Below are 57,671 nucleotides of genomic sequence, written 5' to 3' on the forward strand. Positions count from 1 at the left end.
GACAGGTTTTCTCGCCGGAGAACAGGCCATGGTAGTTCTCACGTTCGCCGACCGGGGCGACGAACCCGTCGACCAGCACACCCCTGCGGCCGGCCTGTCCGAGACCCTGATCGACCTCGGGTCGGGTGAGCCACCGCGGGATCGGCTGGATAGCGGGTGATCGTGGCCTGGGAACAGCCGAAAGCCTCGTCGGGCAGGTTGTGCCGGAGCCCGAACAACATCGCGCTGACCGCCGCGGGCAGGGGTAACTAACACGTGCGGACGTCCGATCGGCGGCTTCTCCCACTGTTCGCCGACGATCTCGCGGATCCTGCCGATCAGGTCGGCGAGCCGGCCGGTCGGGAGTCCTGTCATCTTTCGCAGCGCAGCGGCTGGCCCTCGATCAACTTCCTCACAAAAGATGATCTATAGGATCCCAGCCGCTGCGTCTACTCAGGACAGTCACCCAAGTCGCGGGCCACCCTCGAATCTCACCCAACGTGACAACCATGAGTGTCGACGGCCTTTTGAATGGCCCTCACCGGTTGCTCTGCTTCCCCATCGGAAACACCTCCAGCCGATGCCTGGCTCAGCCCGAAGGAGCAGGACCCGCACATCCCTCACCGGCGTTCCCCATGGGGAACTCGCCGGCGTTTCCCATGGGGAAGCAGAGCAAGCGGTGTTTCCGATGGGGAAGCAGAGCAAAGGGCGAACAACCACCACTACCCTCCCGCCAGCCGGACGCGGCGGCACCGAAGCACCCACGCCGCAGCAGTGCTGAGCGCGTGCGCATTCGGTCCGGTCCGGGCCGGAGCCTTCGAGCGCGGCCCGGGTCCGTTTCGTGGAGCGCCGGGTCGGGTGCACCTCGCTTCGGGGAGGCCCTTCCCCCCAGACGCTCAGACCTTGGAGACCTCCGGCGCACTTGTTGCGGGAGGCAGCTACGACGAGTCACGCAGGCCAGGAAAGCCTGGAGCGGCTACCCGTCGAGCTTGGCGCGCTAGTGGAAGCCAGGCGACCCGGCCAGGTGAGCGTCAGGCGGGCCACGCCGGATCGGCACGCAGGTCGTACCGCCAGTCGTTCGAGACGATCGGGTTGCCCGGCGGGTATTCGAACTCGCTCTCGCCCAGCAGGACGAAGCCGGCCTTGCGGCACACCGCGTTGGACGGCTCGTTGCTCACCTTGGGGTAGGCGTGCACCCATCGGAGCCCGCCCCGCGCCGCCGCGTGGCTCACTGCGGCCACCGTCGCGGCCACTGCCAGCCCGCGGCCCTGGAAGGCGGGCAGCACCTTCCAGCCCGTCTCGTAGACCTTCTCGCCCTTCCACTCGCGCTCCCAGTAGCCGACGCTGCCGACCGGGTCGGGCTCGCCCGCCAGCATCACCAGGAACATGCGGCCCTTGTCGTCGCGCTCGATGGCCAGGATGCGTTCGTGCCGGTCGAGCATCGCCTGCTCGCTTTCGACACCGCCGAGATGCACCTTCATCTCCGGGACGTTGGCCGCCCGCTCCAGCTCCAAAGCACGTTTGTCCCACGGCTCAAGCCTGATATCGGCACCCATTCCTTCATCATCCCGGAAGGGTGCGACAAATCTCGGCCAGCTCGGCCAGCCGGTCCGCCAGGTCGCGCGGGTGGCCCGGCGCGTCCGGGCGGGCGTCCCATGGGCGCGGGCCCGACGGTGGCCGGTAGTTGACGCCCAGCGCGTCGAGGCGGGCCAGGTGCGGGCCGAGCCGGACGGTGAAGTCGGCGTAGTCGCGCTCCGGCGGGCCCCACACCGTCTCGGCGAACGCGCACAGCCGCGGATAGCTCTGATAGTCCACCCGGCGGGCCGACTCCATGTGCTCGGTCCAGACGTTGGCCTGCGCGCCGATGATCCGGCCGGCCGCGGTGCCGGTCAGGCCGGCCGGGACCGGGTCGAAGGCGTACACGTCGGCGAGGGTGAGCAGCGTGCCGACCGGGGTCGGCTCGCCGGGGTCGTCGGACTGGCGGTAGTCCAGGTAGACCGAGGTGTCCGGGCAGGAGACGACGTCGTGGCCCGCCTCGGCCGCCAGGATCGCCGGTCGTGTCCCGCGCCACGCGGCGATGGTGGCGCCGGGCGGCGCGCCGCCCGCGAGGATCTCGTCCCAGCCGTAGACGCGGCGGCCGTGTCGCGCCAGGTGCTCCGCCATCCGGGCGGTGAACCAGGCCTGCAGCTCGTGCGGGCCGGCCAGGCCCTGGGCCGCGATCCGCGCGCGGGCCGCCGGGGTGTCCCACTCGCCGGCCGGGCATTCGTCGCCGCCGATGCCGATCAGCTCGCCGGGGAAGATCGCGCAGACGTGGTCGAGGACCTCGCGGCAGAAATCCAAGGCCACGTCGGTGACGTTCAGGACGTGCGGGGAGATGCCCCACGAGGTACGGACGCCGCCGGCGAATCCGTTGCCCAGTTCGGGGTACGCGGCGATCGCGGCCTGCATGTGTCCCGGCATGTCGATCTCCGGCAGCACAGTGACGTGCCGGCCGGCCGCGTACGCGACGATCTCCCGCAGGTCGTCGGCGGTGTAGTAGCCGCCGTGCGGCCGTTCGTCGTAGCGCTCGTGGATCCGCGAGCCCCGCATCGTCCGGGGCCGCCAGGCGCCGACCGTGGTCAGCCGCGGCCGGCCCGGGATCTCGACCCGCCAGCCCTGGTCGTCGGTCAGGTGCAGGTGCAGCACGTTGAGCTTGTGGAACGCGGCCAGGTCGACGAAGCGCAGCACGTCGGCCACGGGCATGAAGTGCCGCGCCACGTCCAGCATGACCCCGCGCCAGGCGAACCGCGGGGCGTCCTCGATGTGCACGGCCGGGATCCGCAGCGGACCGTCCGCGATCGGGGCTCGGCGCAGCGCGTGGGCGGGCAGCAGTTGCCGCAGGGTCTGCACGCCGTGGTGCACACCGGCCGGTGATCCACCCTGGATGTCGATGCCCCGGACATCGACATCCAGGACGTACCCCTCGGGCTCCAGCGCGGAATCCAACCGCAAGCGGATCCCGCCGCCCGCGACCGACGGCCCGCCCGCGGAAGACGGCCCGGCCGCGGAAGACGGCCCGGCCGCGGAAGACGGCCCGGCCGCGGAAGACGGCCCGGCCGCGGAAGACGGCCCGGCCGCGGAAGACGGCCGGGCGGCGGACGAGTCGGCCGGGAGCAGGCCGCGCACCAGGGTGGCGATCTCGGCCAGGCCCGGATCGGCGGTCACCGGCGCTCCCGGGCGCAGCGCGTAGCCGCCGGACCCGGCCACCAGCACCGCCGGGCGGGGAATCAATCCTTCACCGCCCCGCCGAGGCCGGCGACCAGCCGGCGGCGGACCAGCAGGAAGAAGATCAGGACCGGCACGGTCATCAGCGTCGACGCCGCCATGATCGCCCCCCAGTCGTTCTCGTCGGGTTTGAAGAAGACCAGCAACGCCATCGGCAGGGTCTGCCGGTCGGTCGCGCTGATGATGAAGGTACGGGCGAACAGGAAGTCATTCCAGGCGGTGATGAACGAGAACACGCTGGTCGCGGCCAGCCCCGGGGCGACCAGCGGGAACAGGATCCGCCACAGCACGGTGAACCGGCCCGCCCCGTCGAGCTGGGCCGCCTCGTCCAGCTCCTCCGGGATCGCCGCCACGAAGCCGCGCAGCATCCAGATCGCGAACGGCAGCGTGAACGCGGTGTGCACCAGCATCAGCGAGCCCAGCGTGTTGAGCCCCAGGCCCGGCACCTGCGTGCCGAGGTCGCGGACCAGGAAGAACAGCGGGATGGTCAGCGCCTCGATCGGGACCATCTGCGCGACCAGGAAGAGCACCAGCACGGTGGTGCGCATCCGGAACCGGAAGCGGGTCAGCGCCACCGCGGCGAGGAACGCGCACAGCCCCGACAGGACCACGACCACGAGCGCGACCAGCAGGCTGTTGAGGAAGTAGCGGCCGAAGCTGTCCACCGCCAGCACCCGGTGGAAGCTGTCGATGCTGGGTGCGAGCGTCCACGGTCGCTGGTGCAGGGACTGGATCTCGCCGGGCGGCTTCAGCGCGGCCAGCACCATCCAGTAGATCGGGAAGACCGTGGCGACGGCGAGCAGGACCGCCAGGGTGTCGAGCAGGCGCCTGGTGATTCTCACAGCGGTTCCCCCGATCGGCGCAGCGTCCGCAGGTAGAGCAGGGTCACGACGAGCAGGATGACCATCATGACGACGCCGATCGCCGCGCCGAGGCCGTACTCGCTGGCGGCGAACGCCTGCTGGTAGGCCCAGACGTTGAGGGTGAGGTTCTGCCCCGCGATGCCGCCGCCGCGGGTCATCACGTAGATCTGGGTGAAGACCTTGAAGTCCCAGATGATCGACTGGATCACCACGATGGCCAGCAGCGGCCGCAGGACCGGCACCATGATCTGCCAGAACGTGCGCCAGGTGGACGCGCCGTCGATCGCGGCGGCCTCCAGCACGGACTTCGGGATCGCCTCGATGCCGGCGTAGAGGGTGACCATCACGAACGGGAACGAGTGCCACACCACCACCGCGCCGACCAGGGCGAAGGCGGTGTACCGGCCGTACATCCAGTTGAAGCCGGTCACCCCGAGGGTCTGGTTGACCAGGCCGAGGTTGGTGTCGAAGAGGAACATCCACACGGTGGAGCCGGAGACCGCCGGCACCGCCCAGGCGGCCATCGCGGCCAGCGACAGCAGCAGGCGCGGCACCCGGCTGATCCGGGTGAGTAGGACGGCGAGCCCGGCGCCGACCGCGAGCGTCGCCACGACACAGGCCGCGGCGAAGAACACGGTGGCGCCGAGCACGGACCAGAACCGGGCGTCGCCGAACAACTGGGCGTAGTTGGCGAGGCCCACGAACCGGGTCGGCTGCCCGCCGCTGACCTGGGCCTGCCGGAAGTCCAGCACGGACAGCAGGCCGAGTTGCCACATCGGGTAGACGAACAGGGTGCCCAGCACCACCGCCGCCGGCAGCAGCAGCCAGAGCGGCGTCCAGACGCGCCGGCGAGGGCGCGCCTGGACAGCCGGCAGTGCAGTGGTCACTTGCCCAGGGCCGCGGAGATCGCCTTGGCGGCCTCGTCGGTGGCCGCCTCGACCGTGGCCTTGCCGGTGGCCACCTTCTCGATCATCGTGGGCAGCACGGCCTGGGCGTCGATCTTGCCCCAGCCCGGGTCGAGCGGCACGAACTTCGTCCCGGCGTCGATGGTGGACAGGAACGGCGCGAGGAACGGATCCTGGCCGGCGACCTCGGCCCGGGCGGCCTTCAGCGTCGGCAGGTTGCCCATCGCCGCGTACATTTTGGACTGGTATTTCTTGCTCGCCAGCAGCGTGAGGAAGTCGGCGGCCAGGGCCGGCCGCTGGCTGTTCCTCATGATGCCGAGGTTGTTGCCGCCGGCGAAGGCCGGCGCGATCGAGCCGGGCTTGCTGCCCGGCAACGGCACGACGGCGTATTTGCCCTTCGCGGCCCCGGCGTCGACCGCGGCCCGGTTGAAGTTGCCGATGATGGCCATGCCCGCCTTGCCGCTCGCGAAGAGCTCGACGGTCTTGCCGCCGGTCAGGTCCGCGCACTGCTGCGGCGGGCAGTTGTCCGGCTTGAGCAGATCCGTGTACGCCTTCAGCCCGGCCCGCGACTGCGCCGAGTTGATCGTGGTGATGTCCCCGCCGGCGTCCCAGACGAAGGGCAGGGCGCCGAAGGTGTACTTGCCACCGACCGCGATGCCGAACAGCTCCGGCTTCTTCGCCCGGATCGCGCGCGCGGCGGTGGTCAGCTCCGCCTGGCTGGTCGGCGGCTTCAGCCCGAGCTCGCCGAACACATCGGTGCGGTAGTACAGGGCGCGGACGCCGAGATACCACGGCACGCCGAGCAGCGTGCCCTGGTAGGTGGCGCTGGCCCTGGCGTCGGCGCTCAGGTCGGCACCCTCCGGCCAGGCGCTCACCGCCGGGCCGAGGTCGGCCAGCCCGCCCGCGGCCGCGTACTCGGGCAGGTCGGTGTTGCCGTACTCGACGACGTCGGGCGCGCTGGCCGGGTCGTTGAAGGCGCCCTTGAAGCGCTCGCTGCGGGTGTCGACCGCGAGGTAGGCGATGTCGACCTTGGTGTCGGGGTGCGCGGCGGTGAACTCGGCGACCGCGTCCTTGACCACGGCCTCCTTGGGCGACCGGTTGGGCTCGTCGAAGAGCCACACCTTGAGGGTGCCGGTGCGCGCGCCGCCGTCCGAGGGCGCCGCGGACGGCGACGAGGTGGACGGGGTGCACGCGGTCACGGTGAGGGCGAGGGCAGCGGCAGCCACCAGACGGATGCGCATCGGGGCACTCCTGACTTCAATAAGAACCAGGTTCGTAAGTAGTTCGTTGAATGAGTGCCCTCAGAGTGGAGTGAACGGCCTCGATCGTCAACCCTCAGAAGTACGTGTGCAGCACGTCCACGACCACGTCCGCGTCGTCCACGACCGGGATGAACCGCCACTTGTCGAACGCGGTGCACGGGTGCGACAGCCCGAAGCGGAGCAGGTCGCCGACGGCCGGCGAGCCGCCGGTCACGTACGTGTGGTGGTCGTTCATCTTCGTCACGGTCAGCCCCTCGGCCGTCGGCAGTCCCTCGTCGAAGGGCGCGTCCCGCTTGCCCATGCCCACGATGGCCAGGCCCGGCTCCGGAGTGGACAGCACCTGCGCCCAGATCTCCAGCGCCGCCGCCAGCGCGCCGTCGTCCGGCTCCCGGTTGAACGGCGTGCGCTCGCGGTAGAAGCCGTCGTCGTGGGTCACCGACGCACCGCTGCGCAGCACCGCCCGGACCCGGTGGCCGTCCAGCCACTGGCCCTCCAGCGCCTTGACCACCCGGTCGAACCAGGCGCTGCCGCCGGCCGAGACCAGCACCTCGTCGCCGAGCAGCCCCTCGATCGCCCGGACCGACTCGACCAGCGTCGCCAGGAACGCGTCCACCGCCTCGACGTCGGGCAGCGCGCCCTCGTAGCCGGTGACCCCGAGCAGCGAGACCCCCGGCGCGGCGGCGGCCGCGCGGGCCACCGCGACGACCTCGGAGACGGTACGGCAGCCCGTGCGCCCACCCGCGAAGCCAAGCTCGACCAGCACCGGCAGCCCACCCGCGGCCGCCACCGCCTCGACCCCGGCCACCGAGTCGACCTGCAGGCACACCTCCCACCCCCCGGCCGACTCGGCGGCCAGCCAGCTCAGCGCGGCCGGGTCGAGCACCTCGTTGGCGATCAGCACCCGGGGCACCCCGAGCCGGCGCAGCACCAGGGCCTGGCTCGCGGTCGCCACGGTCATCGCCCACGCGCCGGCCGCCAGCTGGGCGTCCAGCAGCGTCGGCGCCATCGACGTCTTGGCGTGCGGGGCGAACGAGAAGCCGTACCGCTGCGCGTAGGCGGCCATCGTCGCGATGTTCGCCCGTACCGCAGAATCCCGGACCACCAGCAGCGGCCAGGTGAACGAGCCGTCGAACAGCCGGTGCCGGGCCGCGGCGAAGTCCCGCGTGGTCACCTCGCCGGCGGGCAGCCAGAAGCCCTTGGCGCGCCAGTCGATGAGCTCGTCAGGGATGTCGAGGGCCATGTCCGTCTCCTCAGCTTGACCGCGGCGGCGCTTTCGCGCACGCTACTACGGACCAATTACGAACCACCAGGTGCGAAAGCGGGGCGAGGCGTGCCGGCGGCAATGGTGATCGGCCTGGTGCTGCACGTCAGCCACCGCGCCCGCTTCTCCGAGGCGGCGCGCACGCTGACCGGGGTCACGTTCGCCTGGGCGGTCTACGAGCGCGAGGAGCAGATCCGCGAGCGGGTCGCCGGGCTGCTGCGCGACGAGCGGCTGGACGGGCTGCTGCTGGGCCTGGTCCCGTACGCCCGTTCCCGGGATCTGCTGCCGCCGGAGCTGCCGGTCGCGGTGACCCGGTCGGCCGCGCTCGATCTCGCGCTGGCCTGGTCCCGGGCCCGCGGCAACGGCTGGCCGGCCACCCCGGTCAGCATCGACACCTTCGCGCAGGAGGCGGTCGACGAGGTGGCCACCGCCCTGGAACTGGACCGGCAGGCGATCGCGTGCCTGCCGTTCGAGCCGGAGCAACCGATCGCCGACGTCGTCGCGTTCCACCGCGAACAGCTCGCCCGCACCGGCGCCGCCTACGTGATCAGCGTGCGTACCGGTGTCGCGGCCGCCCTCGACGGCAGCGTCGCGGTGCTGAACGCGCTGGCGACCCCCGGCACGATCCGCGCCGACCTGCACGAGCTGGCGCTGCGCATCCGGCACAAACGCGCCGACAACCTGCGTTTCGCCGCCGGGGTCTTCCTGATCACCAAGCCCGGGGAGAGCGCCGATCTCGACCGGGCCCGGGTCGGGTTGCTGCACCTGCTGCTCAACACGCCGGAGTTCGCCGACGCGTGGATCGACAACCGGGGGCGGCGCGGGGTCGTCGTCTTCGCGCACGCCGCGCTCTTCGAGGCGGTCACCCACCGGTGGGTCGGCCTGCCCGTGCTCGCCGAGGCCCGCGACGCCCTGGGGGTACGCGCGGTGGCGGGCTTCGGGCTGGGCGACTCGGCGCGACTCTGCGTGGCGCTGGCCGAGCGGGCCGCCGCCCGCGCCGAGCAGGACGCCGATCCGGGCGCGTACCTGATCTCCGACAACGGCATGATGATCGGCCCGATGGGCGCCACCGGGGTGCCGCTGGCCTACACCTACCGGGAGCACGGCGGCATCGAGGCGCTGGCCGGGCGGATCGGGCTGAGCCCGGCGACGCTGTCGCGGCTGGCGGCGATCGAGCGCGGCCTGGCCGGCCGGCCGGTCTCGCCCAGCGAGCTGGCCCGCTCGCTCGGCATCACCGACCCGAGCGGGCGGCGGCTGATCCGCAAGCTGAGCGAGTCCAACCTGGCCGTCGACGACGGCAGCTCCCAGATACACCGCAAGGGCCGCCCGACCCGCCTCTACCGCCTGGCGATCACCGCGGCCCTCGACGGTGCGCCATGACCTCCTCCCCATCTTCTCCGGTCCCCAGCCCGGAAGGGCCGAGCCGGAGCGGCATGGCCTACGACCTGCTGTTCACCGGTGGGGAGGTGCTCGGCGCCGGGCGCGCCGACCTGGCCGTGCGGGACGGACTCGTCGCCGCCGTGGGACCGGATCTCGCCGGGACCGCCCGGACGGTGGTGGATGTCGCCGGGCTGCTGATCACTCCCGGCCTGGTCGACCTGCACACCCACGTCGGCCCGGGCTACTGGGGCATCGAGCCCGACCCGATCGCCTGGCGCTCCGGCGTCACCACCTGGGTCGACGCCGGTTCGGCCGGGGCGTACACGCTGGCCGGGCTGCGGCGGGTCGCGGCCGGCACCGACGTGCGGGTGCCGGCGCTGCTCAACATCTCGGCGATCGGGCTGGCCGGGCGCACCGGCGAGGGCCGCGACCTGGCCACCTGCGACACCGCGCTGGCGATCGACACCGTGCGGGCGCACCGCGACCTGATCCACGGCATCAAGGTCCGCATCGACCGCGAGACCGTCGGCGACAACGGCGTCGAACCCCTGCGGCGCGGCCTGGCCGCGGCCGAGGCCTGCGGCGTCCCGGTCATGGTCCACATCGGTACGGCGCCACCGACGCTGGACGAGGTCCTCGACCTGCTGCGCCCCGGCGACATCGTGACGCACTGCGCCAGCGGCATCGCGGCTCCCCTGGGCCCGGCCGTGCACGCCGCCCGGGACCGCGGCGTGCTGCTCGACATCGGGCACGGCTCCGGCGGCTTCGCCTTCGACGTGCTCGAACGGCAGATCGCGGCGGGGCTGGCACCGGACACCGTCTCCACGGATCTGCACGCCCGCTCGCTGCACGGCCCGGTCTTCGACCTGCCCACCACGATGGCCAAACTGCTCGCCGTCGGGCTGCCCCTGGACGAGGTGCTGGCGGCGGCGACCGTACGGCCCGCCCGGGCCCTCGGGCTGCCCGGCGGGACGCTGGCCGTGGGCGCGCCGGCCGACCTGGCGGTGTTCCGGCTGGAAGAGGGCGCGTTCCCCCTGGTCGACGCCCACCGCCAGACCCGGCACGCGCCGCTGCGACTGGTCAACGAGGCGACGTACGTGGCAGGCCGCCGGATGATCCCGCGGGTCGGCCCGCCGGTACCGCCGTGGATCCCGCTCACCGACGTCCAGCGCGCCGCCCTCGCCCGGCGCGAGCGCGACCTGCGAACGCTGCTCACCGCGCCGCTGGTCGGCGCGGACGGCCTGGCCGACCAGTTCCCAAGACCGACACCGAGGAGTCCCTGATGCCCAAGCGCGCCATCATCACCGACCAGGCGGCGCCCGCCGGCGGCCCCTACTCGCACGCCGTCGTCGCCGGCGACACGATCTACCTGGCCGGCGCGGTCCCGATGCTGCCCGACGGCACCTGGGTGACGGGCAGCTTCGCCGAGCAGGCGCACGCGGCGTTCCGCAACCTGGCGGCCGTGGCGCAGGCCGCCGGCGCCAGCCTCGACCAGGCCGTCCGGATCGGCGTCTACCTGCGCGACTTCGACGACTTCGGCAAACTGAACGAGATCTACGCGCAATACATCAAGGGCGACAACCTGCCGGTACGCACGACGCTGCCGGTCCCGCTGGTCGGCTTCGACATCGAGATCGACGCCGTCCTCTACACCGCCTGACGCGCAACCACCCACTCCACGGCCCGGCGCACCGCCGCCCGCGACTCGTCGGTGTGATCGACGATGTCGAAGCTGTGGCGCCCGTCCGGCACCTCGACGATCTCCACCGCGACCCCCGCCGCCGCGGCCTTCGCCAGGAACGTGTCGACCCCGGGCACGAAGCCGGCATGCTCGCGACCCACTCGGGTAAGCAGGATCGGGGTGCCGCCGGCATGCTGGACAGCGGCGGCCGGGTCCACAAAACCGGGCCCGGCCACCATCCCCGGCAGCGCCGTCACCACCGGGTAGTTCAGCGCGATCCCCCGCAACCACGGCGCCGGGTCGCGCAGCCACTCCCCGGCGAGCATGCTGCCGCCGGAGAAGAACCACAGCACGACCCGGTCCGCGTCGGCGCGCGGATCGGCCCGGGCGGCCGTCACAGCGCCGGCGACCTGCGCCGCCGCCGCGACGTAATCCAGCACATAACCGTCCGGACCCGGCGCGATCGGCAACTGGTACGCAGGCACAACCGCGAGCAGGCCACGGGAGGCCAGCAGGGCGCCGTACCCCCGGAACAGCGGCCAGTCCCGGGGCGTCTCGGTCAGCCCGGGCGGCAACGGTCCACCATGGACAACCACGACGACCGGAAACGGCCCTTCACCGTCGGGCACATAGGTGTCCACTGTGTCTCTCCGCTCCGGCTCGCGGGCCGGCGGCGACAGAACGAACGGACGGAGATGCTCCGGAGTCTCAGCCATGACCACATTGTCCTGGACAGCGCGCAGGTCTGTTCACCATCAGGCGCTGAGACAATCGCCTACATCCGAAGCGCCCCGACACCGCCCACCGAGCCGGGCACTTGACAACAGGCCGCCCGCCAATCAAGCAGAAGACTCTTCAGTCCCCCGGCGTCCCAAGGTCTCCCGGGGACGCCCGGCGGCGGGCCGATTGGTACTGCTACGGCCTTTGTGCTCCGTTGCCGGCGGGTCCGCGGCCGGCGGGTCCGCAGCCGGCGGGTCCGCAGCCGGCGGGTCCGCAGCCGGCGGGTCCGCAGCCGGCGGGTCCGCAGCCGGCGGGTCCGCAGCCGGCGGGTCCGCAGCCGGCGGGTCCGCAGCCGGCGGGGGTGTTGGTGGTAGCTCCTTTGCTCTGCTTCCCGATAGGAAATACCGGGTGCGGGATGCGCGGGCTCTGCTTTTCGGTTGATGCCCTCGGCGTCAGCCGAGGACATCAACCGAGGGGTGTTTCCCATGGGGAAGCAGAGCAAAGGCAGTCGGTTGGGGCTATGTCGCCGGGCGGCGGGAGCCGGCGACGAGACCCGGCGACAAGACCCGGCGACAAGACCCGGCGACAAGACCCGGCGACAAGACCCGGCGACAAGACCCGGCGACAAGACCCGGCGACAAGACCCGGCGACAAGACCCGGCGACGGGAGCCGGCGACGGGAGCCGGCAATCGAGGCGGGCCTCGATCTGGCACCTGGCTCGCGGTCGGGGGCACAAACCGCCGTAGCAGTGTTGGTACGGACCACGCGGGTGCGCAGCGGTCGTAGACGTAACGGTATTTCCTGGCGTAGCGGGGTATCCCGTTCGTAGACGGCCTGTTCGGTGTGCCTCGCTTCGGCGGGCGGTTCCGCGTCGGTGCTCGGAGCTTGGAGACCTCCGGCGCTGAATGGCACGCCCTCCCTACCCCAGGTGATCAAGATGGCGGGCACGGGCAACCAGGATCTGTGACTCGGCGGTGCCCACGGTCTGATCATGTTGATCAGACCGTGGGCATGGCTTCGCTGTGGGTCGGCTCAGGCGAAGACGTCCTGCTGGTAGCGGCCCGTGGCCTCCAGCGAGCGCAGCCATTCGCCGGCCTGTTCGGCTGTCGCGCCGGTGTGCCGCCGGTAGATCGACGCCAGCTCGGCGCGGACCGCCGGGGCCATCCGGGCGCCGTCCCCGCAGAGGTAGATGTGCGCGTTCTGCTCCAGCAGCTCCCAGACCGCGTCGCCGTCGGCGGCCAGCGCCTCCTGGACGAAGCGGTGCGGGTGGTCCTCGACCGCCGAGAAGGCCAGCCGGAGGTCGATCACGCCGTCCGCCGCCCACTGTCGCATCTCGTCGCGGTAGAGCCAGTCGTGCTGCGGGTGGCGGCAGCCGTAGAAGAGTTTCGCCGGGCCTCGGCCGGGCTGGCCGGCGCGTTCCTGGAGGAATCCGCGCAGCGGGGCGAAGCCCGTGCCCGGCCCGATCAGGATCATCGGGGTGGCCGGGTCGGTCGGCGGGCGGAACGGCGGCGCGGGCACCCGGACGTGACCGAAGAACAGGTCGCCGGGCTGCAGCCGGGCCAGATACTGCGAGCACATTCCCCGGTAGCGACCCTGCCCCGCCAGCGCCGGGCCGTCGACCAGGCCGACCGTGAGGGTCACCTGGCGCGGGTCCGCCGCCGGGGACGATGAGATCGAGTAGAACCGCGGCCGGATCGTGCCGGACAGCTCGAGGAACACCCCGAACGGCAGCTCGATCGCCGGGAACCGCTCGAGCAGCCCCAGCACCGAGACCCGCTTGGCCAGGATCTCGTCCGCGTAGCTCCGCCGGGCCTCGTCGGTGTCCGCGGCCCACGCGGTGAGCTGGCGGGTGGTCCACGGGCAGCCGGTGTGCGCGGCGAGGGTGCCGAGCTGGCCGCGGGTGGCCGGCTCCTGCAGCTCGACGAACTCGGTGAGCAGCAGCTCCGCGGTCACCGGCACGCCGATCGGCAGCGACGTGCGGCGGTCGCCCTCCTGGGCCAGCCGGACCACCCGGTCGCGGGGCATCCGCAGGCAGCCCAGCGCCCAGGCGACCAGTTCGGGGTCGTTCTTCGCGTACACGGCCAGGTGGTCACCGGTCTGGTAGGTGACGCCCTCGGGCAGCAGGGCGGTCAGCGCCTTGACGCCCGGGCGCGGGGCCTCGCGGGTGAAGTCCCAGAGGCCGGTGGCGTCGGCGACCAGCTCGTCAACGGACAGGACGGTGATCGGGTGTGCCTGCGCGGAGACCACCGCCGGGCGCACCTGGTCCTCGCCGAGCACCTCGACCCGGTAGCGCTCCCCGGCCTCAGTCGCCGCCGTGGCTGTCCCGTACGCCTCGGCGAGCGCCGCCCACAGGCCGTCCAGCCAGGCCGTGGCCATGCCGTCGAAGTCGCCGGCCGCGTCCGTCTCCCCGCGCGCGACGACGGCCGTCGCGCCCGCCCCCGCCAGCGCCGCCTCGACCCGCTTCGGGAATTCCTGGTAGGTGGCCCACTGGGTGTTGCCGTTGCCGAGGACCGCATACCGCACGCCGCTCAGCGTGCCGGGCGGGATCGTCAGGGCGTCGAAGCGCTGCGCGTTGTCCGGGGCCTTGCCGTTGTAGCTGGCGGTGACCACGGCGAGCAGGCCGTCGGTGGGCAGGCCGGCGGCCAGATCATCAGCTAGGTCGTCCAGCGTCCGCACGGTGACGTCGAAGCCGGACCGGCGGGCCCGCTCGGCGAGCTGCTGGGCGAGGTCCTCGGAGGTGCCCAGGTTCGAGCCGTACGCGACGCTGAGCCGTACCCCGGTGGCCTTGAGGTCCGCCGCCGCGGCCGTGACCGGCGCGGTCTCCGGCAGCGCGACGACCAGCCGCTCGTGGGCCTGCCGGGGCCGCACCCGCAGGGTGAGGCCCTCCGGCTTGATGGTCAGGGTCTGCTTGATGGTCAGCTGGTGACCCCGGGGATCGGAGATCGCGAACCGCTGCAGGATCAGCGCCAGCGCCAGGCGGGCCTCGGTGAGCGCGAACTGGCGGCCGATGCAGGCCCGCTCGCCGTTGCCGAACGGCTTGTACGCGTGCGGGTGCTGCGCCGCCTTGCGCTCGGGCAGCCAGCGGTCGATGTCGAAGGTCTCCGGGTCGTCCCAGGCCGCCGGGTTGGTGTGCAGCGGCCGCATCAGCACCGCCACCTTCTGTCCGGCCGCGATGGCGTACCGGCCGCCCAGGACGGTGTCCTCGCGGGCCATCAGGCCGATCCCCGGGATCGGCGAGAGCAGCCGCAGCGTCTCGTCGAGGATGCGCGGGATGACGTCCAGCTTCATGATCGTGTCGTAGGTCGGCACCGTGTCGCCCGGCAGCATCCGGTCCACTTCGGCGTATGCCTGGGCCAGCACGTGCGGGTTGCGCAGCAGCAGGTGCAGCGCGAACGACAGGGTGCCGCTGGTGGTCTCGTGCCCGGCGATCAGGAAGGTCAGCACCTGGTTGCGGATGTTCTCGTCGGACAGCGTGCCGCCGGTGACCGGGTCGGCCGCCGCCAGCATCAGCCCGAGCAGGTCCTGGGACTTCTCGCCGGAGGCGCGGCGGGCCCGGATCACCTCGTCGACCAGCTCCTGCATGCCGGCGATGTCGGCGCGGTAGGCGGCGTCGGCCCGGCGCTTGAGGCCGGTGACCGCGGGCAGCTGCCGGGTCCGGTTCATCGCCTCGGTCAGGGCCCGGCCCATCGCCTGCAGGAACGGGTGCAGCTCCGGCTGCTCGAACGACCGGAACGCGTGCCCGAAGCCGGTCAGCGCGATGGTGTCCAGGGTCAGCCGGGTCATGTCGTCGGTGACGTCCACCTCGGTCCGCTGCTCCCAGGCCGCGACCAGGTCCTCGGCGACCTGCAGGAACTGCGGGAAGTAGGCCTTCATGGACCGCTGGCTGAACGCGGGCAGCAGGATCCGGTGCGCCTGGCCCCAGCTCTCCTCGCCGTCGCGGGCGGTGAACAGCCCGTCCCCGGCGAAGTCGCGCACGTGCGCGAGCGGCGGGTCGATCGGCTTGTAGAAGCGCGCCTCGTCGCAGACCTCGGCCACCAGGTCCGGGTGGTACACCAGCACGACGTGCCGGCCGGCCAGGTTGAGCTTGAAGATGCCGTCCGGGTGCCGGGCCGCGAGGTCGACGAAGTATCGGTACGTGCCCTCGACCGGGACCTGCAGTCCATTGCCGACGACCGGCAGCCCGCGCGGGGCGGGAATCGGGTGGGACATGCGAAGCTCCTCCTCAGCCATACGGTGTACGGCTGCTACCGTACGGCGTATGGCTGAGCCCGCAAGGCCGCGAGACGCACGTCTCACGAGGGACACCATCCTCGCGGCGGCGCTGAGAATCGTCGATGCGGACGGTGTCGAGGCGTTGAGCATGCGCAAACTCGCCGCCGACCTCGGCGTCAACCCGATGTCGCTCTACCACCACGTGGCGAACAAGGCGGCGCTGCTCGACGGGCTCATCGAGCTGGTCGCCGACGGCGCCCGCCAGGTGCACGTCGGACCCGGCACCTGGCAGGAGCAGTTGCACCGGCTCGCGTACGAGTTCCGCACGCTGAGCCTCGCGCACCGCAACCTCATCCGGTACGCGTTCACCACCGACGACTTCATCCAGCGCGACGGTCCGATGTGGCACGCGCTCTGCACGATCCTGCGCTCGGCCGGCCTGGACGCCGACGAGGTGCCCCGGGTCGGCGCGGTGCTGGCGGCCATGGTCGGCGGGCTGCTGTTCACCGAGGTCAACGGGACCATGCGGCGGCTCGTCGGCGGGGGTTCGGGCGGGGAGTCCGACGACACCGGCTTCTCGCTCGCGGTCTGGCTGCTGATCGACGGCGTGGCCGCCCGCCGATGAGGCGCCGCCCGTGGTCTGATCAGGTTGATCAAGCCCGCGGTCCCGGGTAACACGTCGGTAACGTCGGGCTGCGAGCATCGCTTGGCGATCAGGGAGGTCCGCTTGTTCCTCAGCCAGCACGAGCAGGAACGCCTGCTCATCCACGTCGCGGCGGACGTCGCCCGGCGCCGGCGGGAGCGTGGCCTGCGCCTCAACCATCCCGAGGCGACCGCGATCATCACCGCCTTCCTGCTGGAGGGCGCGCGCGACGGGCGGACCGTCGCCGAGCTCATGGACGCCGGCCGGCGGGTGCTCACCCGGGCGGACGTCATGGACGGCGTGCCGGAGATGCTGGCCGAGGTGCAGGTCGAGGCGACCTTCCCGGACGGCACCAAGCTCGTCACCGTGCACGGGCCGATCTCGTGATTCCGGGCGAGATCATCGCCGGGGACGGCGACATCACGATCAACGCGGGGCGGCCGGTGCTCGCGCTGACCGTGCGCAACACCGGCGACCGGCCCGTGCAGGTCGGTTCGCACTACCACTTCGCCGAGTCCAACGCGGCCCTCGACTTCGACCGCGACGCCGCCTGGGGACACCGGCTGGCCGTGCCCGCGGGCACCTCGGTCCGCTTCGAGCCGGGCCTGCCCCGCGACGTCGAGCTGATCCCGTTCACCGGCAATCGCATCGTGCCTGGCCTGCGCGGCCTGGCCGGCGGCCCGCTGGACAAGACCCCGGAGCCGGCGCCCGCGGACCCCGCGGACATCGAGCCCGCCGGTTCCCTCGACGAGGACACCGGCGAAGACCTGCCGTCGAACGGGAGCCCCCGGTGATCAGAACCATCGAGCAGAGGCCGCTGGTGCCCCGCGGCCTCGGCGAGCACAGCGAGGCTACGGCGTGACCACTCTGGACCGCGGCCGCTACGCCGCCCTCTACGGCCCCACCGCCGGCGACCGGATCCGGCTCGCCGACACCAACCTGCTGATCGAGGTCGAGGAGGACCGCAGCGCCGGACCGCAGCCGGGCGACGAGGTCGTCTTCGGCGGCGGCAAGGTGATCCGCGAGTCGATGGGCCAGTCCCGCGCCACCCGCTCGGAGGGCAGCCCGGACACGGTGATCACCGGCGCGGTCGTGCTCGACCACTGGGGCATCGTCAAGGCCGACGTCGGCATCCGCGACGGCCGGATCGTCGCGCTCGGCAAGGCCGGCAACCCCGACACGATGGACGGGGTCCACCCGGACCTGGTGATCGGGCCCGGCACCGAGATCATCGCCGGCAACGGCAAGATCCTGACCGCCGGCGCGATCGACAGCCACGTCCACCTGATCAGCCCGACCATTCTCGACACGGCGCTGGCCAGCGGCATCACCACGATCATCGGTGGCGGCACCGGACCGGCCGAGGGCACCAAGGCCACCACGGTCACCCCGAACTCCTGGCACCTGGCCCGGATGCTCGAAGCCCTGGACCAGTGGCCGATCAACGTGCTGCTGCTCGGCAAGGGCAACACGATGTCCCAGGAATCCATGTGGGAGCAGCTGCGCGGCGGCGCGGGCGGCTTCAAGCTGCACGAGGACTGGGGCACCACGCCGGCGGTCATCGACGCCGCGCTGCGGGTCGCCGACGCCTCCGGGGTGCAGGTCAACATCCACACCGACACGCTCAACGAGGCCGGCTTCGTCGAGGAGACCCTGCGGGCGATCGCCGGGCGGTCGATCCACGCGTACCACACCGAGGGCGCCGGCGGCGGGCACGCGCCCGACATCATCACGGTCGCCGGGCACCCCAACGTGCTGCCGTCGTCGACGAACCCGACCCGGCCCTACACCCGCAACACCCTCAGCGAGCACCTGGACATGCTGATGGTCTGCCACCACCTGAACTCCTCGGTGCCCGAGGACCTGGCGTTCGCGGAGAGCCGGATCCGGCCGTCCACGATGGCGGCCGAGGACCTGCTGCACGATCTCGGCGCGATCTCGATGATCGGCTCCGACTCCCAGGCGATGGGCCGCGTCGGCGAAGTGGTCATGCGCACCTGGCAGACCGCCCACGTGATGAAGGCGCGCCGCGGCGCGCTGCCGGGCGACGGCCCGGCGGACAACCTGCGGACGAAACGGTACGTGGCCAAGTACACGATCTGCCCCGCGGTCGCGCACGGCATGGCCGAGCAGGTGGGTTCGGTCGAGCCGGGCAAGCTGGCCGACCTGGTCCTGTGGGACCCGGCGTTCTTCGGCGTCCGGCCCGCCCTGGTGATCAAGGGCGGCATGATCGCATCGGCGCAGATGGGCGACGCGAACGCCTCGATTCCGACGCCCCAGCCGATGCTGCCCCGACCGATGTTCGGCGCCTACGGGATCGTGCCGGCGGTGACCTCGGTGGCGTTCGTGGCGCCCGCGGCGATCGACGCCCTGCTGGGCGACCGGATCGGGGTCAAGCGGGCGCTGGTGCCGGTGACCGACACCCGCTCGGTCGGCAAGGCGGACCTGCCGCTCAACGACGCGCTGCCGCGCATCGAGGTGGAGCCGGACACGTTCACGGTCCGCATCGACGGCGAGGTGGTCGAGCCGGACCCGGTGACCGAGCTGCCGATGGCCCAGCGCTACTTCCTGTTCTGATGCCCGCCTTCGCCGTCGGACTCTCGCCCGCCCCGCAGCGGCCGACAGCCGAAAGCGGCCCGGCGTGAGTCTGGCGACGCTGCTGGTGCTGGCCGACGGGCGGCTGCCGGCCGGTGGGCACGCGCATTCCGGTGGACTGGAGGCCGCGGTCGCCGCCGGGCGGGTGCGTGAGGTCGCCGACGTGGGAGGCTTCCTGCGCGGCCGGTTGCACACCACGGGCTTCGTCTCCGCTGCCTTCGCCGCCAGCGCCTGTGCGCGTACCGGAAAATGTTTTGATCTTGATCTGGGGTTGGATGCCCGGACGCCCTCGCCGGCGTTGCGGCGGGCCTCGCGGGCGCAGGGCCGTGCGTTGCTGCGCGCCGGGCGGGCGATGTGGCCGGTGCCGGCGATCGGCCGCGAGCCGCACCACCCGGTCGTGCTCGGGGCGCTGGCCGCCGCGGCCGGGCTGGGGCCGCTCGAGGCCGCGGTCGCCGCGGCGCACGGGGCCGTGAGCGGTCCGGCCAGCGCGGCCGTGCGGCTGCTCGGCCTGGACCCCTACGCGGTGCACGCCCTGCTCGCCGGGCTGGCTCCCGAGATCGACCGGATCGCGGCGGACGCCGCGGCCCGCACAGACGACCCGGTCGACGCGCTGCCGGCCGCGGGTGCCCCATTGCTCGACATCGGCGCCGAGCTCCACGCCACCTGGGAGGTGCGTCTCTTTGCATCCTGAACCGCGTCCTGAACCGCATCCTGAACTGCATGATCACGGCCCCGACGAGGTGCCGCACACCCACCCCGACCCCGGCGTCGACCCGCACGCCCCGCTGCACGCCGGCGCCCGGGCGCTGCGGATCGGCATCGGCGGGCCGGTCGGTTCCGGCAAGACCGCGCTGGTCGCGGCGCTGTGCCGGGCGCTGGGCGCGGAGCTGCGGCTGGCCGTGGTGACCAATGACATCTACACCACCGAGGATGCCGACTTTCTGCTGCGCAACGGCGTGCTGCCGGCGGAACGGATCCGCGCGGTGGAGACCGGCTGCTGCCCGCACACCGCGATCCGCGACGACATCTCCGCCAACCTCGACGCGGTCGAGGACCTGGAGGCGACCCTCGGCCCGCTGGACCTGGTGCTGGTGGAGAGCGGCGGCGACAACCTGACCGCCACCTTCAGCAAGGGGCTGATCGACCGGCAGATCTTCGTGGTGGACGTGGCCGGCGGCGACAAGGTGCCGCGCAAGGGCGGCCCGGGCGTGACCGCCGCCGACCTGCTGGTGATCAACAAGACGGACCTGGCGCCGCTGGTCGGCGCCGACCTGTCGGTGATGGAGCGGGACGCCGCGGCCCGGCGGGGCGAGCTGCCGACCGTGTTCCTGTCGCTGGTGCGGGACAAGGCCGCGACACCGGTGGCGGACTGGGTCCGCGCGCTGGTCGCGGCCCGGGTCCCGGCGGCCTGATGCCGGGCTCCGGCCTGATGCCGGGCCGGCTCAGGCAAGGCGCCGGACCCATTCCGGGCGTCGCGCTCAGGCAAGGCGCCGGACCCACTCCAGGCGCCGGACCCATTCCGGGCGTCGGGCTCACGCCGGGCGTCGGGCCGGTGTGGGTGGTGGGTTGATGCGGGCCGAGGCGCGGATCGTCGCCGAGGTCGACGGGCGGGGCGGCACCCGGCTCGCGGTGCTGCGGGGCGAGTCGCCGCTGCTGCTGCGGCGCACCGGGCCGCGCGTCGCGGGTGACGTCACCGTGCATCTCGTCGGTGGTGCCGCCGGGCCGCTGCGGGGCGATGACCTGCGGCTGGACATCGAGGTCGGGCCGGGTGCGCGGCTGGCCGTGCGCAGCGTCGCCGCGCAGCTCGCGCTGCCCGGCCGGCCGGGTGCGCCCGCTTCGCGGCTGGAGATCCGGGCGAGCGTCGCGGCCGGCGCGGCGCTGCGCTGGCTGCCCGAGCCGCTGATCGCGGCGGCCGGTTGCGACCACCTGGCGGTCACCCACGTCGAGGTCGCCGCCGGCGGCACGCTGCTCTGGCGTGACGACCTGGTCTGCGGCCGGCACGACGAGCCGTCCGGCGACGTGCACACCGACCTCACCATCCGGTACGCCGGCAGCACCCTCTACCGCCACCAGCTGACAGTCGGCCCGCGTGGGCCGGGCTGGTCGGGTGCCGCGGTGCTCGGTGGCGGCCGGGCCGTTGGTTCCCTCGTGCTGGCCGGCCCGGATCTGCCCGACGCGATGCTGCCCGGCGGGGACTCGGCGTTGATGCCGCTCGCCGGGCCGGGCATGCTGGCCAGCGCCGTCGGCCTGGACATCCGCCAGGTGCGCGCGGCCCTGGATCCGCTCTGCGCCGAGCTCGCACCCCGCGATCTTGGCACCCACGAACCGCTGGGTACCAAGATCGACAGGAGGGGAAAGACCGCCGGTCAGGCGGCGACCGCGATGGGCACGCCGTGACTGTCGGTCAGCGCCAGCCGGGTCCGCAGGTTGCCCTGCTCGGCGACCCGGGCGAAGTACTCGGTCCGCCGTCGCTGCAGACACCCCTTGCGGGTCCGCGGCCCGCCGGCCGCGACGGTGAGCAGCTCCGGTGCCAGCGAACTGTTCAGTCCCTCCCGAAGCAGGCGCAGCGCCTCGGTCCGCAGTTGCGAGATCCTCGACTCGGTGACCCCGAGCTCAGCGGCCACGTCGCTCAGCGGCTGTTCCTGCAGGAAGGACTGGGTGACCACCAGGCGCAGCCGCTCGGGCAGGGCCTGGATGGCCTGGTGCAGGTAGCCCAGGCGCTCCCGCTTGAGCAGCAGGTCCTCGGGCCCCTCGGACAGTTCCGGGACCATCTCCTCGGCCGCCCCGGTGGGGAAGCCCTGCAGGCTGAGCAGCGCGGCCTTCTGCACGTCGTCCTCGACGCTGGCCAGTTCGGCGACGCCGATGCCGAGCACCTCGGCGACCTCGGCCTCGGACGGGGTCCGGCCGAGCGCGGCGGTGAGTTCCTGACGGGCGGTCGCCGTCCGGCGGGCCCGGGCCCGGACGGATCTGCTGGCCCAGTCCTGGCCACGCAGCTCGTCCAGTAGCGCACCGCGGATCCGGACCGCGGCGAAACGGTGGAACGGAATTCCCCGGCTCACGTCGAAGGAGCGCGCGGCGCCGAGCAGTGCGGCGAATCCGGCGGATGACAGATCATCGGCGTGAACGTGGCCGGGTACGCGGTTGAGTAGTTCCCGAACCAGATGACCCACCATCGGCATGTGTTCGCGGACCAGGTCCTCGAGGTCGCGCGCGGACGGCGCGTCGTGGACGATGCCGACGGTGGCGGGGAGTTCGGTCGTCACGGTCACGTGTTCCTCCTCGCTCATACAAGCCGGCGGGTGAACCGGCTGATGAGGAGAACACTTATGGCCGAAAGGTGCAGTGGAGGCCGAACTCGGTTGCTTTTAAGGTGTTTTTTGCGAAAAAGGCTCAGCTATCGGCGGAGCTCCCCCTGGGGACGCCCTCAGCTGGCGAAGTGCGGGCGGCGCGGAGCGGCCAGCATGGTCAGCTCCTGGCGCACCCAGTTCATCCGGCGCACGGCCGCCTCCGGGTGGTCCCCGAACTCCTCCGCGACGCCGGCCGCGCAGCCGTCGCTGCCGTGGCGCAGCAGCATGGCGGTGACGGTCTCCTCGACGATCTGCCGAGTCGGGCACTCGGACGGCTGCAGATAGGAGACGAACAACGCCTCCGCTGCCAGGTCCTGGACGGTGCTGATCATGTCGAACTCCCCGATGTGTGACTACTTGCCCTGGTTCCAGCTAACGCTCACGCCGGTGCCGACCGGAACCGCTCAGGTTGCAGACCGGTATCAGTCATCTTCCCCGTGGGCGGGGACCCGGCCCGACGGCACGCCGGTGCCCTTCGTGCCGATTTCGACCCGATCGGCTCCCAGCGCGCGGTGGCGGATCCCCGCGGGCATCGTGGGTGCCTACCGGGCCAATTCCGACACTACGCGCAGCTCGGGCGGCCGACCGGCACTCCGGTCGACCGCCCGAGGATCACGCTTGTCGGATATCAGCCAGGGATGGGCGGCGGCACCGGGTCGACGGGGGCGTCCGCCGGATCCGTGAAGGTGTCCGGCGTCGGGGGCGAGACGGACGGCGTCGCCGACGGGCTCGCCGACGAACTCGACGAGGTATTGAGCGGCGGCGGGGACGGGTCCACAACACCGTCTCCGTCGTCGTCACCGGGATCGACGACGACCGCCGGTGTCGAACTCGACGTCGGGCGGCTCGTCGGGGGCGTCGAGTTGTTGACCGGGACCGGAACCGCGACGCCGCTCGGGTTGATCGAGATGCCCGGGATCGGGGAATCCTTGGTCGGCACCGGGCCGAGCCGCACCGTGCCGTTGGTGAGGTGCTCGACCGGCTGGGACGGCGCACCGGGCGCCGGCGAGACGAACGTCTGGCAGGTCTGCCCGCCGAGCTCGAAGACCATCGGGGCGGCGTTGCTGTCCTTGTACCGGCCGGTGAACTGCACCGTCTCGGTCTGCTGCGGGCTCAGCACCTTCCGGGACTGCACGGTGACACCACGGCCCTGCTGATCCAGCTTGAGCTTGCCGTTGCCCGACACGACCTGGTCGCCGGGCATGACGAACCAGAGCTTCCAGTCCTTGATCGCCGAGGTGTCCCGGTTGGCGATCGTGATCGCCGCCCGGAACTTGTTGTTCGCCTCGGACCAGACGGCGTAGCTGACCACGCACTTACTCGAACCGGTCAGCGCGGTGGACTGCGGCCCCGCGTTCGTGGTCTTCGCCGCGTCGTTGCGGGAAAGCGCGGCCACCGCCACGCCGGCGATCAGGACCGCACCGACCACCGAACCGGACACGATGAGCAGCCGGCGCACCTGGATGGTGCCACCGTGCCGGCCGGGACCCGAACCGCCGGTGGCCGCCGCGCCGGGCCAGCTCTGGTGCGGCGGAGCGCCGCCGCCGGACCGTGCCGACGGCACCTCCGGGCCGTCGGCGTGACCCGGGGGCCGGGGCGTGCCGTCCGCACCGAAGGCGGGGCGCAGCGCCGGACCCCCCGGAGCCGAGGACGCGCCGGCCGGCCGCATCGGCGCGGCGGCGGCCGAGCCGACCGCGGACATCGGTGGCACGGCACCGAAACGACTGTTGCGCCCGCCCCGCTGCGGCGGGGACGAGACCGGGCCGACGGCCGCCTCGACCTCGGCGACGGAGACCTGCGGCGGGACCGGGGCTCCGGCCGGGGCCGGTGACACCGGCGCCTCGGCGGCGGACGTGGGCACGGCCGCGACACCACGCCCGGGGGCGGCGGGCGGCACCTGGGCGAGGCCCGGACGGACCCGGCCGTAACCGTCGGTGTTCTGCCGGGTCGACGGCAGGATCGTGGTGTCCTCGCCGTTGTCGGCCCAGTCGGGCACGAAGGCCCGGGCGGCCGGCACCCCGGCCGACACCGTGCCGAGCACGTGCGCCAGTTCGGCACTGGAGGGACGGTCGGAGGGCCGCTTCTCCAGGCAGCGGGCGATCAGCGCGGAGACCGCGCTGGGCAGGCCCTCGACGGCCGGGAGCGGCTCGGGCTCGGTGTACTGGTGGGCGCGCAGCAGGGCGGTGGTGGTGCCGACGTCCCAGGGGAGCTGGCCGATCAGGGTGCGGTAGATCAGCAGGCCGACCGCGTAGACGTCGGTGGCCGGGCTGACCTGGCCGCCCTCGAGCCGCTCGGGCGCGAGGTAGGCCGGCGTGCCGAGCAGGCTGCCGTCCGGGTCGATGTCGTTCTCGCCGATCAGGGCGGAGATGCCGAAGTCGACGACCTTGGCGCCCGACGGCGTGAGCATGACGTTGGCCGGGGTCACGTCGCGGTGCACGATGCCCCGGGCGTGCGCGGCGGCCAGGGCCGCCGCGACCTCGGCGGCGATCCCGACGGCCGCCGGCCACGGGAGCCGGCGCGAGCGGGCCAGGACGGCGGCCAGGGACTCGCCGTCGACGAGCTCCATCACCACGTACGGCACGGGCTCACCGTCGACGGTGGTCGCCTCGCCGTAGTCGTAGACGTTGGTGATGTGCGGGTGGCTCAGCCGCGCGGCGGCCTGTGCCTCCGCGCGGAGGCGGCGCCGGAACGATGGATCGGTGCTCGTCGAGGGCGGCAGGACCTTCACGGCCACCTGCCGGCCGAGCACTTCGTCGAACCCTCGCCAGACCACTGACATCCCGCCGGCACCGAGTCGCTCGACCAACCGGTAGCGACCGGCCAGCAGACTCGAACCGGGCAGGTCCGTCGTGCTCATGTGCCCCCACATGCGCGATCGGAAGAAACATCAGAACAGCACCGCCATGCTTCCTGATGCCGGGGCGGCTTACGGCCCGCCGTTGGACCGAGCATTCCCCATCGACGGCGTGGATGTTAGCGGACGATCGGCCCATGTATCGACTCCTCGCCACCCCGGTGACCTGCACGTCGTCACCCTGTGTTCCCTGCCGTGCGCCTGCGGTGCGCAGGTGATCGTTTCGAAAGATTGCCTGGTCAGCGCTGTATAGATGATCATCAGAAACAACACTGGGGGGTTATGACCGCTTCGTCGGAACTTGCGACAGGGCACCGATTTCGGGACATCCGCAACGGATTCTGCACGTGCAGTCGCTCTTGCATCACACAAAGAGACATTGGATCATTTGCGAATCACTCTCATCTATACCGTGCGTGATGATTGCCGCAGGGCAATGACCTGGGCCACCCCGGCCGATCGGCTGATTTCTCGGTCCGATCATTCCTAGTTACCGCAACCCACCCATATTGCTGACAAATCACCCGATCCAGCGACTCGGCTACGAGGATGCGGCAGCGCCGGCGGGCCGGACGGCACCCGGCGGGACCTGCCCCACGCGGGCCGGGTGCGCCGGCAGCCGCCCGGCGTGCACCACGGCCGAGTCGGCCGGTACGGCGCCCAGCTCGGTGAGCAGGTCCAGCATCGGGCCCAGCCGCTCGTAGAGCACCAGCACCACGTCGCCGGGCGCGGCCAGCCGCACCGCCGCCTCGACCGCCGCCCGGTAGCCGGACACCCGGACGGCCCGCAGCAGCGGGCGGCGGGCGCGCATCTCGCGTTCCACCAGGGCGGACACCTCCCCCGGCTCCCGGCCACGCAGATCCTCGTCGTCGTAGAGCACGGCCCGGGTGACCCCGTCCGCGAGCACCTGGGCCGAGGCGGCCAGCAGATCGTCGCGGCGGTCGCCGGGCAGCGTGACCGCGGCCAGGCAGCGCTGCGGCCCCCAGACCCGGTGCAGGGTACGCAGCACCGTCGCGATCGCCGCCGGGTTGTGGGCGTAGTCGACGAACAAGTTCACCTCGCCCAGGCGCAGCAGCGTCGCGCGGCCCGGGTTGTCCACCCGCGGCTCGAAGTCGGCCAGCCGCTCGGCGACCACGTCCGGCGAGGCGCCGAGGGCCCGTGCGGCGGCGGCCGCGGCGAGCGCGTTGACGGCCGCGTACGGCGCCGCTCCCCCGAACGCCCCGGGCACGTCGGCGGCCCGCAGCAGCGGTGTGCGCCGGCCGCCGGTGGCCTGCACCAGCCAGCCGTCCTGCAGCACGTACGCCGTACCGCCGCGGCCCAGGTGCTCGGCCAGCACCGGCTGGCCGGTGTCGGTGCCGAACCAGACGACGCGCTTGCGGTCGGCGCGGACCCGGGGCCGCTCGGCGATGCTGCGCACCCACGGGTCGTCGGCGTTGAGCACCAGGGTGCCGCCGTCGCGGACCCGCTCGGCGATCAGCGCCTTCACGTGTGCCAGATCCTCGATCGAGGTGAGACCGTCCTGGCCCAGGTGGTCGGCGGTGATGTTGGTGATCACGCCGACGTCGGTCCAGTCGTACCCGAGGCCGCGGCGCAGCGTGCCGCCCCGCGCGGTCTCCAGGACCGCCGCCTGCACCCCCGGGTCGCCGAGCACCATCTGCGCCGAACGCGGCCCGGTGGCGTCGCCGACATGCACGGTGCGGCCGTCGATCGCCACCCCCTCGGTGCACGCCACGCCGACCCGCAGCCCGGTGCCGGCGAGCAGATGAGCGGTCAGCCGGGTCACCGTGGTCTTGCCGTTGGTGCCGGTCACCGCCACGGTCGGGATCCGCCCGTCGGACCCGCAGGGGAACATGGCCCGCACGATCGCGTCCCCGACGTCGCGGGAGCGCCCGCGCACCGGCGCGAGGTGCATCCGCAGCCCGGGTACGGCGTTGACCTCGATCACCCCGGCGGTGAGCCGGTCGGGATCGCCGGTCGGCGGCAGCGGCGCGGCGATGTCGGCCAGCCGCAGGTCGATGCCCGCGATGTCGAGCCCGACCAGGGCCGCGACGCGCAGGCAGAGCCGGGTCACGTCGGGGTGCACCCGGTCGGTGACGTCGCTGCCGGTGCCGCCGGTGGACAGGTTGGCGTTGTCGCGCAGCCACACCCGCAGCCCGGCCGGCGGCACGCTGTCCGGCGTCCGCTGCTGGCGGTCCAGCACGGCCAGCGCGTTGGCGTCGAGGTCGATGCGGGTCAGCACCCGGGCGTGCCCGACGCCCCGGCGCGGGTCGGCGTTGGTCCGCGCGACCAACTCGGCGACCGTGCTCTGCCCGTCACCGACCACGTGCGCCGCGACCCGCTCGGCGGCGGCCGCGACCTCGCCCGCCACGATCAGCACCCGGTAGTCGCGGCCGGCGAGCTGCCGTTCGACCACGACGTCGCCGCCCGCGGCCGCGTACGCCTGCTCCACCTCCGCCGCGGTGCGCAGGTTGAGGACGACGTGCTCGCCCTGGCTGCCCTGCCGGGGCTTGACCACCACCGGCGCGCCCAGCGTGGTCAGCAGCCGTACCGCCTGCGCCGCGGTCCGCGCCGCGCCGCCGGGCGCGATCGGCACCCCGGCGTCCTCCAGCAGCCGCCGGGTGATCTGTTTGTCCGCCACGATGTCGACACCGACCCCGCTGGTCCGGTCGGTCATCGCCGCCCAGGCGAGCCGCCGGCGGGTGCCCCAACCGAGGCGCAGCAGGCTGAGGTCGCCGTAGCGCTCGACCGGGATGCCCCGGCGCCGGGCCGCGGCGATGATCGACCGGGTGCTCGGCCCGGTGGCCTCGCGCTCGGCGAGCTCGCTCAGCGCGGCCAGGCGTTCGGTGAGGACGGTGCCGGGCACGGTCTCGCCGGCGGCGACCGAGGCGACCAGCTCGACGGCGGTCTCCAGCAGCTCGTCCGGCAGGGTGGAGTCCGGCGACTCGTCGCCCGGGCATTCCAGGATCAGGTCGTAGAGGCCGGGCTCGCCGGCGGTGACCGTACGGCCGAAGCTGACGTCCCGCCCGATCCGCTGGGACAGCTCGATGGTGACGTGCTCGGTGACGTGGCCGAAGTAGGTGCCGCCGCGCATCCGGCTGACGAAGCCGCCGGGCGACCCGGCCGCGCAGTGGTGCTCGGCGAGGCCGGGCAGCGCGCGCAGGATCCGCTCGGTGAAGCCCGCGACGTCGCTGGTCTCGCGGCCGGCCAGCTCGTCGAGGCGGACCCGGGCCACGATCGCGGGCCGGGACAGGTGGACGTTGGGTCCGCGCAACCGGCGGATGCTGAGGATCTTCATGCGGCCAGCTCCCGTTCCCCGGCGACCCCGTCGACGATCGAGGGGCGGCGGCCGGACAGTTCGAACCTGCACCCGGCAGGAAGCACGTGCACCCGCGCCCCGGTGAGCGCGATCGGCCCCTCGGCCGGCACCCGGATGTCCGCGGCCGCGCCGGCGTCGACGACAGTGACCGCGCCGGTGCCCAGCACCTCGAAGCTGTCGCCCTCGGCGAGGATCGCGGTGTTCTCGTCGATGCCGAGGCCGAGCTCGTGCGGGTAGCGGGCGACGGCGCTGAGCAGCCGGTTGAGCCGGCCCCGCTCGGCGAAGTGCATGTCGATCAGCACTCCCGGCAGGAATTCCAGGCCGGGGCCGGTCCGCACGCCCGCCCGGGTGACCCCGGGGCCCTCGCCGCCGATGATCATCGTGCCGGACATCATCGCGGCGCCGGCGCTGGTGCCGCCGAGCACGATCGTCCCGGCCCGCACCAGCCGCTGCAGCGCCGAGTCGGTCCGGGTGCCACCGAGCACGGTGGTGATCCGCAGCTGGTCGCCGCCGGTGAAGAAGACCCCGGTCGCGGTCGCGAGCACCTCGTCCACGGTCGCCGCGTTGGCCTGGGCCCGGTTCTCCAGCCGCAGCGCCCGGACCCGGCCCGCGCCGAGGCGGGTGAACAGGGCGGCGTACTCGGCCTCCAGCACCGCCGGCTCGGCGCTCGCGGTGGCGATGACGATCAGCTCGGCGGCGGCGCCACCGGCCAGGTCGACGAAGCGGCGCAGGATCTCGCCGCCGCCGGGGCCGGAGCGTTCGGCGCCACCGATGACGAGCAGCCGGGAGTGCCGGGGATGATCGACGAGTGCCACGCCGCGCCTCCTGAACGGCCGCACCCGAAGCTCCGGCGGCCTACCAATGAGGCTAAACGGAACAATCCCGAAACATCCGGCTAATCCGGGGAGTCGGCGGGCAGTAGATGCGTCACGGCCGGCGGCCCGTCGGCCAGCGCCCAGGCCTTCTGCTCCTCCTGCTCGTCGCTGCCGGTGAGCCGGCCCTCGTGCTGACGCAGGTGTTCCTCCCAGGTCGGCACCTGGTAGACCTCGACGAAGGAGTCCGGCTGCTCGCCCGGCCGGAACAGTCCCCACCGGGTCGCACCGGTCCGCTGCCGGGATCGCCGCACGGCCTGCATCGCCGCGACGAAGTCCGCCCGGTTCTCCGGCCTGACCCGCCACGTCGAGGTGACCAGCACCGGACCCTCGTCCAGGTGCGGCTCGAGCATGAGGTGCGGCTCGGCCCAGTAGACGGCCGGGCCGCGGTCGCCGTCCTGCGGATGCAGCGGCAGCCAGCGCACGGTCGCGGTGCCCAGCAGCATCAGCGCCGCCGCGGCGAGGAAGGCGGCGCGCAGGCCGGCCAGCTCGGTCACCTGGCCCCACAGCAGGGCGCCGAGCGCCTGGCCGCCGGCGAAGACCACCTGGTAGCCGGCGAAGCCGCGGGCGCGCACCCAGTTCGGCAGGAACAGCTGCAGGCCGGCGTTCATCCGCGAGACCTGGATCATCCAGGCCAGGCCGGCGGCGACCAGGACGGGCACGACGACGAAGGCGTTCGCCACCAGGGCCACCACGAGCAGGGCGAGGCCGTAGACCAGGCCGGAGAGCACCAGCAGCCGGTTGGGCGGGACCCGCTCGCGGATCCGGGGCATCAGCAGGGCGCCGAGGACCGCGCCGACGCCGAGGGCGGCGAGCAGGATGCCGTACCCGCTGGGGCCCATGGCGAGTTCGCGCTCGGCGACCAGCGGCAGCAGGCCCCAGACCACGCTGCCGGGCAGGACGAACAGCAGGACACGCAGCAGGATCCGGCGGACGACGGGCGAGTAGCGCACGTACCGGCCGCCGGCCCGCAATGCGGGACCGAACCGCTCGGCGTGCCCGGTCCCGCTCTCCGGCGGCCGCCGCCAGCGCAGCAGCACGACGGCGAAGACCACGAACGACAGCGCGTTGAGGCCGAAGACGGCGGGCACACCCACGTGCGCGACGAGCAGGCCGGCCACCGCGGGACCGGCCGAGCGGGCCAGGTTGGTGTTGACCGCGCCGAGCGCGGACGCCGCCGCGAGCTCGTCGCGCGGCACCACCTCGGGGATCACCGCCTGCCAGGTCGGCAACGTCAGCGCCTGCCCGGCGCCGAGCAACAGCGTGAAGATCAACAACAGCGGCGGCGGCATCCGGTCCAGCGCGGTGAGGCCGGTCAGGGTCGCGGCCACGACAAAGAGCGCCACCTGTACGGCGAGCAGCAACCGCCGCCGGTCGAAGGTGTCGGCCAGCGTGCCCGACGGCAGTGCGAGCAGCAGGACCGGCAGCATCGTCGCGGTCTGCACCAGGCTGACGTAGGTGGCCGCGTCCGGCTCGTGCACCAGGTGCCACTGGGCGCCGACGGTCTGCATCCAGGTGCCGACGTTGCTGGCCAGCACGCCGATCCACAACCCACGGAAGATCTTGTCGCGCAGCGGGCGCCACGCGGAGGTGTCACCCGTCGCCGCCGTCGCAGTCGCCACGCCGAGGCAGCCTACGGCGTGTCGCGGCGCGCCGACTGCGACGCTCCGCGAGGCGGCCGCTATCGGCGCTTGGCTCCCGGGCCGGGACGGGGCACGACCTCGCGGTGGTCGGTGACCCGGTGGCCGTCCGCGCAGTGCAACTCGGTGTGGATCTCGGCGCCGCAGCCGCGGTGGGCCATCTGCAGCGGCGGCCCCTCCGGGTCGGCGAGGTAGCGGTCGCCCCACTCCATGACCGCGGTGAGCACCGGGTAGAGATCGAGGCCCTTGGCGGTGAGCCGGTACTCGTGCCGGATCCGGGCTCCCGGCTCCTGGTACGGCTCGCGGCGCAGCAGGCCGTGCTCCACCAGGGAGGCGAGCCGGTTGGTGAGGACCTGGCGCGGGATGCCGGTCTGCTCGTGCAGGTCGGCGAAGCGGCGTACGCCGTTGAAGATCTCCCGGAGCACCACCACGGTCCACTTCTCGCCGAGGATGCCCATCGCCCGGCCGATTGTGCAGGTGTCCGTGGACCAGTCCAGGGCGGGCGGGCGCGGGAGCGTGGGATTCATGACACCGAGGCTAGGTCTGTTTGACAGACGCAGCAAGCCCGTGCCAGGCTGCGTCCATGTCGCAGACCCAGGATGTCACCCGTACCCGCACGTACTCCTGGACCAACCCGGCCGAGCACGCCGCCCTGCTGGCCACGACGGGCGGGCTGGAGCTGCTGCGCGGCATGGCGGCCGGCGAGCTGCCGCCCCCGCCGATCATGAACCTGATCGATCTCGCCGGCATGGAGGTCGAGGAGGGCAGCGTCACGTTCTACCTGGATGCGCAGGAGTTCCACTACAACCCGCTCGGCACGATGCACGGCGGCGTGATCTCCACGCTGCTCGACAGCGCCGCCGCGTGCTCGCTGCACTCGACGCTGCCGGCCGGCGTCGGCTACACCTCGCTCGACCTCAACGTGAAGTTCCTGCGCTCGGTCACCGCCGACTCCGGGCAACTCACCTGCAAGGGCGCCATCCTGCAGAAGGGCCGCCGAACCGCGCTGACCGAGGCACGGCTGACCGACGCGGCGGGCCGGCTCATCGCCCACGCCACCTCCAGCTGCATGATCTTCGAGGCGCCCCGCGGCTGATCGGGCCTCTATATTCCTCCCATGATCAACGGAATCCTGATCCCCGGCGGCACGGGCGTGATCGGAACCCTGCTCGACATCGCGTGGGAAACGCTGGCCGACCGCACGGCCCACGTCGAGGCCATCACCTGGGCCACACCCCGCGACATCCTGGACGTTGATCCCGAGCCGTTCGTCCGCGGCCACGTCGAGGCCGCCCTGCAGCGCGCCGAGGAGGTCGCGCCGAGGGCGCGGCCGGTGCTGATCGCCAAGTCGCTGGGTTCATTCGCGGCGGCGCTCGCCGCCGACCGCGAACTGCCGGCGATCTGGCTCACCCCACTGCTGACCCGGCCGCCGGTGGTCGAGGCGATCACCCGCAACCCGGCACCACAACTACTGATCGGCGGCACGGCCGACCGCCGCTGGTGGGACGCCGCAGCGGCCCGGGCCACCGGGAAGCGGGTGCTGACCATCGAGGACGGCACCCACTCCCTGCGGGTGCCCGGACCGGTGCGAAACTTCACCGAGGTGCTCGGCACCGTCGGCACCGCGATCGAGGAATTCCTCGACGAGGTGGCTTAACCCGCTGCGGCGCTTACTCTCCGGCGCCGGCACGACGGCGCTTCTGAGGCTTGCGGGAGGCGGTTCCGACGCTTCGCATAGCCTGGTCTTGTGCTCAGTGGAATCCTGGTGCCGGGCGGTCTCGGCACGGTGCGGATCACCTTGCTCGACCTCGCATGGGAGGCCCTGAACGATCGTCAGGCCCTCATTGAGGAGGTCTCCTGGACGATGCCCGAAGGGCTGCAGGAGGTCGGGCCGGAGCCGTTCGTGCGCACGTGCGTCGCCGCGGCGCTGCACCGGCTGACCCAGCGCGCACCGGAGGCCCGCCCGGTCCTGATCGCGAAATCCCTGGGCACCCACGCGGCGGCGCTGGCCGCCGAACGCGAGCTGCCGGCGATCTGGCTCACCCCGCTGCTGCACATCCCGGCGGTGGCGGCGGCGATCGGCCGCAATCCGGCCCCCCAGTTGCTGATCGGCGGCACGGCGGACATGTCCTGGGTGCCGGAGGCGGCCCGGTCGACCGGCAAGCAGGTGCTGACCATCCAGGACGCGGACCACCGGTTGCGCGCGCCGGGAAAGCTACGCGATTTCACCGACACGCTGGGCAGGATCGGCACCGCGATCGAGGACTTCCTCGACGCGTGCTAGCCATCTTTCCGGCTTGGTTTCGGCTGGTGAGTTGGACTTGCTTGCGGTGGACGGGTCGGGGCCGGGGGTGGCCCCCAACCTCACCAACCGCCCGCACCGCCGCCGTCGGCGCGGTCTCGGAGACCGAGGGCGGCGTGGGCCAGTTCCGCTCGTCGCGCCAGGCGGTCCGGTTTACCGGCCTGGAGTCACCGTGCACTCCTTCGACGGCAGACGCAGCCCGGGGCTCCCTGTACTGGCAAGGCTCGCCGGTGCTGCGCCGGCGCGGCAGCCACGAGCTGCTCCTTCAGCCTGTGCCGTACCAGTTCGCCGTGCCGGGCCACCCGTGGGTCCTCACCCAAAACCGCCACTACCTCCCGGCACCGCATCCGAGCTGCATGCGCTGCGAGGACGGTGAGCAACTGCGCCTGAACTCCGTGCTCTGCACGGCCGGCACCCCACCACCAGCCGAAGCCACCAAGGCAACCGGCGGCGCAGAGGCCAGAGCGGCGACGACCTCCCTCGCCACGACCAGGCGGTCCAACTCCACCGGCGGACCGCGAGCAGAGCCGTGAGCCGTGCCCGCTCCGCCTCAAGCCGTTCCACCTCGGCCCGGCACACCGTCTCCTGCCACCCAGCAGTCGCGGTACCTCATCGAAGCCCACCAGGCCGCCCCCAGCTGATCACCGGACAGATCGACCGCTACCACAACAAGCCACCCATCTCGGCGGACGACCTGTCCGTTACCAGCTCACTCAAGAAAGAACGCACCCGCCGTTAGACACCCCACCGGGGTGCGCCTGTCACGCGCCCGGCGCTTCAGCAACCGACCGCCGCCGTGACCGGCGAGGTGCGTCCGCCTGACCCACCACACAGCCAGGCCTGCCCGACAACCATCCCCTGGCGCCACCAAGGCGCGGCAGCCAGACCAGATCCGCAAGGTGAGCGCCCAGCCCGCGCTGGCAACCAGGGCGCGCGGGACCCACCACCGGGCCGTAAGTGGCTCGCGAGCAAGGGCGGGGCCGGAAGAAAGTCCAACCCACCAACCGAAACCAACCGGCCCGACCGTCCACCGCAAGCAAAACCAACCCACCAACCGAAACAGGACGCCGCGACCCCAGGCGCCGTGTGTCACGCCTGGGAGATCACCGGGATCAGGTCGTCCGCCGGGGGCTGCCAGGTGGCAGCGTCCGCCTCTACCTGGTCGCCCGAGCGGATGTCCTTGATCGTGTCCGCCGCGCCGTCCGTACCCGGGAACCAGACGTAGGGGATGCCGCGCCGCTCGGCGAAGCGGATCTGCTTGCCGAACTTCGCCGCCGACGGGGCGACCTCGGTGCTGATCCCCCGGCGGCGCAGCGCCTGGGCGACCCGGTCGCAGGCCGGGCGCAGCTCCTCGGCCGGCAGCGCCACGACCACGCACGTCGGCACCGACCGCGAGACGCCCAGCGCGTTCCGGCCGAAAAGTAGCCCCAGCATCCGGGAGACGCCGATCGAGATGCCCACGCCCGGGAAGCGCTCGGTGCCCGCGGTCGCCAGATTCTCGTAGCGGCCGCCGGAGCAGATCGAGCCGAACTTCTCGTAGCCCCGCAGCTGCGTCTCGTAGACCGTGCCGGTGTAGTAGTCCAGGCCGCGGGCGATCTTCAGCTCCGCGCGGATCAGGCCGGGCGCGTGCTCGGCGCCCGCCTCGACGACCCGGAGCAATTCCGCCAGGCCCTCGTCCAGCAGCGGGTTGTCGACGCCGAGGGCCCGGACCGCGTCCACGAAGGAGCCGTCCTCGGCCGAGATCATGGCGAGCTGGAGGCAGGCCGTGGCCTGGGCGTCGGTGGCGCCGGCGGTCTCCACCAGCAGCGCCGCCACCTTCTCCGGGCCGATCTTGTCGAGCTTGTCGACGACCCGCAGCACCTGGTCGGGGTCCGCCAGGCCCAGGCCGCGGTAGAAGCCCTCGCACACCTTGCGGTTGTTGACCAGGATCGTCGCCTTCGGGATCGGCAGCGACGCGAACGCGTCCCCGATCACCAGCGGCATCTCGGTGTCGTAGTGGAACGGCAGGTTGTCGCGGTCGACCACGTCGATGTCGGCCTGCAGGAACTCGCGGTAGCGGCCCTCCTGCGGGCGCTCGCCGCGCCACACCTTCTGGATCTGGTAACGCCGGAACGGGAACTGCAGCTTGCCGCTGTTTTCCAGCACGAAGCGGGCGAACGGCACGGTCAGGTCGAAGTGCAGGCCGAGCGAGTCGTCGCTCCGGCCCGCCGCGGGGTCCTCCTGCAGGCGGCGCAGGACGTACACCTCCTTGGAGGTCTCCCCCTTGCGCAGCAACTGGTCCAGCGGCTCGACCGCGCGGGTCTCCAGCGGCGCGAAGCCGTACAGCTCGAAGGTCTTGCGGATCCGCTCGACGATGTTCTGCTCGATCATGCGCTGCGCGGGCAGCCACTCCGGGAAGCCGGAGATGGGCGTGGGCTTGCTCATGGTGCTTGTTCTCCTCGCGGGAAAGTCTCAGAGGCCCCGGCCGGGCGCGGCGGTCAGATCCCGCAGGTACGGGTTTGCCAGGCGCTCGCGGCCGATGGTGGTTTCCGGTCCGTGGCCGGGCAGCACGACGGTGTCGTCGGCCAGCGGCAGGACCTTGTCCCGCAGACTGGTCATCATCGTGTCCGTGCTGCCGCCCGGCAGGTCGGTGCGGCCGATCGAGCCGGCGAAGAGCACATCACCTGAGAAGCAGAGCTGTTCTGCTTCCCAGGAGGAAGCGGCGCCGGGCAGTCGGAAGAGCACCGACCCGCCGGTATGGCCCGGTGCGTGGTCGACGGTGATCTCCAGGCCCGCGAGGCTCAGCGTCGCCCCGTCGGTCAGCTCCGCGACGTCCTCGGGCTCGGTGTACGGCAGCCGCCCCCCGAACAACGCGGCCAGGTCGACGCTCAGGCCCTTGGCCGGGTCCGCGAGCATCTCCCGGTCGGCCGGGTGCACGTACGCCGTGATGCCGCGCGCGCCGCAGACCGGTGCGACCGAGAAGGTGTGGTCCAGGTGGCCGTGGGTGAGCAGCACCGCGGCCGGGTGCAGCCGGTGCTTCGCCAGCACCTCGTCGAGGCGGTCCAGCACGCCGATGCCCGGATCGACCACCAGGCACTGCTCGCCCGGGCCCGCGGCCACGACGTAGCAGTTGGTGCCGAAGGCCTCGGCCGGAAAGCCGGTGACGAGCACTCCGCACCCCTCTCTGAGAAGTCCATCTCCCCCATCAAGCCTAGCGGGACGCACCGTACACACCGTGACGGAACCTCGCACACCACATTCCCAGCGGTTACCCGTACACTCTTGCGGGCGTGTGGCGTGGCGCACTGGACAAGAGTTTAAGGAAGGGGAGCACTCGGTGGCTTCCAGCAAGGACCGGGCGCGGAAACTGGCGCGAGAGAAGCTCGATCGGCAGCTGGCACGCCGGGCGGGCAGGCAGCGCCGGAGGCGGCAGATCCAGGCCGGGCTCGGTGCCGCACTCGCGCTTGCCCTGATCGTGGGTGGTGTGGCGTGGCTCGGCGGCGCGTTCGACGGCGAAGACCCGGTCGACCCGACCGCCACCGACGTGTGCGCGTGGACCCCGCAGAACGCGACCTCGAACCCGGATCTCAAAGACGTCGGGGAGCCGCCGACGAGCGGCATTCCGACCGAGGGCACCCGGCCGATGACGATCACCACCGACCAGGGTGCACCGATCGTCGTCTCGCTGGATCTGGCCAACGCGCCGTGCAGCAGCGCGAGCCTGAGCTTCCTGGCGAGCAAGCAGTTCTTCGACAACACCACCTGCCACGAGATCACCGCCGAGGGCGCGATCCACTGCGGTGACCCCAAGGGCACCGGGCAGGGCGGTCCGACGTACACGGTCTACAACGAGAACACGCCGCTGGCCCCGACGCCCAGCGCGAGCGCGTCGGCACCGGCCACGCCGCAGGCGCCGCTCTATCCGAAGGGCACCGTGGCGATGTTCGGCAACCCGCCCGGCGCCAACGGCAGCCAGTTCCTGATCTTCTACAAGGATTTCACCCCGAAGACGGAACCGCAGTACCCGATCGTCGGAACGGTCACCGGTGGACTGGACACGGTCGCCAAGATCGGCAAGATCGCCACCGTGGCGAACAGCGCCGGCGACAAGGTCACGCCGAAGAACAAGATCACCGTGCAGAGCATCACCGTCGGCGAGCCCAGTGTTGCGCCCGCCGACACCGTCCCATCGGCCGGCCCTTCAGCGTCCAGCCAGTCCTGAGCTTTCCGGACCACACTCGTCGGACCACATATCCCCTCACCGCACCGAGGCATACAGGAGGAACACCGTGTCGTCGATCAAGGACCGGCAGCGCGCGGCGGCGCGGGCCCGGCTGGAGAAGGAGATGGCCGAGCGGGCCACTGCCGCGCGTAAGCGCCGGCAGCGGCAGGCCATTATCGGCTCGGCCCTCGCGGTCGTCGTGATCGCGGGCGCCGCGGTGTGGATCGTCGCCGCGCTCGGCGACGACGACAAGAAGTCGACCGACGCCGCCGCCCCGCCGCCCGGCACCGTGGCCTGCACGTGGGTCCCGGCGGACGCCAGCGGCGGTGGCAAGGTCAAGGACGTCGGCATGCCCCCGCTGAACGCCCCGAACGTCGGCACGTCCACGCTCACCATGGACACCAACCTCGGCGCGATCACGGCCACCGTGGACCTGACCAAGGCGCCCTGCACCGGTGAGGCCTTCACCTACCTGGCGAGCAAGAAGTTCTGGGACAACACCAAGTGCCACCGGCTCACCACCGAGGGCATCAAGGTGCTGCAGTGCGGCGACCCGACCGCCACCGGCAAGGGCTGGCGGGAGAGCGACGGCTCCGGCGGTCCGAGCTTCCGCTACGCGGAGGAGAACCTGCCGGTCAACGCGAAGCCGGCATATCCCAAGGGCACCATCGCGATGGCGAAGACCTCGGAGCCCAGCACCACGGGCAGCCAGTTCTTCATCGTCTACGAGGACACCGACCTGCCCCCCGACTACACGGTCCTGGGCAAGATCACCAAGGGACTCGACATCGTCGAGGGCGTGGCCAAGGCCGGCAGCGACAACAAGAACGGCCAGGGCGACGGTCATCCCAAGAAGGAGATCGACATCAAGACCCTGACGATGGCCGCGGCCTGATCGTTTCTCCAGGAGGGCGGGCCGGTGACGGCCCGCCCTTTCTCATGCCCCTGAGGTGACCCGGTATGCGTCGAAGACACCGTCCACCTTGCGCACCGCGGCGACCAGGTGGCCCAGGTGCTTGGGGTCGGCCATCTCGAACGTGAACCGGCTGACCGCCACCCGGTCGCGGGTGGTGGTGACCGTCGCGGACAGGATGTTGACCCGCTCCTCGGACAGCACCCGGGTCACGTCGGCGAGCAGCTTGTGCCTGTCCAGCGCCTCGACCTGGATGGCGACCAGGAACGTCGACGCGGACGTCGGCTTCCAGCTCACCTCGACCACGCGTTCGCTCTGGTCGCGCAGGTCCTCGGCGTTGGCGCAGTCTTCCCGGTGCACGCTGACGCCGCCGGAGCGGGTCACGAAGCCGAACACGGCGTCGCCCGGCACCGGCGTGCAGCAGCGGGCCAGCTTTACCCAGACGTCGCTGACGTCCTTGACCACCACGCCCGGATCCTGCGACGTGGTGCGGTTGCGCGGCGGGCGGGTCGCGACGGCGGTCTCGGCGATGTCCTCGACCGCACCCTCCTCGCCACCGAACCCGGCGACGAGCTTCTGCACGACCGACTGGGCGGAGACCGTGCTCTCACCGACGGCCGCATAGAGCGAGGCGACGTCGGCCAGGTGCAGGTCGCGGGCGATGGTCGTCAGGTTGTCGCTCGTCAGCATGCGCTGCAGGGGCAGGCCCTGCTTGCGCATCGCCTTGACGATCGCGTCCTTGCCGTCCTCGATCGCTTCCTCGCGGCGTTCCTTGTTGAAATACTGGCGGATCTTGGTGCGGGCGCGCGGGCTCTTGACGAAGCCGAGCCAGTCCTGGGTGGGGCCGGCCGTGGCGGACTTCGACGTGAATATCTCGATGACGTCGCCGTTGGACAGCGTCGACTCCAGCGGCACCAGCTTGCCGTTCACCCGGGCGCCGATGGTCTTGTGGCCGACCTCGGTGTGCACCGCGTAGGCGAAGTCGACCGGCGTCGAACCGGTCGGCAGCGGGATGACGTCACCCTTGGGGGTGAAAACGTACACCTCCTGGCTGGACAGGTCGAAGCGCAGCGCGTCCAGGAACTCGCTGGGGTCGCTCGCCTCGCGCTGCCAGTCGAGCAGCTGCCGCAGCCAGGTCATCTCGTCGATGTGCGCCGGCGGGCCGACGATGGTCGCGCCCTTGAGCTCCTTGTACTTCCAGTGCGCGGCGATGCCGAACTCCGCCGTGCGGTGCATCGCGAAGGTCCGGATCTGCATCTCGACCGGCTTGCCGGTCGGGCCGATGACCGTCGTGTGCAGCGACTGGTACATGTTGAACTTCGGCATCGCGATGTAGTCCTTGAACCGGCCCGGCACCGGCTGCCAGTTCGCGTGGATGACGCCCAGCGCGGCATAGCAGTCGCGGACCGTGTCGACCAGGATGCGCACGCCGACCAGGTCGTAGATGTCGTTGAAGTCGCGGCCCCGGACGATCATCTTCTGGTAGATCGAATACAGGTGCTTGGGGCGGCCGGTGGTCTCCGCCTTGATCTTCGCCGACTTGAGGTCGAGCTGGACCCGGTTGGTGACCTGCCGCAGCAGCGCCTCCCGCTGCGGCTGGTGCTCGCCGATCAGGCGGTTGATCTCCTCGAAGCGCTTCGGGAACAGCGTGCCGAAGGCGAGGTCCTCAAGCTCCCACTTGATCGTGTTCATACCGAGGCGGTGGGCCAGCGGCGCCAGGATCTCCAGCGTCTCCTTGGCCTTCTGCTCCTGCTTGGGGCGGGGCAGGAAGGTCAGGGTGCGCATGTTGTGCAGCCGGTCGGCCAGCTTGATCACCAGGACCCGCGGGTCCTTGGCCATCGCGACGACCATCTTGCGGATCGTCTCGGCCTTGGCCGCGTCGCCGAGCTTGACCCGGTCGAGCTTGGTGACGCCGTCGACCAGCAGCGCGACCTCGGCACCGAAGTCGGCCTTCATCTGCTCGAGGCCGTAGTCGGTGTCCTCGATCGTGTCGTGCAGCAGGGCGGCGACCAGCGTCGTGGTGTCCATGCCGAGGTTGGCCAGGATGGTGGCGACCGCGAGCGGATGCGTGATGTATGGATCACCGGACTTACGGTATTGCCCCGAGTGCCAGCGGGCCGCGACGTCGAAGGCGCGCTGCAGCGCCCGCCCGTCCGCCTTGGGGTGGCTGGCCCGGTGGGTGGCGATCAGGGGCTCGAGAACCTCGCTGACCTGGGTGCTCTGCCACGGCGCGTTGAAGCGCGCCAGCCGGGCCCGGACCCGCCGCCCGGTGGGCGCGCTGGCCAGCCCGAATCCGCTGGTCGGCTCGTCCGCCGGGGAGAGCGGCTGGGTCTCCTCCAGGTCGTGCGTCTCCCCGGTGACCGGGGCCTCGGACTTCGGGGCTTGCTCAGCCCGCTCCGGCGCCTTCGCGCCGGTCGGCTGCTCCGTGCCCTCCGTCGGAGGGGCGACGTCGCTGGACACCGGCCTCCTCACACCATCGCCGGGACCGCGCCGGCCGACCTCGACCGGCTCCGGTCCAACACCATTGCTCACCATGTTGAGAACGCCATCCTACCCGTCCCCACTTCCCCGCTGGCCCGGCCCGAGCAGCGGAAAGCATGCCACCCACAGAGGGCAGACACGGATCAAACGGACAGCAGAGCATGGACCGTACGCGGCGCCAACCGCTTCCGGCCGTCGAGGAAGCCCAGCTCCATCAGCACCGTGAAGCCGGTGACCGTGCCGCCCGCCCGTTCCACCAACTCCAGCGCCGCGGCGGCCGTGCCGCCGGTGGCCAGCACGTCGTCCACCACCAGCACCCGCTGGCCCGCCCCGAACGCGTCCTCGTGCACCTCGAGGGTCGCCTCGCCGTACTCCAGGGCGTACGACACCGAGTGGGTCTTGCGGGGCAGCTTGCCGGCCTTGCGCACCGGCACGACGCCCTTGCCGGTGGCGTAGGCGATCGCCGCGGCGACCACGAAGCCGCGCGCCTCGACACCCGCCACCACGTCGAACGAATCCGCACCGTGCTCGGCGATGATCGCGTCGATCACCTGCTGGAACACCGCGCCGTCGGCGAACAGGGGCATCAGGTCCTTGAAGACGATGCCGGGTTTGGGAAAGTCGGGCACGTCCAGCGTCCGGCTCGCCACCAGCGCCGCGACCTCGGGACCGCTGTCCCCGCGTACCTCATCAGTCTGGTTCACGCGGCACAGCCTAGACAGGCCGACGGCCCGCCACCGAAGCGGTGGCGGGCCGTCCTTGACCGTGATGCTCAGCGGCGCTTCTGGCCGCCGCTGGGCCTGTTGCCCGCGCCGCCGCGCGGGTTGTTGCGCTTGGCGGCGGGACGCACGCCGGGCCGCGGCGTGGAACCGGCCAGGGCCGGCACCTCGTCGGTCGCGGTCGCGCTCGCCGGGCGGCCGCGCTCGCCGCGGGCCACGTCGCCCGAGCGGGCGCCCGCCCGCCGGGCCAGGACCCGGGCCGTGTGCGCCTTGATCCGGGGCTCCTGGTCCTTGAGCACCGCCAGCATCGGCGACGCGAACAGGATCGAGGAGACGACACCCAGGCCCATGCCGACGAACAGCACCAGGCCGAGGTCCTTGAGCGAGCCGGCGCCGAGCAGACCCGCACCGATGAAGAGCAGGCCGCCGACCGGCAGCAGCGCCACCAGGCCGGTGTTGATCGAGCGCATCAGGGTCTGGTTGACCGCGAGGTTGGTCGCCTCGGCATACGTCTGGGTGCTGCCCGCGGTGATGCCGCGGGTATTTTCCTGCACCTTGTCGAACACCACGACCACGTCGTAGAGCGAGAAGCCGAGGATGGTCAGGAAGCCGATCACCGTGGACGGCGTGACCTCGAAGCCGACCAGCGAATAGACGCCGGCCGTCAGCACCAGGTCGAGCAGCAGCGACGCCACGGCCGCGACCGCCATCCGCCACTCGAAGCGCACCACCAGATAGCCGAGCACCAGCACCAGGAAGATGGCCAGGCCCAGCAGCGCCTGCTGGGTCACCTGGGAGCCCCAGGCGGCCGAGACCCGGTCGTCGCTGACGTCGGCGGCCGGCACCTTCAGGTCGGCCACCAGCGCGTCCTTGACCGCGGTCGCCTCTTCCTGGCTCAGCGCCGCCGTCCGCACCGTGTAGGTCGCGTCGGGGCCGTTGCCGACCTTCTGCGCGGGGCCGGGGTTTGCCTCCTCGGCCACCCCCGCGGTCTCCACCGCCCGGCTGACCGCGCTCTGCGCCTCGGCCTGCGTCCCGACGCTGGCCGGGATCACGAACTGGGTGCCGCCGGCGAACTCGATGCCCAGGTGGAAGCCCCGGATGACGAAGCTGCCCAGCGCGATGAGCACCAGCGCGCCCGCGATCGCGAACCACATGTTGCGGCGACCGACGATGTTCAGGTTCGCCTCGCCGCGGTAGAGGCGATCGGCAAAACCCTTGCTGGCCATGTCAGGCCTCCTTGACGTCGGTCGGGGCACGCTTGAGGGCGCGGCCGAGGCCACTGACCCGCGGCGACATGAACGCCTTGGTGTTGGCGAACATCGTCATGATCGGATGCCGGAACAGGAACACCACGACGAGGTCGAGGACCGTCGAGAGCCCCAGCGCGAACGCGAAACCCGCCACCGCGCCGATCGACACGATGTAGAGCACCACCGCGGCCATGATGGTGATGGTGTTCGCGGAAATGATGGTACGCCGGGCGCGGACCCAGGCCCGGGGCACGGCACTGCGCGCGCTGCGGCCCTCGTGGATCTCGTCCTTGAGTCTCTCGAAGTAGATGACGAACGAGTCCGCCGCCACACCTAGCGAGACGATGAAGCCGGCTATGCCGGCCAGGGTCAGCGTGAAGCCCATCGAGCGCCCGAGCACCACCAGCGCGCCGAAGGTCAGCAGGCCGGACAGCACCAGGCTCAGGAAGATGACCGAGCCGAGCAGGCGGTAGTAGAAGAACGCGTAGATCGCGACCAGGCCCATGCCGATCGCGGCGGCCAGCAGACCCGCCTCGAGCTGCTGCTTGCCCAGCGTCGCGGAGACCGACTGGGTGGCGGCCGGCTCGAAGGTGACCGGCAGCGCGCCGTACTTGATCTGGTCGGCGAGCTCCTTGGCCGAGACGGCGTCGAACTGGCCGGTGATCTGCGACTGGCCGGTCAGCACGCCCTGGATCTCGGGCGCCGAGATGACCGTCTTGTCGAGCACCACGGCGACGAGGCAGTGCGTGGCACCGGTGGACAGCGCCTGCGCGGCGGCCACGCAGGTGTCGTCCGCGGCGGGCTGGAACGCCTCACGGGTGAGCGCGGTCCACTTCGCCTGGCCGGTGCTGGTGAAGTCGAGGGACACGACCCACTGGCCCTGCTGCTGGTCGAGCTGCGGGGTCGCGGTGTCGATGTCGGTGCCGATGACCTTGGCGACGTCGAGGTACATCTTCGCGCCGCTCTGGCAGGCGACGACCTTGGAGTCGATCGCGTCGATCGCGCCGTTGGGCCGCTTGTCGAGCTGGTTCTCGCAGCCGATCGTCGGGATGTTGAACTGCATCTCCGGCGTCAGCGCGTTGACCTCGGCGCCGGAGAGCGCGCCGAACGCCTTGTAGGCCACGCCGGCGGTCGGGTCGGTGGACAGGTCCACCGGGTCGGTCAGCTTCTCGGCCGCGGCCCAGGCCTTCGCGCCGACCTTCTTCTCGATGGCCGCGCGCTGCTCCTTGATGTCGGCGGTGACCGGGGCCGGAGCCGCCGCGGAGGCGGACGGCGCCGGGGCCGGGGCCGCCGACGTGGACGGCGCCGCAGCGGAGGCGCTGGGGGCTGGGGCCTGCTCGCCGCCGGCCTGGCCGCCGGTGGACGCCGACGGGGCGGCGCTGCCGGTGACCTTCGGGGCCTTGCTGGTGCCCGCGCTCGCACTGGGCGCGACGCTGCCGCTCGGCGCGGCGCTCGCGCTCGGCGGGTTGGCCGCCACCGCGGCGTTGTCGCCGGTCGCCTTCAGCACCTTGCGGAAGCGCATCTGCGCGGCCTGGCCGACGTTCTTGAGCTGATCGTCGGCCTCGCCGGCGACGGAGACCACGATGTTGCGGTTGCCCTCGACGACCACCTCGGCCTCGGCCACACCGAGCGCGTTGACCCGCTGGTCGATGATCTTGCGGGCCTCCTCCATGCTGGTCTGCGGCGGCGCCTGCCCGCCGGCCAGCGAGGCCACGTAGGTCGCCTGGGTGCCGCCGATCAGGTCGAGGCCCAGCTTGGGCTCGAGCCTGTCCTGCCAGCTGCCCTTGGCACCCGCGCCGAAGAACACGAGCGCATAGAGGATGACGAAGAGGAGACCGAGCACGGCGAGCTGCCGCCCGGGATGCATCTGTCCCTGTGGTGGTCGTGCCACGACTGTCGATCTCCTCGTGCTTTTCGGCCGCGACGGGAGCGCGCGGCACTGGGGATGATTCGGGGCAGGCGGGCGCCGGACCGGTCACCCCGCCCCGAGGGGTGGGTTTCCGGCCGATTCGCCCGGCGCCGATTATTCACAACAACAAGCCGCCCGGCTGCCCCGCCTCGCGGCCAATGGCGGTTTTCCGCCGCGACCCGCCGTCCGGCGGGCCGCGAGCGTCGGTGGATCAGTCCTTCGACTTGCGGGTCTCGACGACCGGGCTCTCGATCGGCGTCGTCGCACCGGGCTCGGCGACCGGGTCGGTGGTGGTCTCCGGCTCGTCGTCGGCGACCACGTCGTCGGCCGGCACCGCCTCCTGCTTGACGATCTTGGCGATGGCCGGGCGGGCGAAGCGGGCGTTCACCCCGGGGGAGATCTCCACGGTCACCACGTCGTCGGCCACCTCCACCACGGTCGCGTGCAGGCCGCCGATGGTCACGACCTGGTCGCCGGGGCCGAGCGCGGACTGCATCTGCTGAGCCTCACGGCGCCGCTTCTGCTGCGGGCGGATCATCATGAAATACATGACGCCGAAGAGCAGGACGATCAGAAGCAGCGGCGTGAAACTGCCACCGCCCTGCGCTTGAGCTGCGATAGACACGAAGACGACCTTCCATGGGGCCCGCGGCGCGGCGTGGGGCACGCGACGGGGCGATATACACATCCCGCTCGAACGGCGGCGAGTCTAATCCCTCTACCTGGGAAGCCGGGAAGCGGCACACGTCACGTTCACATTACGGAGAGCTTTCGCCACCCCGGGCGAACAGGTCGGGTTGCTGCGGCTGCACGCCCCGGCCCTCGGGCGGGCGCTTGCCCAGGTGCTGCCAGCCGGCGTCGGTGGCCACCCGGCCCCGCGGCGTGCGCGCGAGCAGGCCGGCCCGGACCAGGAACGGCTCGCAGACCTCCTCCACAGTGTCGGATTGCTCCCCCACCGCGACGGCGAGGGTCGAGAGCCCGACCGGGCCGCCCCGGAACGACTCGATGAGCGCCCGCAACACCGCCCGGTCCAGCCGGTCCAGCCCGAGCTGATCAACGTCGTACACGGTCAGCGCGGCCTTGGCGGTCGCCTCGTCGACGATGCCGTCGCCGCGCACCTCGGCATAGTCCCGGACCCGGCGCAGCAGCCGGTTGGCGATCCGCGGGGTGCCGCGGGAGCGGCCGGCGATCTCGGCGGCACCCTCCGGGGTGATCGGCACGCCGAGGATGCGCGCGGACCGGTGCAGCAGGGCGTCGAGGTCGGCGGGCGAGTAGAAGTCCAGGTGGGCGACGAAACCGAACCGGTCGCGCATCGGCCCGGAGAGCAACCCGGCCCTGGTGGTGGCGCCGACCAGAGTGAACGGCTCCACGTCGAGCGGGATGGCGGTGGCACCGGGACCCTTGCCCACGATCACGTCGACCCGGAAGTCCTCCATGGCGCTGTAGAGCAGCTCCTCGGCGGGCTTGGCGATGCGGTGGATCTCGTCGATGAACAGCACGTCGCCCTCGGCGAGCCCGGTGAGGATGGCGGCGAGGTCGCCGGAGCGCTCGATGACGGGCCCGCTGGTGGTCCGGATCCCGGTCCCGAGCTCCGCGGCGACGATGTTGGCCAGCGTCGTGTTGTGCACCACGAGATCATTGACGGTGAAGGTGTGATCTCCCGCCACCGTCAGGCAGCGGCATTCCTGCAGGCCCGCCGGCTCCACCGACGCGACGCGATCGGGTGCCAGCGTTTCGTCGAAGCGGTCGCGCCGCGGGGCCCACTCCCTCATGCGCTCCCCGCGCGCGCCGATGGGTGTGACACGTTCCGCGAACCGCGCGGCATCGTCCTGGCTCGTGATACTCAATCGCCAGGACTCGTGCGGACGGCCCTGGTACCTGCCGCGCTTGAGTTTGAGGCGTGACTGGATGCCCAGCCGCAGGAGCAGGTGCTGGGTGTCTTCCAGCAGGCCACGCGAGACGCTGTAGAACTCGATCACAAGGTCGTACCGGTCGCGGCCCCTCCGGCTGACAGTGCCGTCACAGGCGAAGTAGGCGGCGAGGAACGCACTGATCTGCCAGGCGTCTCCCCGGTTCACGAAGTCCGGCACCCGCTTCGTCCAGGCGGTCTTGTCCAGCAGGCCGGTGTCGCGCAACCAGGGCTTCAGCCCGGAGATCCGGATCAGTGAGCTGCGGGCGGAATTCGGTCGCGTGTTGTGGGAATGGCCGAGCCGGTCACACGTGGCCCGGAAGTCGTCCAGCACTGCTTCGTCGCCGCCCGTGAAGGTCACCTGATTGCTCGTGCAACCGTCCCCGACCAGGTATCCGGCCAAGCGGAACTCGTCCGTCGCCTCGCTCCCGTCCGCGACGACCGCGGGCTGCAGCACGTTGGCGACCACGTCGTCCGGGGTCAGGTCGCCGGCCTTCACCCACCCCTCGGTCGTCCAGAACGGGTGGTCGGGCGCCGCGACGACCTCACGGCCGGACGTCGTCCGGATCCGTACGGTGTCCAGCTCGCCCTGCTCATGGACGGCCCGTACCTCGGCGGGTTCGCCGGTGCGCGTGATCACGAAGTCACCGACCCGGACTTCGCCCAGTCGGCGTCGGGTGCCGTCAGCCATCAAGACGAGCGCGTCGACGGACACCGGCTTCCCCAGACCGGGCGGACCGGACAAAAGGATGTGATCGGGCGGCGTGCCGCGGCCCATCGCGCCCTTGAGCAGCAGCTCCAGCTGATCGCGCACCCGGTGCTGGGCGATGAAGTCGGCCAGCCGGCGGGGCCGGACGCTGGCCTCCGCGTCCAGCTCCTCGTCCTCGACGAACGGCGAGACCAGGTCCTCGGGTTCGTCGGTCATCGGGCCCGGCCCAGCAGCCGGATGGCCTGGCGCAACAGCACCGGCACGGCGGGCACCTCGCCGTCGATCGTCTCGGCGACCGCGGCCACCGCCTGCTCGGCCTGCTGTGCCGACCAGCCGAGCGCGATCACGCCCTGGCGCACCTGCTCCTGCCACCCGCCGCTGAGCGCGCCGGCCACGCCGTCCGGGCCCGTCGACACCGCGCCGATCCGGTCGCGCAGCTCCAGGACCAGGCGCTCGGCGCCCTTCTTGCCGATGCCGGGCACCCTGGTCAGGGCGGCGAGATCCCCACCGGCCACGGCCCGGCGGACGGCCTCGGGCTGGTGCACCGCGAGCACCGCCTGGGCCAGCCGCGGGCCGACCCCACTGGCGGTCTGCAGCAGCTCGAACAGGCGCTTCTCGTCGTCGTCGGCGAAGCCGTACAGGGTGAGCGAGTCTTCCCGGACCACCATGCTGGTGGCCAGCCGCGCCTCGGCGCCGGCCTTGAGCCCGGCGAGCGTCGCGGGCGCGCACTGCACCTGCAGGCCGACGCCGCCGACCTCGATCACGGCGCTGTCCGAGGAGATCGCGGCCACCACGCCGCGCACGCTGGCGATCATCGTCGAGGTCCTCCCCTGCGAACGGAAGCGGCGGCCAGGGCGGCAGCCTGCATGCGGGCGCGGGTGCCCCCGCGCCAGATGTGACAGATGGCGAGGGCCAGGGCATCGGCGGCGTCGGCCGGCCGCGGCGGGGCGTCGAGCCCGAGCAGCCGGGTGACCATGCTGGTGACCTGGGCCTTGTCGGCCGTTCCGGAGCCGGTGACGGCGGCCTTGACCTCGCTGGGCGTGTAGGTCTGGACGGGCAGCCCGGCCCGCGACCCGGCGAGGATGGCGACCGCGCTGGCCTGGGCCGTTCCCATCACGGTGCGAACGTTGTGCTGGCTGAAGACCCGCTCGACGGCGACGCTGTCGGGCCGGTGCTCGGCGACCAGCTCGCCGAGGGACTTGTCGAGATGCAACAGCCGCAGGGCGATGTCCTCGTCGGGCTCGGAACGGACGACGTAGTAGCCGATGAGCTTGCCCGGCCGGCCGGGCATCCCCTCGACCACGCCGACGCCGCACCGGGTCAACCCCGGGTCGATGCCGAGCACCCGCACCAGAACCCCCCTCGGACGTGTGTTCGACACCCTATGGGATGCCGGCGGAACGGCCGCACTCGACACACGCCCTCCGGCCGCGTTGTCGTGGTCTTGGCCCGCGCCTTGCGCCGGGGTGCCGGGGCGCCGACCATGAGGACGGGAGGTCGCCATGGCTAACCTCATTCCGCCGATGGACGACGAGCCGCCGCCGGAGTTCATCGCGTTCGTGGCCGCGCGGCTCGGCGCGCTGCGCAGTGAGGCTGCCCGCTTGACCGGCGGCGACCGCTCGGTGCCCGAGGTCGTCATGCAGGTGCTGATCGACCTGGCCGGCCACTGGCGCCGGCTGTGCTGGCGCGGCCGGCTGACCCACCGCGACGCGGCCGCCGAATATCTGGACCGCCGCCTGACGGCCCGCACCCGGCAGTGGCGCGAGGAGCAGATCTACCCGGTCGAGGTGAATGTCCTGCGGGACACCACCTGGGCGGCGCCATCGGCGCAGATCCTGGAGACGGCCGGCGCCCCGCGCGTCTCGGCCTATCCGGCCGCCGCGGCACACTTCCGCCGCCCGCCGAAGCCGCCCGAGGAGACGCTCGCGCAGCAGCTCGCGTTCTTTCTGCCGTCGACGGTCCGGCACGGCTCGGAGGTGGTCGCCGAGGCGGAGATCGCCTGGGTGCACGCCTACCGCCGCTACGTGTGGCGCCGCTACTTCCGGATGGGCGGCGGGGTGGTTCTGCTGATCGGCTACCTGGTCCAGTTCATGTCCCAGTTCTCCGCCCCAACCTGACCACTCCCGACGCAGCCCGCCCCACGTTCCGAAATGTCAATCCGGCCCGGCGCTGATCCGGCGCTCCTGCAACTCCGGCACGAACCGGTTCACCGTCTCGAAGTCACCATCCTCGTGCAGGACAGTCAGCTTGAGCCGGATCGCCGTCGCCGCGATGACCAGATCCGCAACCGAGAGTCCTCGGTGCGCGCCGTGGGGCGCGAGCTCCCTGCGGATCACCGCAACAAGGCCCCAGATGTCATCGGGAATCGTCACCGGCAGGTACCTGTCGGCGATGAAGCTCTCCATCTCGGCGTACTTCTTGGTTTCTGCCAGTAGCAGGGTCTCCGTCATCGCCGGCTCGCAGACAGAGATCAAGCCACGTTCGATTACGCCACCCCACCGGGGATCGACTTGCGCTCTGATAATGCGGACGAGGGCACTGGTGTCGACGAGATACTTCATTCGTCAATCGAGTCCAGCGCCCGGAAGTCCAGCTCACCGTCCTCAACCATCCGGTGAAGCGCTTCACCGGCCGCTCGACGCTTCGCCCGCTCGGTCTCCACGAGGCGCCGCAGCGCCTCGTTGATCGCCGCATTCGGGGACGTCGCGGAGATCTGGCGCTGGGCTTCCTCGAGAAGCTCGGGGTCAACGTCCACTTCGGCTTCGGGATTGGTTGCTAGGTCCGTCATGGGCACCTCCTGCTGATCGGCCACCCCGCCCTCAATCTCCTCAACCATACTGGTCATGCGACCAGGTGTCACGCGTCAATAGCCGCCAGGACCTCGTCGCTGACGTCGAAGTTCGCGAAGATGTTCTGCACGTCGTCGCAGTCCTCGAGGACGTCGATCAGCTTGAACACCTTGCGGGCCGCCTCCTCGTCCACCGGCACCGTCATCGTGGGCAGCAGCGAGGACTCGGCCGAGTCGTAGTCGATGCCGGCCTCCTGCAGGGCCGTCCGGACCGCGATCAGGTCGGTCGGTTCGCTGACCACCTCGAACGAGTCGTCCAGGTCGTTGATCTCCTCGGCCCCGGCGTCCAGGACCGCCAGCATGAGGTCGTCCTCGGACAGGCCGGCCTTCGGGACGATCACCACGCCCTTGCGGTTGAACAGGTAGGACACGCTGCCGGCGTCGGCGAAGGTGCCGCCGTTGCGGGTCAGTGCCGTCCGGACCTCGGTCGCCGCGCGGTTGCGGTTGTCGGTCAGGCATTCGATCAGCAGCGCCACGCCGCTGGGACCGTACCCCTCGTACATGATCGTCTGCCAGTCGGCGCCGCCGGCTTCCAGGCCGGAGCCGCGCTTGACCGCGTTGTCGATGTTGTTGTTCGGGACCGAGCTCTTCTTGGCCTTCTGGATGGCGTCGAAGAGCGTCGGATTGCCGGCCGGGTCCGCCCCGCCGATGCGCGCCGCGACCTCGACGTTCTTGATCAGCTTGGCGAACATTTTGCCGCGCTTGGCGTCGATGACGGCTTTCTTGTGCTTCGTCGTCGCCCATTTGGAGTGGCCGGACATACAAACCTCCGTATTTACCGTGCGTCTTCGGCCCTGCGAACCAACTCGACGAAGTACCGGTGGACGCGGAGGTCGCCGGTGAGCTCCGGGTGGAAAGCCGTGGCGAGCAGGTTCCCCTGCCGAACGGCGACAATCCTACCGGCGGCGGGTCCGGACGTGACGCGGCCCAGCACGCTGACTTCCGCGCCGACCTCCTCGACCCAGGGGGCGCGGATGAAAACGGCGTGGAAATCACCGCCGGGAATGTCGTCGATCGCGACGGCGGCCTCGAACGAGTCCACCTGCCGCCCGAACGCGTTGCGCCGCACGGTCATGTCGATCCCGGCGAACGACTCCTGGTCGGGCCGCCCGTCGAGGACCGTGGTGGCGAGCATGATCATGCCGGCGCAGGAGCCGTAGACGGGCATGCCGTCGGCGATCCGCTTGCGGATCGGCTCCAGCAGCCCGAACGTGATGGCCAGGTTGCTCATGGTGGTGGACTCGCCGCCGGGGATGACCAGCGCGTCGACGGCGTCGAGCTCCTCGGGCCGGCGCACCGGCCGGGCCAGGGCGTCGCTCTCGGCGAGGGCGGACAGATGTTCCCGCACGTCGCCCTGCAGGGCGAGCACTCCGATGTTCATGAACCCCTCAAAGATCGTAGATTTTCGCCACTCACGCAGAATGCAGGGCGCAGGGTCCTGTTTTGGAGCGACAGCTCCTCGGGGCCCTGCGCCCGGCCTCGGCGGGAGCGACGGTCAGCACCATGCACCCAGGCACGACATCTGCATTTGATCTTGCTTGAGGCTCACCAACCGCGCTCGGCGAGCCGGTGCGGCTGCGGGATCTCGTCCACGTTGATGCCGACCATGGCCTCGCCCAGCCCGCGCGACACCTTGGCGATCACGTCGGGGTCGTCGTGGAACGTGACGGCCTTGACGATCGCGGCGGCCCGCTGGGCCGGGTTGCCGGACTTGAAGATGCCGGAGCCGACGAACACGCCCTCGGCGCCGAGCTGCATCATCATCGCCGCGTCGGCCGGGGTGGCGATGCCGCCCGCGGTGAACACGACAACGGGCAGCTTGCCGGCCGCGGCAACCTCCTTGACCAGCTCATACGGCGCCTGCAGCTCCTTGGCGGCGACGAACAGCTCGTCCTCGGGCAGCGAGGACAGCCGGCGGATCTCGCCGCGAATGGTGCGCATGTGGGTGGTGGCGTTGGAGACGTCACCGGTGCCGGCCTCGCCCTTGGAGCGGATCATGGCAGCGCCCTCGGTGATCCGGCGCAGCGCCTCGCCGAGGTTGGTGGCCCCGCAGACGAAGGGCACGGTGAAGGCCCACTTGTCGATGTGGTTGGCGTAGTCGGCGGGCGTCAGCACCTCGGACTCGTCGACGTAGTCGACGCCGAGCGACTGCAGCACCTGAGCCTCGACGAAGTGCCCGATCCGGGCCTTGGCCATGACCGGGATGGAGACGGTGTTGATGATCCCGTCGATCATGTCGGGGTCGCTCATCCGCGAGACGCCGCCCTGAGCCCGGATGTCCGCGGGCACCCGCTCCAGCGCCATGACGGCGACAGCGCCGGCATCCTCAGCGATCTTGGCCTGCTCCGGCGTGACCACATCCATGATCACACCGCCCTTGAGCATCTCGGCCATCCCGCGCTTGACGCGAGCGGTGCCGGTGACGGAAGTGGGGCTCTCAGAGCTGGACACAGCGAAGACTCCTTAGGGAATGTGATCTACGAAAAGATTACGCGGGTGAGGGGGTGCCACCGATGGCCAATCGACCCCAAGGTGGCCTGCTTCGCCGCATCCGCCGGAACGCGGAAGGGCCGCCCGAAGGCGGCCCGTGCACCACATCCCACTCAACCGATCAGCGTCGGAATCTTCTCGAACAGCTGCGTCGTGAACGTCACCATCTCGTGCAACATCCAGTTACCCGAGAACAAGATCGCCGCACCGACACCGACCGCCTTCGGGACGAACGACAGCGTCGCTTCCTGGATCTGGGTCACCGACTGGAACAACGAGATCGCGAACCCGATCAACAGCGCCGTCACCAGCACCGGCGCGCACATCTTCGCGGCGATGGTCATGGCCTGCATACCCAGCTCAACGATCTGCGTGTCCGTCATGCCATCCCCTTCGGGACCCCAGCGAAACCACCGAGTGCACAACGGGGGCGCCCCGGTTGCCGTTCGGTTTACCCCGGCGGAAACCTCAAGCCGCTTCGACCGGGACCGGGGGCTCCGGCGCCGGGCGGGGCGCCACCGTCAGCGGCTCCGGCAGGATCGGCTCGACGATCTCGAAGTAGCGGGGGCGCTCGTATTGCCGGGCCATCCTGAGCAGGCGCACCAGCGGTCGCCGCCGCGCGGTCAGCGCGTCGCGCACCAGGTCGGTGTGCACCTGCCGGGCCAGCACCACCCGGCGGCTGGTCGCCACCAGCGTGCGGGTCGCCTGGTCCGTGCCGGTCAGCCGGACCGCCTGCAACTGGCGGGTCAGGTCGTTCTCCGCCGCCTCGCGCTCCTCCGGCTCGGCGTCCAGGGCCAGCCGGGCCGCCGCGTACAGCTCGATGAAGTCCGTATTTTCCGCGACCACCGCCGCCGCGGCCGCGCGGCGCAGCAGGTGGGCGTCGAGGGACCGGCCGGCCGAGGCCGCCCGGACGTGGACCCGCTCGACCCGGTGGGCCGTCCAGGCCAGGTACGCCGACAGCACAGCCGCCACCGCGAGCGCACCCATGACCCACCACATGCGGGGCATCGTAGTGCCGTTTTGTGTCGGAGAGTTACGTCCCGGACGGTGGTTCGGCCCACTCTTCGTCAAATACGCGGCCGTCCGTGGCCTCGATCGCCGTGGCGTACACCTCCAGTACGCGGTTGGCTACGCTCGGCCAGTCGTACGCCTCCACCGCCGTGCGGGCGGAGACCGCCAGGGCCGTCCGGCGTTCCGGGTCGTCCAGCAGCTCGGCGAGCAGCCCGGTCAGTGCGGCGGTGTCGCCGGTCGGGAAGAGCGCCCCGGCCCGGCCGCCGTCGAGCACCCGGCGGAACGCGTCGAGATCGCTCGCGGCGATCGTCGCGCCGGCCGCCATCGCCTCGGTGAGGATCATGCCGAAGGACTCGCCGCCGGTGTTCGGGGCCACGTAGACGTCGACGCTGCGCAGCATCCTGGCCTTGTCCACCTCGCTGACCAGGCCCAGGAACTCCACCCGGGGGTGCAGGTCGGCCGGGAAGTCCTCGTACAGGTCGGCGCGGTCGCCCGGCCCGGCCACCAGCAGGCGCAGGTCCGGCCGTTGCCGGGCGAGCGTCACGAACGCCGTACGCAGCAGCTCGAAGCCCTTGCGCGACTCGGTGAAGCGGCCCAGGAAGCCCAGCGTGCCGCCCTCGCCCGGCCAGCCCGTCAGGGGCTCGGCCGTGGCGAACTTCGCCACCGCCACCCCGTTCGGGATCTCCACCGCGCCGCCGCCGATGTGCTCGACCTGCACCTTGCGGGCCAACTCGCTGACCGCGATCCGGGCGGTGATCTTCTCGACCACCGGCTGCAGCATGCCCTGGGCCGCGGCGAGCGCGCGGGAGCGGACCATCGCCGTGTGGAAGGTGGCCACCACCGGGCCCCGCGCGGAGAGCACCGCCAGCAGCGACAGGCTCAGCGTCAGCGGCTCGTGCACGTGCAGCACGTCGAACTTGCCGCGGGACAGCCAGCGGCGGACCCGGGCGGTCGACACCGGGCCGAAGGCGATCCGGGCCACCGAGCCGTTGTACGGCAGCGGCAGCGCCCGCCCGGCCGCCACCACGTACGGCGGCAGCTCGGCGTCCTCGTCCGCCGGCGCCAGCACGCTGACCTCGTGACCGAGCGTGATCAGCGCCTCGGCCAGGTCGACGATGTGGTTCTGCACGCCGCCGGGCACGTCGAACGAGTACGGCGAGACGATCCCGATCCGCACGCTGCCCCGCCCCTCAGACCCGGGAGCTCTGGTCGAGCCACAGTTTTTGCAGCATGTGCCAGTCCTGCGGATGCTCGGCGATGCCCCGTTCGAACGCGTCGGCCAGCCGCTGGGTGGTCATCTTGACCCGCACGTCGAGGTTGCCCTCGCTGGGCTCGGGCATGGTGATGCGGTGGATCCGGCCCAGCGAGCCGGTCGGGGTGAACCACAGTTCGGCCGCGTAGAGCGGGGCGCCGGTGCGCAGCGCCAGGATCGCGGGTCCGGCCGGCATCCGGGTGCGGCCGCCGAAGAACGTCACCTCGATGCCGCGGGCGGACAGGTCGCGGTCGGCGAGCAGCGCGACCGCATACCCCGCGGTGGCCTTTTCCGCGAGGACGTCCAGCGGCGCCCGCCGGCCGCCGGTGAGCGGGAGCACCTCCATGCCGAGCTTTTCGCGGTAGGCGACGAAGCGGTCGAACAGCCCCTCGGGCTTGAGCCGCTCGGCGACCGTGACCAGCCGCCAGTCGTGCGAGACGACCCAGGCGGCCGCGGCGTCCCAGTTGGCCATGTGCGGCAGGGCCAGGATCGCGCCCTTGCCCTCGCCCAGGACGCGGTGGAACTCGTCGGCGTTGACCAGGTTGAAGCCGGTGCGGAAGGACTCCCGGCTCTGCGACGGCAGCCGGAAGGCCTCCATCCAGTACCGGGCGTACGAGCGCAGCCCGGCCCGGACCAGCTCGTCGAGCTCGGTCTCCGGCAGGTCGGGGCCGACCACCGTGCGCAGGTTGCGGCGCAGCCGCTGGGTGCTCGGGCCGTTGGCCTTGGCCGCCCGGTCGGCGCCCGTGTTGAACAACGCCCGGGCGGCGGGCAGCGGCAGCATCCGGGTGAGCCGCCAGCCGGCGGCATAACCCAGCTCGGTGAGCTGATCACGTCGAGAGGTCAAGGCGTCACGTCCGATTTCGCCGCGTGGATCAGCCGCTGGCCGACCGTGATCACCGAGAGCAGCGACAGCACCCAGAGCGCGGCCGGCAGGCCCCACTCCAGGCCGGCGGCGCCGAGCAGGCCGCCGACACCCACGATGAGCAGGCGTTCGAGGCGCTCGGCGAGGCCGACGTCGGCGTCCAGGCCGAGGCTCTGGGCGCGGGCCTTGACGTAGGAGACGACCTGGCCGAAGGCCAGCGAGATCAGCGCGGCGACCATCCCGCCGTACGGGTTGCCCTGGCCGGCGAGGTAGTAGGCGACGGCGCCGAAGACGGCGGCGTCGGCGATCCGGTCCATCGACGAGTCCAGCAGGGCGCCGAACTTGCCGGACGGGGCCCGCATGCGGGCCATCGTCCCGTCCAGCGCGTCGGTGAGGGCGCACGCGGTGACGATCACGGTGCCCCAGAAGAGCTCGCCGCGGGCGCCGAAGCCCAGGGCGCCGATCAGGACGCCGACGGTGCCGGCGACGGTCACCGCGTTCGGGGTGACGCCGAGGCGGAGCAGGAGGCGGGCGGTCGGGTTGACGACGTACGACACGAGGGCGCGAGCAGGCACGCTGACGATCTTTGCCATGGCCGTCCCACCATAACGGCGCCCGGGGAAACCCGGTACGGCCTGCGTCACGCGTCGCCGGATCGTCATGAAAGGCCGGTTACTGACTACAAAGGGTTGCGACGGTGACTGCGCTGGGTGTCAGATCCAAGGGCGGGGACGTACCAGCCAGGAATCCCCCAGGGCGGTCCGCCCGGATCCTGCCCGGCTGACCGGGTCCGGGAGAATGGCTGCCGACCGGCTGCCGACAGGAGGGCGTCACGATGACGCAGAAGATCCAGGAGAAAGGGCTCACCGCCGCGGTGGTGACGGAGCCCGGCAGAGTACGCAACGTGGTGCTGGTGGGCCACTCCGGCGCGGGCAAGACAACGCTGGTCGAGGCGCTGCTCGCGGCGACCGGCACGATCTCGCGTGCGGGCGCGGTGGCGGAAGGCACCACGGTCACCGACCACGACCCTGCGGCCGTACGCCAGCAGCGGTCCGTCTCGCTCTCGTGCGCACCGCTGGTGCACGACGGCATGAAGATCAACCTGCTCGACACCCCCGGCTACGCCGACTTCGTGGGTGAGCTGCGCGCCGGCCTGCGGGCCGCGGACGCCGCCGTCTTCGTGGTCTCGGCGGTCGACGGCGTGGACGAGGCGACCGTCGCCCTGTGGGACGAGTGCGCCGCCATCGGCATGCCCCGGGCCGTGACGATCACCCGGCTCGATCATCCACGCGCCGACTACGAGGGCACGCTGCAGGAGTGCCAGGAGGCGTTCGGCGAGAACGTCATGCCGATCTACCAACCCATGCTCGGCGACGACGGCGCCTCGATCGCCGGCCTGCTGGGCCTGGTCACGCTGAAGGTGCTGGACTACTCGGCCGGCTATCCGCCGCGGGCCGGCGAGGCCGAGCGCGAGCACCTGACGCCGATCAAGGACGACCGCGACCTGCTGATCGAGGGGATCATCGCCGAGAGCGAGGACGAGACCCTGATGGACCGGTACGTCGCCGGCGAGCTGATCAGCACCGAGACCCTGGTGCCCGACCTGGAGAAGGCCGTGGCCCGGGGCACCTTCTATCCGGTCATCCCGGTCTGCGCCGCGACCGGCGTCGGCCTGGACGCCCTGCTCGACGGCCTGGTCAGCGCCGCGCCCTCCCCCCTGGAGCACGACCTGCCGGTGGTCACCGGGGTGGACGGCAGCCCGCGCCCGCCGCTGACCTGCGACCCGGACGGCCCGCTGGTGGCCGAGGTGGTCAAGACGACGATCGACCGGCACGTCGGCCGGGTGTCGCTGGTCCGGGTCTTCTCCGGCACGCTGCGCCCGGAGCTGGTCGTGCACGTCTCCGGCCACGGCCTCACCGAGCGCGGGCACCCCGACCACGACGCGGACGAGCGGATCGCGCACATCTACTCCCCGCTCGGGGCGCAGCTGCGCGAGGTCGGGTCCTGCGTCGCCGGGGAC

At 71.8% G+C, this 57,671-nt stretch carries 52 protein-coding genes and 2 pseudogenes (1 of these 54 running past the window's edge); 18 read left to right on the forward strand and 36 right to left on the reverse strand.

Translation table 11 applies throughout. The features are described from left to right. Positions 1-1,010 precede the first annotated feature (1,010 nt). The 6 genes from DMB66_RS25665 to DMB66_RS25690 form a co-directional block, all read right to left on the reverse strand. Positions 1,011-1,535: a GNAT family N-acetyltransferase gene (locus tag DMB66_RS25665; RefSeq protein WP_125806681.1), complete on the reverse strand. Its 525-nt coding sequence runs from the start codon at positions 1,533-1,535 to the stop codon at positions 1,011-1,013. Between the two features lie 7 nt (positions 1,536-1,542). Beyond that, positions 1,543-3,249, reverse strand: coding sequence for a beta-N-acetylhexosaminidase (locus DMB66_RS25670; RefSeq protein WP_199752625.1), 1,707 nt, complete (start codon positions 3,247-3,249; stop codon positions 1,543-1,545). Further along, positions 3,246-4,085, reverse strand: coding sequence for a carbohydrate ABC transporter permease (locus DMB66_RS25675; protein WP_199752626.1), 840 nt, complete (start codon positions 4,083-4,085; stop codon positions 3,246-3,248). The genes DMB66_RS25670 and DMB66_RS25675 overlap by 4 nt, the downstream gene beginning before the upstream one ends. Further along, a complete protein-coding gene (locus tag DMB66_RS25680) occupies positions 4,082-4,993 on the reverse strand; it encodes a carbohydrate ABC transporter permease (RefSeq protein WP_125806682.1) in 912 nt (303 codons plus the stop codon). The genes DMB66_RS25675 and DMB66_RS25680 overlap by 4 nt, the downstream gene beginning before the upstream one ends. Next, on the reverse strand, positions 4,990-6,252 hold the full coding sequence (locus DMB66_RS25685; protein WP_125806683.1) for an extracellular solute-binding protein: 1,263 nt from the start codon (positions 6,250-6,252) through the stop codon (positions 4,990-4,992). The genes DMB66_RS25680 and DMB66_RS25685 overlap by 4 nt, the downstream gene beginning before the upstream one ends. A gap of 94 nt (positions 6,253-6,346) precedes the next feature. Continuing rightward, entirely contained in the window at positions 6,347-7,513 is a 1,167-nt protein-coding gene (locus DMB66_RS25690) for an alanine racemase (RefSeq protein ID WP_125806684.1), read from the reverse strand. 90 nt (positions 7,514-7,603) lie between these two features. Here DMB66_RS25690 and DMB66_RS25695 point away from each other — a divergent pair, with 90 nt between their 5' ends. The 3 genes from DMB66_RS25695 to DMB66_RS25705 are packed head-to-tail and all read left to right on the forward strand — an operon-like array spanning position 7,604 to position 10,574. Further along, complete coding sequence (locus DMB66_RS25695; RefSeq protein WP_233624837.1) at positions 7,604-8,914, forward strand: transcriptional regulator; 1,311 nt, start codon at positions 7,604-7,606, stop codon at positions 8,912-8,914. A 53-nt stretch (positions 8,915-8,967) separates the two neighbouring features. After that, positions 8,968-10,197, forward strand: a complete 1,230-nt coding sequence (locus DMB66_RS25700) for an amidohydrolase family protein (protein WP_125806685.1) — start codon at positions 8,968-8,970, stop codon at positions 10,195-10,197. Beyond that, the gene (locus DMB66_RS25705; protein ID WP_125806686.1) at positions 10,197-10,574 is read left to right on the forward strand and encodes a RidA family protein; all 378 of its coding nucleotides are present in this window, start codon (positions 10,197-10,199) and stop codon (positions 10,572-10,574) included. Before DMB66_RS25700 ends, DMB66_RS25705 begins: the two co-directional genes overlap by 1 nt. Here the strand turns inward: DMB66_RS25705 and DMB66_RS25710 are convergent. Further along, the gene (locus tag DMB66_RS25710) at positions 10,562-11,311 is read right to left on the reverse strand and encodes a hypothetical protein (RefSeq protein ID WP_125806687.1); all 750 of its coding nucleotides are present in this window, start codon (positions 11,309-11,311) and stop codon (positions 10,562-10,564) included. The two genes, DMB66_RS25705 and DMB66_RS25710, sit on opposite strands and share 13 nt — an antisense overlap. Before the next feature lie 1,037 nt (positions 11,312-12,348). Further along, a complete protein-coding gene (locus tag DMB66_RS25720) occupies positions 12,349-15,525 on the reverse strand; it encodes a bifunctional cytochrome P450/NADPH--P450 reductase (RefSeq protein ID WP_125806688.1) in 3,177 nt (1,058 codons plus the stop codon). A 49-nt stretch (positions 15,526-15,574) separates the two neighbouring features. Between DMB66_RS25720 and DMB66_RS61375 the strand changes: the two genes are divergently transcribed. The 7 genes and pseudogenes from DMB66_RS61375 to DMB66_RS25755 all read left to right on the forward strand — a co-directional run bounded on the left by DMB66_RS61375 (position 15,575) and on the right by DMB66_RS25755 (position 21,163). After that, positions 15,575-16,153, forward strand: coding sequence for a TetR/AcrR family transcriptional regulator (locus DMB66_RS61375; protein WP_158647357.1), 579 nt, complete (start codon positions 15,575-15,577; stop codon positions 16,151-16,153). Between the two features lie 102 nt (positions 16,154-16,255). After that, a complete protein-coding gene (locus DMB66_RS25730) occupies positions 16,256-16,558 on the forward strand; it encodes an urease subunit gamma (RefSeq protein WP_125806689.1) in 303 nt (100 codons plus the stop codon). Further along, positions 16,555-16,860: pseudogene (locus tag DMB66_RS25735) on the forward strand (urease subunit beta); the annotation flags it as partial. The gene DMB66_RS25730 and the pseudogene DMB66_RS25735, both read left to right, overlap by 4 nt. A gap of 169 nt (positions 16,861-17,029) precedes the next feature. Continuing rightward, positions 17,030-18,748 (forward strand): urease subunit alpha, encoded by a 1,719-nt coding sequence (locus tag DMB66_RS25740; RefSeq protein ID WP_125806691.1) that lies wholly within the window; start codon positions 17,030-17,032, stop codon positions 18,746-18,748. Positions 18,749-18,812: 64 nt separating this feature from the next. Continuing rightward, positions 18,813-19,457: an urease accessory protein UreF gene (locus DMB66_RS25745; RefSeq protein WP_125806692.1), complete on the forward strand. Its 645-nt coding sequence runs from the start codon at positions 18,813-18,815 to the stop codon at positions 19,455-19,457. Next, positions 19,447-20,178 carry an urease accessory protein UreG gene (gene ureG, locus DMB66_RS25750; RefSeq protein ID WP_305026145.1) on the forward strand — a complete coding sequence of 244 codons (732 nt, stop codon included), beginning with the start codon at positions 19,447-19,449 and terminating at the stop codon, positions 20,176-20,178. Before DMB66_RS25745 ends, ureG begins: the two co-directional genes overlap by 11 nt. 157 nt (positions 20,179-20,335) lie before the next feature. Next, positions 20,336-21,163 (forward strand): urease accessory protein UreD, encoded by an 828-nt coding sequence (locus DMB66_RS25755; protein WP_125806693.1) that lies wholly within the window; start codon positions 20,336-20,338, stop codon positions 21,161-21,163. Here the strand turns inward: DMB66_RS25755 and DMB66_RS25760 are convergent. The 7 genes from DMB66_RS25760 to DMB66_RS25790 form a co-directional block, all read right to left on the reverse strand. Further along, positions 21,133-22,035 carry a sigma-70 family RNA polymerase sigma factor gene (locus DMB66_RS25760; protein ID WP_125806694.1) on the reverse strand — a complete coding sequence of 301 codons (903 nt, stop codon included), beginning with the start codon at positions 22,033-22,035 and terminating at the stop codon, positions 21,133-21,135. The two genes, DMB66_RS25755 and DMB66_RS25760, sit on opposite strands and share 31 nt — an antisense overlap. A 155-nt stretch (positions 22,036-22,190) precedes the next feature. Next, positions 22,191-22,445, reverse strand: coding sequence for a hypothetical protein (locus tag DMB66_RS25765; RefSeq protein WP_125806695.1), 255 nt, complete (start codon positions 22,443-22,445; stop codon positions 22,191-22,193). Positions 22,446-22,741: 296 nt separating this feature from the next. Next, a complete protein-coding gene (locus DMB66_RS25770) occupies positions 22,742-24,970 on the reverse strand; it encodes a serine/threonine-protein kinase (protein ID WP_233624838.1) in 2,229 nt (742 codons plus the stop codon). Positions 24,971-25,508: 538 nt separating this feature from the next. Further along, positions 25,509-28,262 (reverse strand): cyanophycin synthetase, encoded by a 2,754-nt coding sequence (gene cphA / locus DMB66_RS25775; protein WP_125806696.1) that lies wholly within the window; start codon positions 28,260-28,262, stop codon positions 25,509-25,511. Next, entirely contained in the window at positions 28,259-29,098 is an 840-nt protein-coding gene (locus tag DMB66_RS25780) for a cyanophycinase (protein WP_125806697.1), read from the reverse strand. Before DMB66_RS25780 ends, cphA begins: the two co-directional genes overlap by 4 nt. Before the next feature lie 80 nt (positions 29,099-29,178). Further along, positions 29,179-30,777 (reverse strand): MFS transporter, encoded by a 1,599-nt coding sequence (locus tag DMB66_RS25785; protein ID WP_125806698.1) that lies wholly within the window; start codon positions 30,775-30,777, stop codon positions 29,179-29,181. 59 nt (positions 30,778-30,836) lie between these two features. Continuing rightward, the gene (locus DMB66_RS25790) at positions 30,837-31,322 is read right to left on the reverse strand and encodes a helix-turn-helix domain-containing protein (RefSeq protein ID WP_125806699.1); all 486 of its coding nucleotides are present in this window, start codon (positions 31,320-31,322) and stop codon (positions 30,837-30,839) included. 56 nt (positions 31,323-31,378) lie between these two features. Between DMB66_RS25790 and DMB66_RS25795 the strand changes: the two genes are divergently transcribed. From DMB66_RS25795 to DMB66_RS25810, 4 genes are all read left to right on the forward strand, one after another. Then, complete coding sequence (locus tag DMB66_RS25795) at positions 31,379-31,891, forward strand: PaaI family thioesterase (protein ID WP_125806700.1); 513 nt, start codon at positions 31,379-31,381, stop codon at positions 31,889-31,891. Between the two features lie 21 nt (positions 31,892-31,912). Then, positions 31,913-32,452 (forward strand): alpha/beta hydrolase, encoded by a 540-nt coding sequence (locus tag DMB66_RS25800; RefSeq protein WP_125806701.1) that lies wholly within the window; start codon positions 31,913-31,915, stop codon positions 32,450-32,452. Between the two features lie 90 nt (positions 32,453-32,542). Beyond that, positions 32,543-33,079, forward strand: coding sequence for an alpha/beta hydrolase (locus tag DMB66_RS25805; RefSeq protein ID WP_125806702.1), 537 nt, complete (start codon positions 32,543-32,545; stop codon positions 33,077-33,079). Positions 33,080-33,327: 248 nt separating this feature from the next. Continuing rightward, a complete protein-coding gene (locus tag DMB66_RS25810) occupies positions 33,328-33,630 on the forward strand; it encodes a hypothetical protein (protein ID WP_125806703.1) in 303 nt (100 codons plus the stop codon). Positions 33,631-34,186: 556 nt separating this feature from the next. On the opposite strand, the gene hisS is transcribed toward DMB66_RS25810, so the two are convergent. Together hisS and DMB66_RS25820 are read right to left on the reverse strand one after the other, a co-directional pair. Continuing rightward, entirely contained in the window at positions 34,187-35,521 is a 1,335-nt protein-coding gene (gene hisS, locus DMB66_RS25815) for a histidine--tRNA ligase (RefSeq protein ID WP_125806704.1), read from the reverse strand. Between the two features lie 27 nt (positions 35,522-35,548). After that, positions 35,549-36,247: an MBL fold metallo-hydrolase gene (locus DMB66_RS25820; protein ID WP_125806705.1), complete on the reverse strand. Its 699-nt coding sequence runs from the start codon at positions 36,245-36,247 to the stop codon at positions 35,549-35,551. A 166-nt stretch (positions 36,248-36,413) separates the two neighbouring features. Between DMB66_RS25820 and DMB66_RS25825 the strand changes: the two genes are divergently transcribed. Then, positions 36,414-37,298, forward strand: coding sequence for a peptidylprolyl isomerase (locus tag DMB66_RS25825; protein WP_125806706.1), 885 nt, complete (start codon positions 36,414-36,416; stop codon positions 37,296-37,298). Positions 37,299-37,365: 67 nt separating this feature from the next. Beyond that, the gene (locus tag DMB66_RS25830) at positions 37,366-38,193 is read left to right on the forward strand and encodes a peptidylprolyl isomerase (protein WP_125806707.1); all 828 of its coding nucleotides are present in this window, start codon (positions 37,366-37,368) and stop codon (positions 38,191-38,193) included. Positions 38,194-38,235: 42 nt separating this feature from the next. On the opposite strand, the gene DMB66_RS25835 is transcribed toward DMB66_RS25830, so the two are convergent. The 9 genes and pseudogenes from DMB66_RS25835 to ruvC all read right to left on the reverse strand — a co-directional run bounded on the left by DMB66_RS25835 (position 38,236) and on the right by ruvC (position 48,539). Next, on the reverse strand, positions 38,236-40,671 hold the full coding sequence (locus tag DMB66_RS25835; RefSeq protein ID WP_125806708.1) for a RelA/SpoT family protein: 2,436 nt from the start codon (positions 40,669-40,671) through the stop codon (positions 38,236-38,238). A gap of 164 nt (positions 40,672-40,835) precedes the next feature. Beyond that, positions 40,836-41,396: an adenine phosphoribosyltransferase gene (locus tag DMB66_RS25840; protein WP_125806709.1), complete on the reverse strand. Its 561-nt coding sequence runs from the start codon at positions 41,394-41,396 to the stop codon at positions 40,836-40,838. A gap of 68 nt (positions 41,397-41,464) precedes the next feature. Next, a complete protein-coding gene (gene secF / locus DMB66_RS25845; protein ID WP_125806710.1) occupies positions 41,465-42,637 on the reverse strand; it encodes a protein translocase subunit SecF in 1,173 nt (390 codons plus the stop codon). A gap of 1 nt (position 42,638) precedes the next feature. Further along, positions 42,639-44,528 (reverse strand): protein translocase subunit SecD, encoded by a 1,890-nt coding sequence (gene secD, locus DMB66_RS25850; protein WP_125806736.1) that lies wholly within the window; start codon positions 44,526-44,528, stop codon positions 42,639-42,641. A 253-nt stretch (positions 44,529-44,781) separates the two neighbouring features. Beyond that, complete coding sequence (gene yajC, locus DMB66_RS25855; RefSeq protein WP_199752627.1) at positions 44,782-45,195, reverse strand: preprotein translocase subunit YajC; 414 nt, start codon at positions 45,193-45,195, stop codon at positions 44,782-44,784. Between the two features lie 133 nt (positions 45,196-45,328). Then, entirely contained in the window at positions 45,329-47,119 is a 1,791-nt protein-coding gene (ruvB, locus tag DMB66_RS25860; RefSeq protein ID WP_370319193.1) for a Holliday junction branch migration DNA helicase RuvB, read from the reverse strand. Continuing rightward, a pseudogene (locus tag DMB66_RS25865) lies at positions 47,099-47,404 on the reverse strand (Holliday junction branch migration DNA helicase RuvB); the annotation flags it as partial. The gene ruvB and the pseudogene DMB66_RS25865, both read right to left, overlap by 21 nt. Then, complete coding sequence (gene ruvA / locus DMB66_RS25870; RefSeq protein WP_125806712.1) at positions 47,401-48,003, reverse strand: Holliday junction branch migration protein RuvA; 603 nt, start codon at positions 48,001-48,003, stop codon at positions 47,401-47,403. The pseudogene DMB66_RS25865 and the gene ruvA, both read right to left, overlap by 4 nt. Further along, positions 48,000-48,539, reverse strand: coding sequence for a crossover junction endodeoxyribonuclease RuvC (gene ruvC / locus DMB66_RS25875; protein WP_125806713.1), 540 nt, complete (start codon positions 48,537-48,539; stop codon positions 48,000-48,002). The genes ruvA and ruvC overlap by 4 nt, the downstream gene beginning before the upstream one ends. 151 nt (positions 48,540-48,690) lie before the next feature. On the opposite strand from ruvC, the gene DMB66_RS25880 reads away from it, so the two are divergent. Continuing rightward, positions 48,691-49,305: a hypothetical protein gene (locus tag DMB66_RS25880; protein WP_125806714.1), complete on the forward strand. Its 615-nt coding sequence runs from the start codon at positions 48,691-48,693 to the stop codon at positions 49,303-49,305. Between the two features lie 36 nt (positions 49,306-49,341). Here the strand turns inward: DMB66_RS25880 and DMB66_RS25885 are convergent, their stop codons facing one another. From DMB66_RS25885 to pgsA, 10 genes are all read right to left on the reverse strand, one after another. Then, positions 49,342-49,749, reverse strand: a complete 408-nt coding sequence (locus tag DMB66_RS25885) for a PIN domain-containing protein (protein ID WP_125806715.1) — start codon at positions 49,747-49,749, stop codon at positions 49,342-49,344. Beyond that, on the reverse strand, positions 49,746-50,033 hold the full coding sequence (locus DMB66_RS25890; RefSeq protein WP_125806716.1) for a type II toxin-antitoxin system VapB family antitoxin: 288 nt from the start codon (positions 50,031-50,033) through the stop codon (positions 49,746-49,748). The genes DMB66_RS25885 and DMB66_RS25890 overlap by 4 nt, the downstream gene beginning before the upstream one ends. A gap of 11 nt (positions 50,034-50,044) precedes the next feature. Further along, on the reverse strand, positions 50,045-50,797 hold the full coding sequence (locus tag DMB66_RS25895; protein ID WP_125806717.1) for a YebC/PmpR family DNA-binding transcriptional regulator: 753 nt from the start codon (positions 50,795-50,797) through the stop codon (positions 50,045-50,047). Positions 50,798-50,811: 14 nt separating this feature from the next. Then, positions 50,812-51,417, reverse strand: coding sequence for a pyridoxal 5'-phosphate synthase glutaminase subunit PdxT (pdxT, locus tag DMB66_RS25900; protein ID WP_125806718.1), 606 nt, complete (start codon positions 51,415-51,417; stop codon positions 50,812-50,814). A 164-nt stretch (positions 51,418-51,581) separates the two neighbouring features. Continuing rightward, positions 51,582-52,487 carry a pyridoxal 5'-phosphate synthase lyase subunit PdxS gene (gene pdxS / locus DMB66_RS25905; protein WP_125806719.1) on the reverse strand — a complete coding sequence of 302 codons (906 nt, stop codon included), beginning with the start codon at positions 52,485-52,487 and terminating at the stop codon, positions 51,582-51,584. 152 nt (positions 52,488-52,639) lie between these two features. Then, positions 52,640-52,909 (reverse strand): flagellar biosynthesis protein FliQ, encoded by a 270-nt coding sequence (gene fliQ, locus DMB66_RS25910; RefSeq protein ID WP_125804468.1) that lies wholly within the window; start codon positions 52,907-52,909, stop codon positions 52,640-52,642. An 85-nt stretch (positions 52,910-52,994) separates the two neighbouring features. Continuing rightward, positions 52,995-53,534, reverse strand: a complete 540-nt coding sequence (locus DMB66_RS25915) for a hypothetical protein (protein WP_125806720.1) — start codon at positions 53,532-53,534, stop codon at positions 52,995-52,997. 25 nt (positions 53,535-53,559) lie between these two features. After that, positions 53,560-54,714 (reverse strand): glycosyltransferase family 4 protein, encoded by a 1,155-nt coding sequence (locus DMB66_RS25920; RefSeq protein WP_125806721.1) that lies wholly within the window; start codon positions 54,712-54,714, stop codon positions 53,560-53,562. 13 nt (positions 54,715-54,727) lie between these two features. Continuing rightward, on the reverse strand, positions 54,728-55,633 hold the full coding sequence (locus DMB66_RS25925) for a phosphatidylinositol mannoside acyltransferase (RefSeq protein ID WP_125806722.1): 906 nt from the start codon (positions 55,631-55,633) through the stop codon (positions 54,728-54,730). Continuing rightward, positions 55,630-56,244, reverse strand: coding sequence for a phosphatidylinositol phosphate synthase (gene pgsA / locus DMB66_RS25930; RefSeq protein ID WP_125806723.1), 615 nt, complete (start codon positions 56,242-56,244; stop codon positions 55,630-55,632). The genes DMB66_RS25925 and pgsA overlap by 4 nt, the downstream gene beginning before the upstream one ends. A 242-nt stretch (positions 56,245-56,486) precedes the next feature. On the opposite strand from pgsA, the gene DMB66_RS25935 reads away from it, so the two are divergent. Then, positions 56,487-57,671, forward strand: the 5' portion of a protein-coding gene (locus DMB66_RS25935) for an elongation factor G-like protein EF-G2 (RefSeq protein ID WP_125806724.1). The gene runs 966 nt beyond the window's last position; only the first 1,185 of its 2,151 coding nucleotides appear in the window; the start codon lies at positions 56,487-56,489; its stop codon lies beyond the right edge, outside the window.

The organism is Actinoplanes sp. ATCC 53533, assembly GCF_003947245.1.

Excerpts from the sequence above, each read along its gene's own strand:
- DMB66_RS25890 (WP_125806716.1), bottom strand. The coding sequence starts at position 50,033 with ATGACCAGTATGGTTGAGGAGATTGAGGGCGGGGTGGCCGATCAGCAG.
- DMB66_RS25690 (WP_125806684.1), bottom strand. The coding sequence starts at position 7,513 with ATGGCCCTCGACATCCCTGACGAGCTCATCGACTGGCGCGCCAAGGGC.
- DMB66_RS25795 (WP_125806700.1), top strand. The coding sequence starts at position 31,379 with ATGTCGCAGACCCAGGATGTCACCCGTACCCGCACGTACTCCTGGACC.
- hisS (WP_125806704.1), bottom strand. The coding sequence starts at position 35,521 with ATGAGCAAGCCCACGCCCATCTCCGGCTTCCCGGAGTGGCTGCCCGCG.
- DMB66_RS25765 (WP_125806695.1), bottom strand. The coding sequence starts at position 22,445 with ATGATCAGCACCGTCCAGGACCTGGCAGCGGAGGCGTTGTTCGTCTCC.
- DMB66_RS25800 (WP_125806701.1), top strand. The coding sequence starts at position 31,913 with ATGATCAACGGAATCCTGATCCCCGGCGGCACGGGCGTGATCGGAACC.
- DMB66_RS25755 (WP_125806693.1), top strand. The coding sequence starts at position 20,336 with ATGCGGGCCGAGGCGCGGATCGTCGCCGAGGTCGACGGGCGGGGCGGC.
- DMB66_RS25710 (WP_125806687.1), bottom strand. The coding sequence starts at position 11,311 with ATGGCTGAGACTCCGGAGCATCTCCGTCCGTTCGTTCTGTCGCCGCCG.
- secF (WP_125806710.1), bottom strand. The coding sequence starts at position 42,637 with ATGGCCAGCAAGGGTTTTGCCGATCGCCTCTACCGCGGCGAGGCGAAC.
- DMB66_RS25880 (WP_125806714.1), top strand. The coding sequence starts at position 48,691 with ATGGCTAACCTCATTCCGCCGATGGACGACGAGCCGCCGCCGGAGTTC.
- fliQ (WP_125804468.1), bottom strand. The coding sequence starts at position 52,909 with ATGACGGACACGCAGATCGTTGAGCTGGGTATGCAGGCCATGACCATC.
- DMB66_RS61375 (WP_158647357.1), top strand. The coding sequence starts at position 15,575 with ATGGCTGAGCCCGCAAGGCCGCGAGACGCACGTCTCACGAGGGACACC.
- pdxT (WP_125806718.1), bottom strand. The coding sequence starts at position 51,417 with ATGAACATCGGAGTGCTCGCCCTGCAGGGCGACGTGCGGGAACATCTG.
- DMB66_RS25895 (WP_125806717.1), bottom strand. The coding sequence starts at position 50,797 with ATGTCCGGCCACTCCAAATGGGCGACGACGAAGCACAAGAAAGCCGTC.
- DMB66_RS25885 (WP_125806715.1), bottom strand. The coding sequence starts at position 49,749 with ATGAAGTATCTCGTCGACACCAGTGCCCTCGTCCGCATTATCAGAGCG.
- secD (WP_125806736.1), bottom strand. The coding sequence starts at position 44,528 with ATGCATCCCGGGCGGCAGCTCGCCGTGCTCGGTCTCCTCTTCGTCATC.
- ruvA (WP_125806712.1), bottom strand. The coding sequence starts at position 48,003 with ATGATCGCCAGCGTGCGCGGCGTGGTGGCCGCGATCTCCTCGGACAGC.
- DMB66_RS25685 (WP_125806683.1), bottom strand. The coding sequence starts at position 6,252 with ATGCGCATCCGTCTGGTGGCTGCCGCTGCCCTCGCCCTCACCGTGACC.
- DMB66_RS25915 (WP_125806720.1), bottom strand. The coding sequence starts at position 53,534 with ATGCCCCGCATGTGGTGGGTCATGGGTGCGCTCGCGGTGGCGGCTGTG.
- DMB66_RS25705 (WP_125806686.1), top strand. The coding sequence starts at position 10,197 with ATGCCCAAGCGCGCCATCATCACCGACCAGGCGGCGCCCGCCGGCGGC.
- DMB66_RS25665 (WP_125806681.1), bottom strand. The coding sequence starts at position 1,535 with ATGGGTGCCGATATCAGGCTTGAGCCGTGGGACAAACGTGCTTTGGAG.
- DMB66_RS25700 (WP_125806685.1), top strand. The coding sequence starts at position 8,968 with ATGGCCTACGACCTGCTGTTCACCGGTGGGGAGGTGCTCGGCGCCGGG.
- pgsA (WP_125806723.1), bottom strand. The coding sequence starts at position 56,244 with ATGGCAAAGATCGTCAGCGTGCCTGCTCGCGCCCTCGTGTCGTACGTC.
- cphA (WP_125806696.1), bottom strand. The coding sequence starts at position 28,262 with ATGAAGATCCTCAGCATCCGCCGGTTGCGCGGACCCAACGTCCACCTG.
- DMB66_RS25720 (WP_125806688.1), bottom strand. The coding sequence starts at position 15,525 with ATGTCCCACCCGATTCCCGCCCCGCGCGGGCTGCCGGTCGTCGGCAAT.
- DMB66_RS25790 (WP_125806699.1), bottom strand. The coding sequence starts at position 31,322 with ATGAATCCCACGCTCCCGCGCCCGCCCGCCCTGGACTGGTCCACGGAC.
- DMB66_RS25770 (WP_233624838.1), bottom strand. The coding sequence starts at position 24,970 with ATGAGCACGACGGACCTGCCCGGTTCGAGTCTGCTGGCCGGTCGCTAC.